At 67.2% G+C, this 54,173-nt stretch carries 53 protein-coding genes (2 of these 53 cut by a window edge); 28 read left to right on the forward strand and 25 right to left on the reverse strand.

All coding sequences use genetic code 11. The features are described 5' to 3' along the window. The 3 genes in view from ACTIEY_RS06040 to ACTIEY_RS06050 are tightly spaced (at most 4 nt apart) and all read left to right on the forward strand, a layout consistent with a single transcriptional unit that may run on beyond the window. On the forward strand, window positions 1-94 hold the end of the coding sequence (locus ACTIEY_RS06040) for a UDP-glucose 4-epimerase family protein (RefSeq protein ID WP_439518172.1). 860 nt of this gene lie to the left of the window's left edge; only the last 94 of its 954 coding nucleotides appear in the window; the start codon falls outside the window, past its left edge; its stop codon occupies window positions 92-94. Then, window positions 91-651, forward strand: a complete 561-nt coding sequence (locus ACTIEY_RS06045; RefSeq protein ID WP_439518173.1) for a sugar transferase — start codon at window positions 91-93, stop codon at window positions 649-651. The genes ACTIEY_RS06040 and ACTIEY_RS06045 overlap by 4 nt, the downstream gene beginning before the upstream one ends. A gap of 4 nt (window positions 652-655) precedes the next feature. Beyond that, window positions 656-2,599: a polysaccharide biosynthesis protein gene (locus ACTIEY_RS06050; protein WP_439518174.1), complete on the forward strand. Its 1,944-nt coding sequence runs from the start codon at window positions 656-658 to the stop codon at window positions 2,597-2,599. Between the two features lie 305 nt (window positions 2,600-2,904). Here ACTIEY_RS06050 and ACTIEY_RS06055 read toward each other — a convergent pair whose 3' ends face one another. Beyond that, window positions 2,905-4,152 (reverse strand): ATP-binding protein, encoded by a 1,248-nt coding sequence (locus ACTIEY_RS06055; RefSeq protein WP_439518175.1) that lies wholly within the window; start codon window positions 4,150-4,152, stop codon window positions 2,905-2,907. Next, on the reverse strand, window positions 4,152-4,868 hold the full coding sequence (locus ACTIEY_RS06060; RefSeq protein ID WP_439518176.1) for a response regulator transcription factor: 717 nt from the start codon (window positions 4,866-4,868) through the stop codon (window positions 4,152-4,154). Before ACTIEY_RS06060 ends, ACTIEY_RS06055 begins: the two co-directional genes overlap by 1 nt. Window positions 4,869-4,954: 86 nt before the next feature. Here ACTIEY_RS06060 and ACTIEY_RS06065 point away from each other — a divergent pair, with 86 nt between their 5' ends. Further along, window positions 4,955-6,472, forward strand: coding sequence for a class I adenylate-forming enzyme family protein (locus ACTIEY_RS06065; protein ID WP_439518177.1), 1,518 nt, complete (start codon window positions 4,955-4,957; stop codon window positions 6,470-6,472). On the opposite strand, the gene ACTIEY_RS06070 is transcribed toward ACTIEY_RS06065, so the two are convergent. Beyond that, on the reverse strand, window positions 6,473-7,861 hold the full coding sequence (locus tag ACTIEY_RS06070; protein WP_439518178.1) for an AmpG family muropeptide MFS transporter: 1,389 nt from the start codon (window positions 7,859-7,861) through the stop codon (window positions 6,473-6,475). It lies immediately after the preceding gene. Window positions 7,862-7,931: 70 nt separating this feature from the next. On the opposite strand from ACTIEY_RS06070, the gene ACTIEY_RS06075 reads away from it, so the two are divergent. Then, complete coding sequence (locus ACTIEY_RS06075; protein ID WP_439518179.1) at window positions 7,932-8,798, forward strand: M48 family metallopeptidase; 867 nt, start codon at window positions 7,932-7,934, stop codon at window positions 8,796-8,798. A 20-nt stretch (window positions 8,799-8,818) separates the two neighbouring features. Here ACTIEY_RS06075 and ACTIEY_RS06080 read toward each other — a convergent pair whose 3' ends face one another. After that, window positions 8,819-9,454, reverse strand: a complete 636-nt coding sequence (locus ACTIEY_RS06080) for an MBL fold metallo-hydrolase (protein ID WP_439518180.1) — start codon at window positions 9,452-9,454, stop codon at window positions 8,819-8,821. 74 nt (window positions 9,455-9,528) lie between these two features. On the opposite strand from ACTIEY_RS06080, the gene ACTIEY_RS06085 reads away from it, so the two are divergent. Then, a complete protein-coding gene (locus ACTIEY_RS06085; protein ID WP_439518181.1) occupies window positions 9,529-9,999 on the forward strand; it encodes a DM13 domain-containing protein in 471 nt (156 codons plus the stop codon). 3 nt (window positions 10,000-10,002) lie between these two features. Here the strand turns inward: ACTIEY_RS06085 and ACTIEY_RS06090 are convergent, their stop codons facing one another. Genes ACTIEY_RS06090 through ACTIEY_RS06105 form a run of 4 tightly spaced genes read right to left on the reverse strand, consistent with a single transcriptional unit; the run spans window position 10,003 to window position 13,302 of the window. After that, the gene (locus ACTIEY_RS06090; protein WP_439518182.1) at window positions 10,003-11,304 is read right to left on the reverse strand and encodes a TRAP transporter large permease; all 1,302 of its coding nucleotides are present in this window, start codon (window positions 11,302-11,304) and stop codon (window positions 10,003-10,005) included. Next, window positions 11,301-11,810 (reverse strand): TRAP transporter small permease, encoded by a 510-nt coding sequence (locus ACTIEY_RS06095; RefSeq protein ID WP_439518183.1) that lies wholly within the window; start codon window positions 11,808-11,810, stop codon window positions 11,301-11,303. Before ACTIEY_RS06095 ends, ACTIEY_RS06090 begins: the two co-directional genes overlap by 4 nt. 8 nt (window positions 11,811-11,818) lie before the next feature. Further along, on the reverse strand, window positions 11,819-12,808 hold the full coding sequence (gene dctP / locus ACTIEY_RS06100) for a TRAP transporter substrate-binding protein DctP (RefSeq protein WP_439518184.1): 990 nt from the start codon (window positions 12,806-12,808) through the stop codon (window positions 11,819-11,821). A 47-nt stretch (window positions 12,809-12,855) separates the two neighbouring features. Next, window positions 12,856-13,302, reverse strand: a complete 447-nt coding sequence (locus ACTIEY_RS06105) for a type II 3-dehydroquinate dehydratase (protein ID WP_439518185.1) — start codon at window positions 13,300-13,302, stop codon at window positions 12,856-12,858. Window positions 13,303-13,508: 206 nt separating this feature from the next. On the opposite strand from ACTIEY_RS06105, the gene ACTIEY_RS06110 reads away from it, so the two are divergent. Beyond that, window positions 13,509-14,303 (forward strand): IclR family transcriptional regulator, encoded by a 795-nt coding sequence (locus ACTIEY_RS06110; protein ID WP_439518186.1) that lies wholly within the window; start codon window positions 13,509-13,511, stop codon window positions 14,301-14,303. A 6-nt stretch (window positions 14,304-14,309) separates the two neighbouring features. Here ACTIEY_RS06110 and ACTIEY_RS06115 read toward each other — a convergent pair whose 3' ends face one another. Continuing rightward, the gene (locus tag ACTIEY_RS06115; RefSeq protein ID WP_439518187.1) at window positions 14,310-14,882 is read right to left on the reverse strand and encodes a pyridoxamine 5'-phosphate oxidase family protein; all 573 of its coding nucleotides are present in this window, start codon (window positions 14,880-14,882) and stop codon (window positions 14,310-14,312) included. Between ACTIEY_RS06115 and ACTIEY_RS06120 the strand changes: the two genes are divergently transcribed. Continuing rightward, complete coding sequence (locus tag ACTIEY_RS06120; protein ID WP_439518188.1) at window positions 14,874-15,830, forward strand: LysR family transcriptional regulator; 957 nt, start codon at window positions 14,874-14,876, stop codon at window positions 15,828-15,830. The two genes, ACTIEY_RS06115 and ACTIEY_RS06120, sit on opposite strands and share 9 nt — an antisense overlap. On the opposite strand, the gene ACTIEY_RS06125 is transcribed toward ACTIEY_RS06120, so the two are convergent. Continuing rightward, window positions 15,820-16,611 (reverse strand): exodeoxyribonuclease III, encoded by a 792-nt coding sequence (locus tag ACTIEY_RS06125; protein ID WP_439518189.1) that lies wholly within the window; start codon window positions 16,609-16,611, stop codon window positions 15,820-15,822. The genes ACTIEY_RS06120 and ACTIEY_RS06125 overlap by 11 nt on opposite strands. Window positions 16,612-16,621: 10 nt before the next feature. Here ACTIEY_RS06125 and pyrE point away from each other — a divergent pair, with 10 nt between their 5' ends. Together pyrE and ACTIEY_RS06135 are read left to right on the forward strand one after the other, a co-directional pair. After that, window positions 16,622-17,335 carry an orotate phosphoribosyltransferase gene (gene pyrE, locus ACTIEY_RS06130; RefSeq protein ID WP_439518190.1) on the forward strand — a complete coding sequence of 238 codons (714 nt, stop codon included), beginning with the start codon at window positions 16,622-16,624 and terminating at the stop codon, window positions 17,333-17,335. A 10-nt stretch (window positions 17,336-17,345) separates the two neighbouring features. After that, a complete protein-coding gene (locus ACTIEY_RS06135) occupies window positions 17,346-18,014 on the forward strand; it encodes a DUF4124 domain-containing protein (RefSeq protein ID WP_439518191.1) in 669 nt (222 codons plus the stop codon). Between the two features lie 3 nt (window positions 18,015-18,017). On the opposite strand, the gene gatB is transcribed toward ACTIEY_RS06135, so the two are convergent. Genes gatB through gatC form a run of 3 tightly spaced genes read right to left on the reverse strand, consistent with a single transcriptional unit; the run spans window position 18,018 to window position 21,260 of the window. Further along, window positions 18,018-19,472: an Asp-tRNA(Asn)/Glu-tRNA(Gln) amidotransferase subunit GatB gene (gatB, locus tag ACTIEY_RS06140; RefSeq protein ID WP_439518192.1), complete on the reverse strand. Its 1,455-nt coding sequence runs from the start codon at window positions 19,470-19,472 to the stop codon at window positions 18,018-18,020. A gap of 1 nt (window position 19,473) precedes the next feature. Further along, window positions 19,474-20,964 (reverse strand): Asp-tRNA(Asn)/Glu-tRNA(Gln) amidotransferase subunit GatA, encoded by a 1,491-nt coding sequence (gene gatA, locus ACTIEY_RS06145; protein ID WP_439518193.1) that lies wholly within the window; start codon window positions 20,962-20,964, stop codon window positions 19,474-19,476. Next, window positions 20,961-21,260: an Asp-tRNA(Asn)/Glu-tRNA(Gln) amidotransferase subunit GatC gene (gene gatC, locus ACTIEY_RS06150; protein WP_439518194.1), complete on the reverse strand. Its 300-nt coding sequence runs from the start codon at window positions 21,258-21,260 to the stop codon at window positions 20,961-20,963. The genes gatA and gatC overlap by 4 nt, the downstream gene beginning before the upstream one ends. Window positions 21,261-21,531: 271 nt before the next feature. Between gatC and ACTIEY_RS06155 the strand changes: the two genes are divergently transcribed. The 4 genes from ACTIEY_RS06155 to mrdA are packed head-to-tail and all read left to right on the forward strand — an operon-like array spanning window position 21,532 to window position 26,065. Then, the gene (locus tag ACTIEY_RS06155) at window positions 21,532-22,575 is read left to right on the forward strand and encodes a rod shape-determining protein (protein WP_439518195.1); all 1,044 of its coding nucleotides are present in this window, start codon (window positions 21,532-21,534) and stop codon (window positions 22,573-22,575) included. A 42-nt stretch (window positions 22,576-22,617) separates the two neighbouring features. Next, the gene (gene mreC / locus ACTIEY_RS06160) at window positions 22,618-23,562 is read left to right on the forward strand and encodes a rod shape-determining protein MreC (protein WP_439518196.1); all 945 of its coding nucleotides are present in this window, start codon (window positions 22,618-22,620) and stop codon (window positions 23,560-23,562) included. Beyond that, a complete protein-coding gene (gene mreD / locus ACTIEY_RS06165; RefSeq protein WP_439518197.1) occupies window positions 23,559-24,089 on the forward strand; it encodes a rod shape-determining protein MreD in 531 nt (176 codons plus the stop codon). The genes mreC and mreD overlap by 4 nt, the downstream gene beginning before the upstream one ends. 2 nt (window positions 24,090-24,091) lie before the next feature. Beyond that, window positions 24,092-26,065, forward strand: coding sequence for a penicillin-binding protein 2 (gene mrdA, locus ACTIEY_RS06170; protein WP_439518198.1), 1,974 nt, complete (start codon window positions 24,092-24,094; stop codon window positions 26,063-26,065). 306 nt (window positions 26,066-26,371) lie between these two features. Here mrdA and ACTIEY_RS06175 read toward each other — a convergent pair whose 3' ends face one another. The 3 genes from ACTIEY_RS06175 to ACTIEY_RS06185 are packed head-to-tail and all read right to left on the reverse strand — an operon-like array spanning window position 26,372 to window position 31,310. Continuing rightward, window positions 26,372-27,706: a hypothetical protein gene (locus ACTIEY_RS06175; RefSeq protein ID WP_439518199.1), complete on the reverse strand. Its 1,335-nt coding sequence runs from the start codon at window positions 27,704-27,706 to the stop codon at window positions 26,372-26,374. Window positions 27,707-27,711: 5 nt separating this feature from the next. Continuing rightward, a complete protein-coding gene (locus ACTIEY_RS06180; protein ID WP_439518200.1) occupies window positions 27,712-28,425 on the reverse strand; it encodes a hypothetical protein in 714 nt (237 codons plus the stop codon). Beyond that, window positions 28,422-31,310: a VIT domain-containing protein gene (locus tag ACTIEY_RS06185; protein ID WP_439518286.1), complete on the reverse strand. Its 2,889-nt coding sequence runs from the start codon at window positions 31,308-31,310 to the stop codon at window positions 28,422-28,424. The genes ACTIEY_RS06180 and ACTIEY_RS06185 overlap by 4 nt, the downstream gene beginning before the upstream one ends. Before the next feature lie 137 nt (window positions 31,311-31,447). Here ACTIEY_RS06185 and ACTIEY_RS06190 point away from each other — a divergent pair, with 137 nt between their 5' ends. After that, entirely contained in the window at window positions 31,448-32,449 is a 1,002-nt protein-coding gene (locus ACTIEY_RS06190) for a response regulator transcription factor (protein ID WP_439518201.1), read from the forward strand. On the opposite strand, the gene ACTIEY_RS06195 is transcribed toward ACTIEY_RS06190, so the two are convergent. Next, window positions 32,439-33,200, reverse strand: a complete 762-nt coding sequence (locus ACTIEY_RS06195) for a TSUP family transporter (protein ID WP_439518202.1) — start codon at window positions 33,198-33,200, stop codon at window positions 32,439-32,441. The two genes, ACTIEY_RS06190 and ACTIEY_RS06195, sit on opposite strands and share 11 nt — an antisense overlap. A gap of 264 nt (window positions 33,201-33,464) precedes the next feature. Between ACTIEY_RS06195 and ACTIEY_RS06200 the strand changes: the two genes are divergently transcribed. Both ACTIEY_RS06200 and ACTIEY_RS06205 read left to right on the forward strand, forming a co-directional pair. Beyond that, window positions 33,465-34,868 (forward strand): ammonium transporter, encoded by a 1,404-nt coding sequence (locus tag ACTIEY_RS06200; protein ID WP_439518203.1) that lies wholly within the window; start codon window positions 33,465-33,467, stop codon window positions 34,866-34,868. Between the two features lies 1 nt (window position 34,869). Next, a complete protein-coding gene (locus ACTIEY_RS06205) occupies window positions 34,870-35,181 on the forward strand; it encodes a hypothetical protein (protein ID WP_439518204.1) in 312 nt (103 codons plus the stop codon). 78 nt (window positions 35,182-35,259) lie between these two features. Here ACTIEY_RS06205 and ACTIEY_RS06210 read toward each other — a convergent pair whose 3' ends face one another. The 3 genes from ACTIEY_RS06210 to ACTIEY_RS06220 are packed head-to-tail and all read right to left on the reverse strand — an operon-like array spanning window position 35,260 to window position 38,711. Then, on the reverse strand, window positions 35,260-36,903 hold the full coding sequence (locus tag ACTIEY_RS06210; protein ID WP_439518205.1) for a GMC family oxidoreductase: 1,644 nt from the start codon (window positions 36,901-36,903) through the stop codon (window positions 35,260-35,262). Further along, window positions 36,900-37,187, reverse strand: a complete 288-nt coding sequence (locus tag ACTIEY_RS06215; RefSeq protein ID WP_439518206.1) for a putative signal transducing protein — start codon at window positions 37,185-37,187, stop codon at window positions 36,900-36,902. The genes ACTIEY_RS06210 and ACTIEY_RS06215 overlap by 4 nt, the downstream gene beginning before the upstream one ends. A gap of 6 nt (window positions 37,188-37,193) precedes the next feature. Then, on the reverse strand, window positions 37,194-38,711 hold the full coding sequence (locus tag ACTIEY_RS06220) for a CoA-acylating methylmalonate-semialdehyde dehydrogenase (RefSeq protein WP_439518207.1): 1,518 nt from the start codon (window positions 38,709-38,711) through the stop codon (window positions 37,194-37,196). Window positions 38,712-38,825: 114 nt separating this feature from the next. Between ACTIEY_RS06220 and ACTIEY_RS06225 the strand changes: the two genes are divergently transcribed. Then, complete coding sequence (locus tag ACTIEY_RS06225; RefSeq protein WP_439518208.1) at window positions 38,826-39,776, forward strand: LysR family transcriptional regulator; 951 nt, start codon at window positions 38,826-38,828, stop codon at window positions 39,774-39,776. A gap of 4 nt (window positions 39,777-39,780) precedes the next feature. Here the strand turns inward: ACTIEY_RS06225 and ACTIEY_RS06230 are convergent, their stop codons facing one another. Continuing rightward, window positions 39,781-40,200 (reverse strand): hypothetical protein, encoded by a 420-nt coding sequence (locus tag ACTIEY_RS06230; RefSeq protein WP_439518209.1) that lies wholly within the window; start codon window positions 40,198-40,200, stop codon window positions 39,781-39,783. A 152-nt stretch (window positions 40,201-40,352) separates the two neighbouring features. Between ACTIEY_RS06230 and ACTIEY_RS06235 the strand changes: the two genes are divergently transcribed. From ACTIEY_RS06235 to ACTIEY_RS06245, 3 genes are read left to right on the forward strand one after another with little or no spacing between them, the layout of a single operon-like run. Next, window positions 40,353-41,489: a helix-turn-helix transcriptional regulator gene (locus ACTIEY_RS06235; protein ID WP_439518210.1), complete on the forward strand. Its 1,137-nt coding sequence runs from the start codon at window positions 40,353-40,355 to the stop codon at window positions 41,487-41,489. A 36-nt stretch (window positions 41,490-41,525) separates the two neighbouring features. Further along, the gene (locus tag ACTIEY_RS06240) at window positions 41,526-42,590 is read left to right on the forward strand and encodes a hypothetical protein (RefSeq protein WP_439518211.1); all 1,065 of its coding nucleotides are present in this window, start codon (window positions 41,526-41,528) and stop codon (window positions 42,588-42,590) included. A gap of 57 nt (window positions 42,591-42,647) precedes the next feature. Then, window positions 42,648-43,853 (forward strand): AI-2E family transporter, encoded by a 1,206-nt coding sequence (locus ACTIEY_RS06245; RefSeq protein ID WP_439518212.1) that lies wholly within the window; start codon window positions 42,648-42,650, stop codon window positions 43,851-43,853. On the opposite strand, the gene ACTIEY_RS06250 is transcribed toward ACTIEY_RS06245, so the two are convergent. After that, on the reverse strand, window positions 43,854-44,684 hold the full coding sequence (locus tag ACTIEY_RS06250; RefSeq protein ID WP_439518213.1) for a heme-dependent oxidative N-demethylase subunit alpha family protein: 831 nt from the start codon (window positions 44,682-44,684) through the stop codon (window positions 43,854-43,856). A 62-nt stretch (window positions 44,685-44,746) separates the two neighbouring features. Here ACTIEY_RS06250 and ACTIEY_RS06255 point away from each other — a divergent pair, with 62 nt between their 5' ends. After that, window positions 44,747-45,358 carry a Pr6Pr family membrane protein gene (locus tag ACTIEY_RS06255; protein ID WP_439518214.1) on the forward strand — a complete coding sequence of 204 codons (612 nt, stop codon included), beginning with the start codon at window positions 44,747-44,749 and terminating at the stop codon, window positions 45,356-45,358. Here ACTIEY_RS06255 and ACTIEY_RS06260 read toward each other — a convergent pair. Then, a complete protein-coding gene (locus ACTIEY_RS06260) occupies window positions 45,339-46,226 on the reverse strand; it encodes a LysR family transcriptional regulator (protein ID WP_439518215.1) in 888 nt (295 codons plus the stop codon). The two genes, ACTIEY_RS06255 and ACTIEY_RS06260, sit on opposite strands and share 20 nt — an antisense overlap. Window positions 46,227-46,344: 118 nt before the next feature. On the opposite strand from ACTIEY_RS06260, the gene ACTIEY_RS06265 reads away from it, so the two are divergent. The 5 genes from ACTIEY_RS06265 to ACTIEY_RS06285 are packed head-to-tail and all read left to right on the forward strand — an operon-like array spanning window position 46,345 to window position 50,597. Next, complete coding sequence (locus ACTIEY_RS06265) at window positions 46,345-46,749, forward strand: TerB family tellurite resistance protein (RefSeq protein ID WP_439518216.1); 405 nt, start codon at window positions 46,345-46,347, stop codon at window positions 46,747-46,749. Next, on the forward strand, window positions 46,746-47,141 hold the full coding sequence (locus ACTIEY_RS06270; protein WP_439518217.1) for a hypothetical protein: 396 nt from the start codon (window positions 46,746-46,748) through the stop codon (window positions 47,139-47,141). Before ACTIEY_RS06265 ends, ACTIEY_RS06270 begins: the two co-directional genes overlap by 4 nt. A gap of 50 nt (window positions 47,142-47,191) precedes the next feature. Next, window positions 47,192-48,667, forward strand: coding sequence for a UbiA family prenyltransferase (locus ACTIEY_RS06275; RefSeq protein ID WP_439518218.1), 1,476 nt, complete (start codon window positions 47,192-47,194; stop codon window positions 48,665-48,667). A 25-nt stretch (window positions 48,668-48,692) separates the two neighbouring features. Then, a complete protein-coding gene (locus ACTIEY_RS06280; protein ID WP_439518219.1) occupies window positions 48,693-49,052 on the forward strand; it encodes an SMR family transporter in 360 nt (119 codons plus the stop codon). Between the two features lie 3 nt (window positions 49,053-49,055). Continuing rightward, on the forward strand, window positions 49,056-50,597 hold the full coding sequence (locus ACTIEY_RS06285; RefSeq protein WP_439518220.1) for an ArnT family glycosyltransferase: 1,542 nt from the start codon (window positions 49,056-49,058) through the stop codon (window positions 50,595-50,597). 13 nt (window positions 50,598-50,610) lie between these two features. On the opposite strand, the gene alr is transcribed toward ACTIEY_RS06285, so the two are convergent. Then, the gene (gene alr, locus ACTIEY_RS06290) at window positions 50,611-51,726 is read right to left on the reverse strand and encodes an alanine racemase (protein ID WP_439518221.1); all 1,116 of its coding nucleotides are present in this window, start codon (window positions 51,724-51,726) and stop codon (window positions 50,611-50,613) included. Window positions 51,727-51,915: 189 nt separating this feature from the next. On the opposite strand from alr, the gene lplT reads away from it, so the two are divergent. Next, window positions 51,916-53,199, forward strand: a complete 1,284-nt coding sequence (lplT, locus tag ACTIEY_RS06295; RefSeq protein WP_439518222.1) for a lysophospholipid transporter LplT — start codon at window positions 51,916-51,918, stop codon at window positions 53,197-53,199. 129 nt (window positions 53,200-53,328) lie between these two features. On the opposite strand, the gene ACTIEY_RS06300 is transcribed toward lplT, so the two are convergent. Beyond that, a protein-coding gene (locus ACTIEY_RS06300; RefSeq protein ID WP_439518223.1) for a hypothetical protein crosses the window boundary here: on the reverse strand, window positions 53,329-54,173 show its 3' portion. Its footprint extends 226 nt past the window's final position; the window shows 845 of its 1,071 coding nt (coding positions 227-1,071); the start codon falls outside the window, past its right edge; the stop codon is at window positions 53,329-53,331.

Below are 54,173 nucleotides of genomic sequence, written 5' to 3' on the forward strand. Positions count from 1 at the left end.
CGACATCGGCCACACCCGTGCCACGCTGGGCTGGACGCCGCCGATCTCTGTCGACGAAGGCCTGCGACGTGCGGTGGCGGGGATGGCGCCATGAAGCGAGCGTTCGACCTGCTGCTGGCGCTTGGCGCGGGCATCGTCCTGCTCCTGCCCATCGCGCTGGTGGCACTCGCCGTTCGCCTCACTTCCCGCGGCCCGGCCCTCTACTGGAGCGACCGCGTGGGCCGCCACAACCGCATCTTCCGCATGCCCAAGTTCCGCAGCATGCGCGTGGACACGCCGGCCGTGGCCACGCACCTGCTCAAGGACCCTGGCAAATACCTCACGCCGATCGGGCCTTTCCTGCGCAAGAGCAGCCTGGACGAACTGCCGCAGCTCTGGAGCATCCTTCGCGGCGACATGAGTTTTGTCGGCCCTCGCCCGGCGCTCTTCAATCAGGACGATCTGATTGCGCTGCGCACCGAGCTGGGGGTGCACGAACTGGTGCCGGGGCTCACGGGCTGGGCCCAGGTGAACGGCCGCGACGAGCTGCCGATCCCGCAAAAAGTGGCGCTGGACGCGGAATACATTAAGAAACAAAGTCTGGCATTTGATTTGCGGATACTCTTCATGACATTGGCAAAAGTGCTGCGCCGCGACGGCGTGGCCCATTAAAAAAATGGACCAAAGGGATTCCCGGGGGATTGCGGCGGTCACGCTGCTGGACATGCCGCGCGAGGCCAAGCGCCTGCTGGCGCTGGTGGTCGACATCGCCCTTTGTGCCTTCACCGTCTGGCTCGCGCTGTGCCTGCGGCTCGAGCACTGGGTCCGCCTGCAACCGGAACACTGGTGGGCGGTGCTGGGGTCCATTGCCATCGCCCTGCCGCTCTTCGTGCGCTTCGGCCTGTACCGCGCCATCTTCCGCTTCTCTGGCTGGAACGCCATGATCAGCCTGGCCCAGGCGATGGCGCTCTACACCATCTTCTACGCCACCATCTTCACGGTGGTCAGCGTCTCCGGCGTGCCCCGCACGGTGGGCGTGATCCAGCCGCTGCTGCTGCTGGTGAGCGTGGGCCTGACCCGCGTGGCCGTGCGTTACTGGCTGGGTGGCCTGTACCGCACCATCCTGCAGAAGTCGCGCATGCCCGGTGTGCTGATCTACGGCGGCGGCCAGGCTGGCCGTCAGCTGGCGGCCGCACTGTCCCGCAGCAACGAGCACCGCCTGCTGGGCTTTCTGGACGACGACGCGCAACTTCAGGGCAACAGCCTGGACGGCCGCACGGTGTACGCGCCGGGGGAGCTGGAGTACCTGATCAAGGAACTCGGCGTGACCGACGTGCTGCTGGCGCTGCCTTCGATCACCCGCGAGCAGCGCAAGGAGATCCTGTCCGGTCTCAGCCACCTCCCGGTGCACGTGCGCACGCTGCCCGGCATGTCCGACCTGGCCGCGGGCCGCGTGACGATGAGCGATGTGCGCGAACTCGACATCGAAGACCTGCTGGGTCGCGACCCGGTGTCGCCCGATGAAGCGCTGCTGCACCGATTGATCCGCGGCAAGGTGGTGATGGTGACCGGCGCAGGCGGCAGCATCGGCAGCGAGCTGTGCCGCCAGATCGCGGCATCCGCGCCGCGCACCATGCTGCTGGTGGAGAACTCCGAATTCGCGCTTTACCAGATTCACCGGGAGCTGGAGACGGCTTACCCGGACCTCCGTCTGATCCCCTTGCTCGCCTCCGTTCAGGACGAAGCGCGCATGACGCAGATCATGCAGACCTGGCGACCCGACACCGTGTACCACGCCGCGGCCTACAAGCACGTGCCCCTGGTCGAGCACAACCCGGTGCAAGGCCTGCGCAACAACGTGTGGGGCACCTGGGTGTGCGCCCGCGCCGCGCAGGCCGCGGGCACCAGCCACTTCGTGCTGATCAGCACCGACAAGGCGGTGCGGCCCACCAACGTGATGGGCGCCAGCAAGCGTCTGGCGGAAATGGTGCTGCAGGCCTTGTCGGCCGAGCCCGGCCAGGCCACCACGTTCGCCATGGTGCGGTTCGGCAATGTGCTGGGCTCCAGCGGATCGGTGGTGCCGCTGTTCCGCGAGCAGATCAGCCGCGGAGGGCCCATCACGCTCACGCATCCCGACATCAACCGCTATTTCATGACCATTCCTGAAGCGGCGCAGCTGGTGATCCAGGCCGGCGCCATGGCCCAGGGCGGTGACGTTTTCGTGCTCGACATGGGTGAGCCGGTGCGCATCATCGACCTCGCCCGGCGCATGGTGGAGCTCTCGGGACTGCGGGTCAAGGACGAGCAGAACCCCGGCGGCGATATCGAGATCCAGATCACAGGCTTGCGGCCGGGCGAAAAGCTCTACGAGGAACTGCTGATCGGCGACAACGCGCAACCCACCGAGCACGCGCGCATCCTTCGCGCACTGGAAGACTGCCTGCCCTGGGTCGAGCTGCTGGACGTGCTCAACACCCTGGACCAGGCCATGATGGCCAACGACGTGGTCACGCTGCGGGCCATGCTGCAAGTCTGCGTGCACGGGTACGAGCCCACCGGCGACGTGGTGGACTGGGTGCGGTCTTCACCCGCTGCGTTGCGCGAACATGCCACCAGCTAGGCAAAAAAAAGCCACCTTGCGGTGGCTTTTGAAAGTCCTTGAAGGGACGTCGTTGGGAGACCTTTGATCAACACGGGGCAAGGACTGATGCCTGTCGGCCGCGCTGTTGAGATGAAAGTTGTGACAGCAACGGCTGGATTGTGCGTCGCCGCATGCTTTTCGAACATCCCCCATTTGTGGGAATTGACGAAATTCGGCTGGGTAATAAAACCCAAAAAGCCCAATGAATTCAGGGCACTGCGCACACTCAGCCCCATCTGGCCAGTCGGCCAGCGGCACATTTCCCGGGACCGGCGGCACACCCTTCAGGCGGGGAGCTCCACCACAAAGCGGGCACCGCCTCCCGGCCGGTCCTCGCAATGCACCCGTCCGCCATGGCGCTCCACGATGGTCTTGACCAGTGAGAGCCCCAGGCCCACACCCCCTTCACGCTCGCTGGCGCCCGGCAGGCGGTAGAACGGCTCGAAGATGCGCTGGCGCTGGGCAACGGGAACGCCCGGTCCGCGGTCCTCCACCCAGAGCACCACCCGCCCCGACGCGCCCGGCTCCGGCGCCGCGATGCACAGGCGCACCTCGGGCTCGCTGGCGTTGTCCACCGCCACGGGTCTTCCGTAGCGCCGGGCGTTTTCCAGCAGGTTGCGCAGCACGCGGCGCAACAGCCGGGCGTGGCCTTGCACGAGCGCGGGCGACGCGCCCGGCGCAATGTCCAGGTCGGCGCCGGTGCGCGCGCATTCCTCGGCCGCCAGCCCCACCAGGTCCACCTCTTCCTTGGGGCCGAGGGCCGACGCCTCGCTGGCGTCGCGCAGGTCCAGGCGGCTGGCCAGCAGGATCTCGTCGATCAACTGGTCCAGCTCATCGATGCTGCGCGCGATCTCGGCGCGCTGGGCCGGGTTGTCGGTGCCCCGCCCGAGCAATTCCAGGCCCATGCGGATGCGCGCCAGCGGCGAGCGCAGTTCGTGCGAGGCATTGGCCAGCAAGCTCTTGTGCGACTGCAGCAGGGTCTGCACCCGCTCAGCCGCGGCGTTGAAGCGCGAAGCCAGGAAAGCCACCTCGTCCTGGCCCTGCACGGGCAAACGGGTGGACAGGTCGCCCGCGCCCCAGCGCTCCACGCCCTTTTGCAGGATCTCCAGGCGCTTGGTCAGGCGCCGCACGATGGGATACGCGCCCAAGGCCACCGCCAGTGCCACCAGGCCCAGCAACCAGGCGAAGCCGGTGGGCGTCTGCAGCCATTCGGGGGCGCGCCGACCCGGGTTGTTCTGCGCCTGGTTCGAGCGCGGGATCAGCACATAGAGGGTGCGACCGTCTTTCATGAGGACCTCGAACTCCCAGCCCTCACCCGGGATGCGCACCGCGCGCGCCGGCGCCTCGCCCACCACTTCGCGCGCGCCATCCCTCACCACCACGGTGCGCATCACACGGGCATCGCGCTCGGCCCGGTCCTGTTCCAGCGCCTGCTGCCACAGCCAGCCCACCACCAGCGTGAGCACCGTGACCGCGGACACCACCGCCAGCCAGATCCGGACGTACAGCCTGGAGCCGAAAAGACTGCCCATCAGTCCTGCTGCTTGGCGAACACGTAGCCCACACCACGCACCGTCAGGATGCGTTTGGGGTCCTTGCTGTCCACCTCGATGGCGTTGCGGATGCGGCCGATGTGCACGTCGATCGAGCGGTCGAAGGCCTCGAGCTCGCGCCCGCGCACGGCTTCCATGATCTGGTCTCGCGTCAGCACGCGCCCGGCGCGCTCGGCCATGGCGACCAGGAGGTCGAACTGGTAGGAGGTAAGCTCACACGACTTGCCGGCCACCTGCACGGTGCGGGCATCGCGGTCGATGTCGAGAGAGCCAAAGCGCAGCACCGGCGTCGTGCGCGAGGCACTCGTCTGCCCCGGGTCGCTGCGGCGGCGCAGCACGGCGCGCACACGTGCCAGCAGCTCACGCGGCTCGAAGGGTTTGGGGAGGTAATCGTCGGCGCCTATCTCCAGGCCGATCACGCGGTCCATCGGATCGCCCTTGGCGGTCAGCATGAGCACCGGTACGCGCGCTGCCTGACCAGGTAGCGCACGAATGCGCCGGCACACCTCCAGCCCGTCCATGCCCGGCATCATCAGGTCGAGGATGACCAACTCGGGCTGGACGAGCTGCAGCTGCTCCAGGCCCTGTTCGCCGTCGTTGGCATGCGTGACGTCGAATCCCGACTGGCTCAGGTACTCGATCACCATCTGCGCCAGGCGCGCATCGTCTTCAATCATCAGCAAGGGAGAGGTCATGGTTTCAGTGTAGCGGTGTCCATGGGAACGAAACATGCTCGCAGCGGCGTGTGAACGCCTCACCCGAGTCACGTAAAGTAATGTGAATGACCCCAACGCCCGCCGTTTCGTTCGACGCCTTGATCGGCCAACTGTCCCGGCTGCCACCCGACCGGGCGCTGTTGCGCTGGTTTGATCCGGCCGGGCCTTCGAGCGACGCGCGCTGGGCAAGCCTGAGCGGGCCGGCGCTGGCCGCCCGCGTGGATGCGGTGGCAGCGGGGCTGTTGCGGGCCGGCCTGCAAGCTGGCGACCGCGTCGCCTGGCTGGGCCTGAACCACCCGGCCCAGATCGCGCTGCTGATGGCGCTGGCCCGGCTGGGCGGCGTGCTGGTGCCCATGAACCACCGCTTGTCGCCGGCGGAGTGGGCAGACCTGATCGATGACTGCCGCCCCGTGCTGCTGTTGCACGACGCGCAGCTGGCCGAGGCCGCGCAGAGGCTCGCGCCGCCCCGCTGGTCGGTCGATGAACTGGACGCGAGCGAAGGCGCTTCACCCTCCCCTGTGAAGCCGTCCACCGCCGACCAGCCCCTGCTGCTCGTGTACACCTCGGGCACCACCGGTCGGCCGAAAGGGGCCGTGCACACGCAAGGCAACCTGCTGGCCAACATGGCCATCGCCGCGCAGGTGCAGGCCATGACCCCGGCTGACACGGTGCTCACCGTGCTGCCGCTGTTCCACGTTGGTGGTTTTTGCATCCAGACCCTGCCTGCGCTGGCGGTGGGCGCGCAAGTGCTGCTGCACACCCGTTTCGACGCCAACGCGACGATGGCCGGCATTCAAGAGGAACGGCCCACCCTGACACTGCAGGTTCCGGCCACGCTGCAGGCACTGGTGGGTCACCCGGAATGGGCACTGTCCGATCTTTCCAGCCTGCGCGCCATCTGGGCAGGCTCCAGCCTGCTGCCCGCGCCGCTCATCGAGGCCTGCCATGCGCGCGGCGTACCGGTGTGCAACGTGTACGGCAGCACCGAGACCGGCCCGTTCTCCATCGCCCTGGCGGCCGATCGGGCGCTGGATCACATTGGCTCCTGCGGGTGGCCCGCACCGGGTGTGGACGTTCGACTTGAAGACAGCGCGGGTCAAGCAGTGGTGCCGGGCGACGTGGGCGAGATCCTGGTGCGCGGGCCCAACGTGGTGTCGCGCTACTGGCCCGACCTGCCCGCCTGCGACGCAGACGGCTTTTTCCATTCCGGCGATCTCGCGCGGCAGCTGCCAGACGGCAGCTTCACCGTGGTCGGGCGCGCCAAGGACATGGTGATTTCGGGTGGCGAGAACATCTACCCGGCCGAGATCGAGAACCTGCTGATGCAGCACCCGATGGTGGCGGAGTGCGCGGTGGTCGGGCAGGACGACGCACGCTGGGGCGAGGTGGTGGTCGCGGTGGTGGTGCTCCAGGGGCCCGAGACCGGGGAATGGACGGCTGCGCTGCAGACGTTCCTCGACGGGAGGCTGGCGCGCTACAAGTGGCCGCGCCGCTGGCAAAGGGTTGACGCGCTGCCCAGGACGGCGCTGGGCAAGGTGCAGAAGCCCGAGCTCAAGGCCCTGCTGAAGGCCGCTGTGGCCTGATCAGCGCTCTCGCGTTGTCTCCACCGGGGCCAGGCGCGTGGCCAGCCAGATCAGCAGCAGCACCGGCACACCCAGGCAGGCCGTGGCGAAGAAGAAGGTGGGGTAGTCGTAGGCGTCGACGAACGCCCCTGAGTACCCCGCCAGCCACTTGGGTGCGAGCAGCATCATGGAACTGAATAGCGCGTACTGCGTGGCGGAGTACTGCACGTTGGTGAGGCCGGACAGGTAGGCGATGAATGCCGCGGAAGCCACGCCGGCGCTCAGGTTGTCGGCGGAGATCACGAAGATGAGCGCCACCACGTCGTGGCCGTGCCCTGCCAGCCAGGCAAACAGCAGGTTGCTCGCGGCCGAGAGGATGGCACCCAGCATCAGCACGCGCATGACGCCCAGCTTGAGTGAGAGCGCACCGCCGATGAAAGCGCCCACCAGCGTCATGATGACGCCGTAGATCTTGGTGACGGCGGCCACCTCGTCCTTGGTGTAGCCCATGTCCACGTAGAACGGATTGGCCATGATGCCCATCACCACATCGCTGATGCGGTACACGCCGATCAGCGCCAGGATCAGCAGCGCCTGTTTGCCGTAGCGCTTGAGGAAGTCGGCAAACGGCTCGACCAGTGCGCTCTGAAGCCACTCGGCGGCGTTGCGCGCCGGCGGCAGCGCCACGCGCGCGGGCTCGCGCGAGAACAGCACCGTGAGCACGCCCACCAGCATGCTCGCCGCCATCACCAGGTACGCGGTGCTCCAGGCCGCCTGCTGGTAGAGCACGCCGGGCGCAGCGCCTGCAGCAGCCACCGGCGCCACCTCGGCGCGCGCCGCGATCCAGAGCACGCCAGCGCCGGCCCAGATCATCGCCAGGCGGTAGCCAGTCTGGTAAGTGGCCGCCAGCGCGCCCTGGTGGCGGATGTCGGCGGATTCGATGCGGTAGGCATCCAGCGCAATGTCCTGCGTGGCCGAAGCAAACGCCACCGCCAGCGCGCACCACACCACCAGCGTGAGCTCGGTGCGCGGGTCGGCCATGGCCATGCCCACCAAGGAAGCCATGATCAGCACCTGGGACAGCAGCAGCCAGCTGCGCCGCCGCCCCATCCAGCGCGTGAGCAGCGGAATGGGCAAGCGATCCACGAGCGGCGCCCAGCACCACTTGAAACCGTAGGCCAGCCCCACCCAACTCAGGTAGCCGATGGTGGTGCGGTCCAGGCCGGCCTCTCGCAGGCGAAAGCTCAGCGTGCCCAGCACCAGCAGCAGGGGCAGCCCGGCAGAAAAGCCCAGCGCAAACATGCGCAGGCTGGCCGGCTCGAGGTACACCCGCAGGGTCTCGCCCCAGGTCGGCCGCGCCGGCGGTGCTTCGATATCGGCAGGGGCCGGGCCAGAGGCAGGTGTGGACATGAACGGGGATGGGGGAGGGGAGGGTTTGCTCGGGCGGGCGCAAACGCCCGGCTTTGACTATTATTCACGCATGTGCTTCATCTGCGATTTCAAAAACTCCCACGCGCCCACCGAACGCCCTGACCACCTCTGGTCGGCGCGGCGCGCCTTTCTGCTGGCCGGGGGCGCGGCCGCCGCAGGCGCCGCACTGCCCGCCGCCGCGCAGGTGGACGTGGGGCAGGCATCGGCGCTGCGCAACCTGGTCCCCGCCGAGGAGCTGGAAAGCGCCGCGGGCAAGCAGTATTCACAAATGATGGGCGAGGCCAGCGCCAAGAAATTGCTCATGCCCGATGGCCACCCGCAGGTGCAGAAGCTGCGCACCATCGCGCGCCGCCTCATCCCGCATTCGCCGCAGTGGAACAAGCGCGCCACCGCATGGCGCTGGGAAGTCAACCTGATCCAGAGCGAGCAGGTCAATGCCTTCTGCATGCCGGGCGGCAAGATCGCCTTCTACACCGGCATTCTCGACAAGCTCAAGCTCACCGACGATGAGAGCGCCATGATCATGGGCCACGAGATGGCCCACGCCCTGCGCGAACATGCGCGCGCCCGCGTGGCCAAGAGCAGCGCCACCGGCATGGGGCTGTCGATCGCCGCGCAATTGTTCGGGCTGGGCCAGCTGGGTGACATCGCCGCCAACCTGGGCACGCAGCTGCTCACCTTGAAATTCAGCCGCGAGGACGAGACCGAGGCCGACCTGGTCGGGCTCGAACTCGCCGCGCGCGCGGCTTATCAGCCCCGCGCCAGCGTGAGCCTGTGGCAGAAGATGGCGGCCAACAGCGGCGCGTCCGGCACCAGCTTTCTGTCCACCCATCCCAGCGGCCCCGACCGCATTCGCCAGCTCGAAGCCAACGTGCCGCGCGTGCAGGGCCTGTACGAGCAGGCCCGCAAGGGCTGATTTCCTGGAAGCTGTAGAGCTCAATCCCTGACATAGGGATTGGTCTTGCGCTCCTGGCCGAACGTGCTTTCCGGGCCATGGCCGGGAATGAACACGGTGTCGTCCCCCATCGGCCAGAGCCGGCCCTTGATGCTGTCGAGCAGTTGCTGGTGATTGCCCTGGGGGAAGTCGGTGCGGCCGATGCTGCCCGCAAAGAGCACGTCGCCCACGAAGGCGCGCCGGGCCTCCCGCGAATGGAACACGACATGGCCCGGCGTGTGGCCCGGGCAGTGGCGCACGTCCAGCGAGCAGCGGCCGATCTGCACCGTGTCGCCATCGGCCAGCCAGCGGGTGGGGGTGAAGGCTTCGGCGGGCGGAAAACCGAACATCGCGCCCTGCTGCGGCAGACCCGAGATCCAGAACTGGTCGCCCGGGTGCGGTCCGATGATGGGCAGGTCAAGCTGGCGCGACAGCTCCGCTGTGCCGCCGGCATGATCGATGTGGGCATGCGTCTGCCAGATGGCTTTCAGGTTCAGGCCCAGGCGCCTGACTTCAGCCAGCAGGCGATCGAGATCGCCGCCGGGGTCGATCACCGCCGCGTCCATGGTTTCGTCGCACCAGACGAGCGAGCAGTTCTGCGCAAAGGCAGTGACGGGGATGGTGAGGTAGCGCAGCATGAGGTCTCTTTGAAAGGGGCCATTCTAGGAGCGGGCTGCGCGCAAGCTTTGCCGGGCTGGTGTAAAAACCGTTCATGAAAAAAGCCCTGCTCCTGCTCGCATCTCACGCCCTGGTGGCCGTTGCCGGCTTTGCAGCGGGCGTGTATTTCCTGCCCATCCTCATTGCACCGCCGGCACCCGAGGTGAGTGAGGTCAAGGCGCTGGCGACGCAGGCCCGCTTCACCGGGCAGTTCCGTCGCGACCTCCCCGGCAGCGATGCGCTGCACTGGGGCGAGGGCACGGTGTCGGTGGGACCACAGTCGGTCTCCCTGATGGGGCGCCTCGCGCCGGGTCCGGACTACAAGCTCTACCTTTCGCCCTCTTTCGTGCAGACCGAGGCCGAGTTCCTGCCGATCAAGGACCGCATGCTGCGCGTGGGCGACGTCAAGACCTTCGAGAACTTCGTTGTGACCCTTCCGCCCGGCGTGGATCTGGCGGCCTACAACACCGTCGTGGTGTGGTGCGAGACCTTCAAGGAATTCATCTCGGCCGCACAGTACCGCTGACCGCTACCCCGAGTAGCCCGCCAGCCTGGGCAGGAAGAGCACCATGTCCGGCCACAGCGTGACCAGTGCCAGCGCACCCACCATCACCGCAAGGAATGGCACCATCTCGCGCACGAGTTCGGTGAGGGAGATGTCGGCGATCTTGGTCATCATGAACAGCAGCAGGCCGTAAGGCGGTGTGACCAGGCCGATCATGATGTTGAGCACGGCCACCACGCCGAAATGCACCGGGTCCACGCCCAGCGCCACCGCCGTGGGCAGCAGCACCGGCAAGATCACCAGAATGATGGTGGAGCCCTCCAGGAAGCAGCCCAGGAGCAGCAGCAGCAGGTTCACCAGCAACAGGAAGCCCAGCGGCGAGAGGTCGAATCCCTTGAGAAGGGTGCTGAGCGTGGCGGGGATGTTCTCCACCGTGATCACGTAGTTGAACACCAGCGCGCCGGCGATCAGCATGCCGATGGAGATGCTGATGCGCGCGCTGGAGATCAGCGACTCGTAGATGTCGCCCCAGCCAATGCTGCGGTAGACCACCACGGAGATGAGCAGTGCGTACGCCGCGGCCAGGCCTGCCGCTTCGGTGGGCGTGGTGATGCCCGTGTAGAGACACCCCAGCAGCACCACCGGCAGCATCAGTGCGGGCAAGGCTTCACGCGTGATGCGCGGCATCTCGCGCAGTGGCACTTTGGCCTCTACCGGAAACTTGCGCCGCTTGGCCAAGAAATAGATGAGGCCCATGAGCACGCCGCCGAGCAACAGCCCCGGCAACACGCCCGCAATGAACAGGTAGCCGATCGAGGTGCCCGACACCAGGGCGTACAGCACCATGGGGATCGACGGCGGCAGGATGGGGCCGATCACCGACGACGCGGCGGTCAGCGCAGCGGCGAACCCCCTGGTGTACCTGCCGTCCTTGGTCATCATCACTTGCATCAGCTTGCCCGAGCCCGCCGCATCGGCCAGCGCCGACCCGGACATGCTGGCGAACACGATGCTCTGCAACACGTTCACCTGCGCAAGCCCGCCGGGGAACCGGCCCACGATGGCATTGCAGAAACGCATCAGGCGGTCGAGCACGCTGCCCGAACTCATGATGGTGGCCGCGAGAATGAACAAGGGAATGGCCAGCAGGAGGAAGCTCTGGTAGGTGCCATTGAGCAATTGCTCGGCCACCGTGCCCATGTCCATGCCCTTGAGGTAGAGGTACAGAACCGAGCCGCCAATCATGGCGTGGCCCACGGGCACACCGAGCAGGCTGAGCACAAGGATGGTTCCCAGTGCCAGGGAAAACGGGCTGGTGAAGTTCACAGTGCAGAACCGGAGGTGAGGGGCGCATCTGCGGCCGGGTCCTTGCCCCGGAGCAGCTGCACGATGTTCCAGAGGTTGCGGGCAATGACCGCCACCGAGAAGACGATGTAGATGGAAAAGAGCACGTCAAACCGCGTGTTGAGATAGGAACTCTTCTCGACCTTCATGAAGCTCACGTACTCGTAGGCGGCAGGCAACTGCATGGCAAAGAGAACCACCACGCAGACGGAGCCCACCATGCCCATTGCCATGCGTGCGCGTGGCCTGACGTTGGCGGTGATGAAGTCGATGCGGATCTCTTCATGGTCCCGCAGCACGAAGGACGCTCCCCACAGCACCAGCCAAAGCCAGGCCAGCAGGGAGATCTCGGTGGTCCAGCCCACGGGCCAGTTGAAAACGTAGCGCAGGACGATCTGCAGGATGAACGCAACGAAGATGACCGCCAGCAAGCCGGCGGCCACCACGTTGGCAAAGCCGCGCAGCCTGGAGGCGAGGGTGCCGAGCATCAACCGCTTCACTTCATCATGTTGATCTTGTCGAGCATGCCGGCTGGCCAGCTTTTCGCTTCGTCGGACGCCAGGTAGATCTTCTGGGCGTGTTCACGGAACGCATTCACGTTGGGGGTGTACACGTCCAGGCCCTGGCGCTTGAAGCCCTCGGCCAGCTCGGCTTCACGCTTGAGGTGTTCGGCGGTGCTCCACGCAATGGCCTTGTCGGCGGCCGCCTGGAAAGCCTGCTGCTTCGCGGGCGACATGCTCTGCCAGGTCTTCATGTTGACGGTCAGCAGGTCGTAGCCCACCAGGTGCGAAGTCATGACGATCTGCGACATCACTTCGAAGAACTTCATGTTCTGCACGTTGGGCAGCGGGTTGTCCTGGCCGTCGATGGAGCCGGTCTGCAGGCCGGTGTACGTTTCGGCGTAGGCCATCGGCGTGGGGTTGGCGCCGATCGAACGGCCCAGCAGCTGCCAGCTGTCGCCCGGCGGCATGCGCAGTTTCACGCCGGCCAGATCGGCTGGCACGTTGATCTTCTTCTTGGGCTTGAGGCCCACCTGGCGCGTGCCAAAGAACGTGGGTCCGAGGATCTTCACCTTGAGCTGGTCTTCCACCATCTTCTTCATCTGCGTGCCCATGTCACTGGCGAAGAACTGCGTGAGGTGGTTGGCGTCGCGGAACAGGTAGGCTGAGGTGAGCAGCGACCAGGCCGGGATCTGCTTGGAAATGTCCTGTGGACCGATGTTGCCCATCTCCAGGTTGTCGCGCTGCAGGGCGACGAGTTCGGTGCCCTGGCGGAACAGCGTGGAGTTCAGGAACACCTCGACCTTGAAGTCCGACTCGATGTCCTTGGCGAACATCTTCATCATGTCGGCGCGGATGTCCTTGTCCGAGAACACCGCTGCAAAGCGCAGCGTGGGTGGGCTTTGCGCCCAGGCCGGCAGGGTCATGGCGGCGGCCAGCGTGGCGCCTGCGCTGAGCACGGTGCGGCGGTTGATTGTGCGGTTCATGGTGGTGTCTCCTGAGTGGTGGGGGTGAACGGGTTTCCGGCTGGCCTTCAGGCGGCCGCGACCAGACGCTGGGCCACGGCGCGCAAGGCCATGTCGTAACCATAGGGCCCGAAGCCGCAGATGACGCCGGTGGCGCCCTGCGAGATCAGCGAGTGCTGGTACAGGGGGTCGCGGCGGTGGATGTTGGTAATGTGCACTTCGGCCACCGGCTGGTCCAGCGTCTTGATGGCGTCCAGCAGCGGAATGGAGCGAAACGAGAGGCCAGCGGGGTTGATGATCAGCGCGGCGCATTTTTCACGCGCCTCCTGCACCCAGTCCACCAGCACGCCTTCGTGGTTGGACTGGCGGAATTCGCAGCCCAGGCCCAGCTCGGCCGTGACGCGCCGGCAGAGCTGCTCGACCTGGGCCAGCGTGGTGCTGCCATACAGGTGCGGCTCGCGCACGCCCAACAGGTTCAGGTTGGGGCCATTGAGGATGTAGACGGTGTCGGTCATGGAAAGTGGGGTCCTTGGAGGGGACAGACCGGCGGCGGGACCACCGAACCGGCTTTCGTCGGCTCCCGGGGGCTTGCGCAATCCGCTGTCTCCGTGGTTTCATCTCGGCTCGCCGCATCAGGGCTCACCAACGGGGTGAATTCTTGATCCCTGCAAGGAAACTCTTTCCGAATTGGAAACTCATTCCTTATGATGAAATTACAGCCATGAGCCTTGCCCTGCATCGCGGACTGACCCTGCTCGAGCACCTGGCCGCTCACCCCGACGGCTTGCCTCTGGCGTCCATGGCGGCGGAGCTGGACATGCCGCTGAGCGCGTGTCACCGGCTGCTGGGTGACCTGCAGCGTCGCGGCTATGTGCGACAGGCGCGCAAGCAGGGCGACTACGTGCTCACCACCAAGGTGGTCTCGCTCGGCCTGGGCTATCTGAGCAATGCAGGCATCGTCGACATTGCCGAGCCCATCGTGGAACGGCTGGCGCAGAAATCCGGCGAGCTGGCGCGCCTGTCGATCGTGGACGACGACCGGCTGACCTGGGTGGCGAAATCGCAGGGCGCCCGCCAGGTGGGCCTGCGCTACGACCCCGACATGGGGGCCGAAGCGCGGCTTTCGTGCACCTCGTCAGGCCACGCATGGTTGCTCACTCTCAGCGACGAGCGCGCCCTTGAACTGGTGAGCCGACAGGGTTTCGGCCAGCCCAGGGACTACGGCCCCAAGGCGCCGACCACGGTGAAGGAGCTGCTGGACATCCTGCAGGTGGCGCGGGCCCGGGGCTACGCCATGATCGACGAGGTGTTCGCGCCCGGCATGGCCGCCATGGCCGCCCCGGTGTTGCGTCGCAAGGAAGCCATCGGCGTGCTGAGCATCGCGGGACCGCGCACCCGACTGACGCCGGCGCGCATGCAGGAACTGGCACCCGCGCTGCTGGACGCCGCCGCCGAGCTGGGCCCGATCAGCAACGCCTCCAGCCTCTTCGGGCGGCCGCCGCTGGGCAAAGGTTGACGCCAGTCAAGTCGCTGCATCCCGCTCTGCCAGCAAGGCCTCCAACTGCACGATGCGCTGGTCGCGTTCATGGAGCGCGCGCTGCACGTCCTCGGCTTCAAATCGAACCGGAATGTGTTGCGGGCAGTTCCAGTCAAAGGCCTCGACGCGGATGGTCATTTCGCGCCCCGCACCGGGCGTCTCCAGCACAGCCAGTCGTCCCAACAACTTCAGGCGCCGCCGGCGCGCATAGTCGACCAGGATCAATGCCACGCGATCCTCATGTTCAAGATTGCCGACACTGATGAACTGCCGGTTGCCCGGCAGATCGGCGAACGACAGCGTGTGCGCGTCGACGACGCGCAGAAAGCCCGGGGCTCCGCCGCGGTGCTGCACATAGGGCCAGCCCGTCTCGGAGACCGTGGCCATGTAGAAGCTGCGTTGCGCCTGGATGAACACGGCCTCGTCCGGCCCCAGTTGGGCGTGCTGAACGGCGCCACCCGACTCGAACGCCCGGGCGTACTGCGCACGGCTGCCGTCGCGGGACTGGGCCGCGCGCACGGCCGGTGTGAAGGTGATGTCTGCGAAGGCGTGGCTCATGTCGATCTCCAGGGTTGCCGGATCGATTGTTCTTCATCCCGATCGAATTGCGGCTTCTCGGCCGCCGGCCGGGCATTGGGCTCACCGGTCGCCACCATCAGCCGCAAGGTCGCGTTGCTCGAGGCATCGCTGGGGGTGCGGTTGTTGGTCCGCACCACGCGGCACGTGGCCTTGACGGAGGGTGGCCAGCGCTACTACGCGGCATGCAGCCGGGTCATCGACGCGCTGCGGGACGCTGACGAGGACGTGACCGGCGAATACCAGCAGCCCAAAGGCGACCTGGTGATGACCGCGCCGATCGGGTTCGGCCAGCAACACCTGCAGCCCGTCGTGCACGAATTTCTGCGCGCGTACGCGCAGGTCAACGTCCATCTGCAGCTGGCAGACCGCGTGCTTCCACTGGTGGAAGAGCATGTGGACTGTGCGTTGCGCATCGGCATCCTGGCCGACAGCAGCCTGGTGGCGCGCGAGGTGGGCGCCATCCGGGTCGTGGTGTGTGCAGCGCCCGCCTACCTGGAGGCCCGCGGGACGCCGAAGGATCTCGCGGCGCTGGCCGTGCACGACTGCATCAGCTGGACGGGACTGGGGCCGCCCGGAAGCTGGGCCATGACCTCGCGCGAGGGTGGCAGCCCCGTGGTGCGCCAGGTGCCGGTCCGCGTGCGCGCGTCCACCACCACGCCAGAGTCGGCTTTGCAGGCCGCGATCGCCGGCCTCGGGCTGGTGCAGGCCACCAGCTACCAGGTCGCTCCGCACCTGGCATCCGGACGACTGGTGCCGGTGCTGACGGCCTACGACGGCGAACCGCTGCCGGTGAGCCTGGTGCATCCCGGCAAACGGTTGATACCCCTGAAGTTGCGTGCGCTGCTGGACTTCGCGGCACCGCGGTTGCAACAGCGTCTGGCCGAGGTCGAAACCCTCATGCGGGCCGTCGCCGCACCTACAGACTGAAGTCGTAGGTCACGGTCAAGGGGGCGTGGTCGCTGAACTTCACGTCCTTGTAGATGTGCTCGCTGCGCGCGAGGGCGGCCATCGCCGGGGTGGCGAGGTGGTAGTCGAGCCGCCACCCCACGTTGTTCGCGTAGGCCTGGCCCCGGTTGCTCCACCACGTGTAGCAGGCGTCGGTGGTGTCGGGTTGCAGGCGGCGGTAGACGTCGATCAGGCCGCCCTGTTCGATGAGGGTGGTCATCCAGGCGCGCTCTTCGGGGAGAAAGCCGCTGTTCTTCTGGTTGCTGCGCCAGTTCTTCAAATCGGCCTGCTGGTGCGCGATGTTCACGTCGCCACAGAGGATGAATTCCCGCTGGCCCTTGAGCGCCTGCAAGTGCGGGAAAAACCGATCGAGAAAACGGTACTTGGCCGCCTGGCGTTCGGGACCGGAAGAACCGCTGGGGAAATAGGCGCTGATGACCGAAAACTTGCGCTGCGGCGTGTCGAAGCGCAGTTCGGTGTAGCGGCCCTCGGCGTCGAACTCGGAGCACCCGAAGCCGATCACCACATCGCTGGGCGCGTGGCGGCTGTAGATCGCCGTGCCCGAGTAGCCCTTCTTCTCGGCAAAGTGAAAATGGCCCTGCAGACCGGCGATCTGCTCGAAGCGGCCGCTCACATCAGCGGCCTGGGCCTTGACTTCCTGCACACAAATACAATCGGGCTGGTGCGCGGACAGCCATTTCTCCAGCCCCTTGGTGGTGGCGGAACGGATGCCGTTGAGGTTGAGGCTGGTGAGTTTGAACAAGGATGTCCCCATGGGTTTTCAAGCAGGCGCGGCGCTGGCCGATGCGCCGGATGCGCTGGCGCAGGAGTTCGTTCAGTTCTGCGTGGATGCCGGCGTGTTGAAGTTCGGTGAATTCAAGACCAAGGCCGGTCGCCTGAGCCCCTATTTTTTCAACGCCGGTCTGTTCGACGACGGCGCCAAGCTCGGACGGCTGGCGCAATTCTATGCAAAAGCCCTCGTGGCCAGCGGGCTCGAATTCGACATGATCTTCGGCCCGGCCTACAAGGGCATTCCGCTGGGTGCCGCACTGGCCGTGGAGCTCGCCCGGCTGGGCCGCAACGTGCCCTTTGCCTACAACCGCAAGGAAGCCAAGGACCATGGCGAAGGCGGCATCCTGGTGGGCGCGCCGCTCCAGGGACGCGTGCTGATCGTCGACGACGTCATGTCGGCGGGCACGGCCGCTCGGGAGTCGATCGCGCTGATCCGCGCCGCCGGTGCCGTCCCCCACGCCATGGCGATTGCGCTGGATCGCCAGGAAAAGGCCACCGAAGCAGGCGCGGACGGTGCGGTTCGAGACGTCGATCACAGTGCGGTGCAATACGTTCGGCAACAACTCGGCCTCCACGTTTGTGCGATTGCGACACTGGCCGATTTGCTGCAGTATCTGACGATGCACACTGGTGGTGCCCTGGATGCCCACCGCGACCGTGTTCTGGCTTACCGCCAGCGATACGGCGTGACCTGACCCCTACCCGATGCCCCACCTCCATTTTCAACTTCTCCTTCCGGCGAAGCTCACGCTGCTGGCCCTGTCCACCACGCTGTGGAGCGGAGCCCAGGCGCAAGGTGTCTACACCTGCGTCGACAACAAGGGGCGGCGCATCACGTCAGACCGGCCCATCGTGGAATGCCTGGACCGCGAACAGGAAAAGCGCGGCAGCACCGGCATCGTGCGCCAGGTCGTGCCGCCCAGCTACACCGCCGACGAACGCGCCAAGCTCGAAGCGCAGCGGCGCGTGGAGGAAGAGCAACGCGCGCGCGTACAGGAGGAAAAGCGCCGCGACCGCGCACTGCTGATCCGTTACCCGAACCAGGGTGTGCACGACAAGGAGCGTGCCGACGCGCTGGGGCAGATCGACGAAGTGATTGGCGCCGTCAACAAGCGCGAGCAGGCGCTGGTCGCCCAGCGCAAGGAGATCGACGTCGAGATGGAGTTCTACCAGGGCGACGCGAGCAAGGCGCCGAACTGGCTCAAGCGCAAGATCGAAGACAACGAAAAGCAGATGGTGGTGCAGAAGCGCTTCCTGGACGAGCAGGCCCAGGAGAAGCAGCGCATCAACGCCCGTTTTGACGAAGAACTGGCCAAGCTCAGGCAGCTGTGGGCCACGGCGGGCGGCACCCGCACCGGCGCCGCGTCGCGCTGACCCTCAGCCCAGTTTCTGACGCAGCAGGTCGTTGACCTGTTGCGGGTTGGCCTTGCCCTTGCTGGCCTTCATCACCTGGCCCACCAGCGCGTTGAAGGCCTTTTCCTTGCCAGCGCGGAACTGGGCCACGTTGTCGGCATTGGCGGCCATCACCTCGTCGATGATCTTCTCCAGCGCCCCGGTGTCGTTCATCTGCTTGAGGCCCTTGGCTTCGATGACGGCGTCGACCTCGGCCCCTTCCCCGTTCCACAGGACGTCGAACACCTGCCTGGCGGCGTTGTTGGACACCGTGCCATCGGCGATGCGGCCGATCAGCGCCGCGAGTTGCGCCGCGTTCACCGGCGCGGCGTCGATGTCTTTCTCGTCCGCGTTCAACCGGCGCGACACCTCGCCCATGATCCAGTTGCTCACCAGCTTCGCCTGGCCGCTGGCCTTGGCGGCGGTCTCGAAATAGGCGGCCATCGCGGGACTCTGCGTCAGCGTGGTGGCGTCGTACTCAGGCAGTGCGTAGTCGCGCACCAGGCGCTCGGCCATCGCACGCGGCAGCTCGGGCATGTCGCCGCGCACCTGTTCCACCCATTCGCGCGCAATCACCAGCGGCGGCAGGTCCGGGTCAGGGAAGTAGCGGTAATCGGCCGCGTCTTCCTTGGTGCGCATGGCACGCGTCTCGCCGGTGTCGGGGTCGAACAGCACCGTGGCCTGCTGGATCGCATGGCCGTCCTCGATCTGCTCGATCTGCCAGCGCACCTCGAAGTCGATGGCCTGCTGCATGAACTTGAAGCTGTTCAGGTTCTTGATCTCGCGGCGCGTGCCCAGCTCGGCGCCTGGCTTGCGCACCGAGACGTTGGCGTCGCACCGGAACGAGCCTTCCTGCATGTTGCCGTCGCAGATGCCGATCCACGTGACGATCTTGTGCAGCTCTTTCGCGTAGGCCACCGCCTCGGCGCTGGAGCGCATGTCGGGTTCGGTAACGATTTCCAGCAGCGGCGTGCCGGCGCGGTTGAGATCGATACCGCTCTGACCCACGAAGTCTTCGTGCAGGGACTTGCCGGCGTCTTCCTCCAGATGGGCGCGAACCAGCCGCACGGTCTTCTTCTCGGCACCGAGGAAGAAAGACACCTCCCCGCCCTGCACCACCGGAATCTCGAACTGGCTGATCTGGTAGCCCTTGGGCAGGTCGGGGTAGAAGTAGTTCTTGCGCGCGAAGACGCTGTGCTCAGCAATGTGCGAGCCCAGCGCCAGACCGAGGCGTATGGCTTTCTCCACGGCGGCCCTGTTCATCACCGGCAAGGTGCCGGGCAAGGCGAGGTCGACCGCGCAGGCCTGCGTGTTGGGCTCGGCACCAAACGCCACCGGTGCGCGACTGAATATCTTGGATTGCGTGGACAGCTGGGCGTGGGTCTCGAAGCCGATCACGACCTCGTAGCCTTGCACCAGAAGGGATGTGCTGGAACTCATTTCAGTAGCCCTCCGGCGTGCGGGCATGCCAGTCGGTGGCCTGCTGGAACGCGTGGGCAACTTGCAGCAGCGGCCCTTCCTGGAAATAGTTGCCCACCAGCTGCAGGCCCACCGGCATGCCGCCAGCGCCAAAGCCCGCCGGCACGCTCATGCCGGGCAGGCCGGCCAGGCTGGTGGAGAGGGTGTAGATGTCGGCGAGGTAGTTGGCCAGCGGGTCGTCGCTCTTCTCGCCGATCTTCCAGGCCACTGTGGGCGCCACGGGGCCGGCGATCACGTCGCACTGTTCGAAGGCAGACTGGAAGTCCTGCGCGATCAGGCGGCGGATCTGCTGGGCCTTGAGGTAGTAGGCGTCGTAGTAGCCGTGGCTCAGCACATAGGTGCCGATCATGATGCGGCGCTGCACTTCCGGCCCGAACGCCTCGCTGCGCGACTTCTTGTACATGTCGATCAGGTCGTCGTACTTCGCCGCGCGGTGACCGAATTTCACGCCGTCGAAACGGCTGAGGTTGGAGCTGGCTTCGGCGGGCGCGATGATGTAGTAGACCGGGATGGAGAGCTCGGTGCGCGGGAGGGAAATGTCGACCAGCGTGGCGCCCAGCTTCTCGTATTCGGCCAGCGCGGCCCGCACGGCCACCAGCACGTCGCCCGCGCAGCCGCCGCCAAAGAACTCCTTGGGTAGACCGATCCGCAAGCCTTTGAGCGGCTGCGCCGCGGTCGCACCTTCGCGCGGCTGGCCAAGCAACGCGGTGTAGTCCTCGGCCGGGCGATCGAGGCTGGTGGAATCGCGGTCGATGTCGGGGCCGGCCATGGCGCTGAGCAGCAGGGCGCAGTCGGCGGCACTGCGGGCCATGGGGCCGGCCTGGTCCAGGCTGGAGGCAAAGGCCACCATGCCGTAGCGCGAACAACGACCATAGGTGGGCTTGATGCCGGTGACGCCACAAAAGCTGGCGGGCTGGCGGATGGAGCCCCCGGTGTCCGTGCCGGTGGCGGCCGGCACCAGCCGGGCAGCCACGGCAGCGGCAGAGCCGCCCGAGGATCCACCGGGCACGCGCTCGATGTCCCAGGGGTTGTGCACCGGGTTGTAAGCCGAGTTGTCGTTGCCCGAACCCATGGCGAATTCGTCGCAGTTGAGCTTGCCCAGGGACACCGCGCCTGCCTCGGCCAGGCGCCGCACCACGGTCGCGTCGAAAGGACTCCGGTAGCCCTCCAGGATCTTCGAACCGGCGGTGGTGGGAAAGTCCTTGGTGACGAAGATGTCCTTGTGCGCCAGCGGCACGCCGAGCAACGGCGTGCGCTCGCCCCCCGCGATGCGCGCGTCGGCGGCGCGGGCCTGCGCCAGCGTGGCGTCTTCGTTGAAGGCCAGGTAGGCGCCCAGCGAGGCATGCGCCTTGGCGCGGTCCAGCAGGTGCTGCGCGGCTTCGACACTGCTGGTTTTCTTCTCGGCGATGGCGGTGGCAAGGCCTGCCACGCCCAGTTGGTGCAGGTCGGTCATTCGATCACCTTGGGCACGAGAAACAGACCACGCTCCACGGCCGGTGCGCTTTTCTGGTTGGCTTCGCGGTCGTTCGGCTCGCTGGCCACGTCCGGGCGCAGCCGCAGGGACACGTGGTCGATCACGGCCGTGGGGTGGGCCAGCGGCTCGACGCCGGCGGTGTCCACCGCGTTCATCTGTTCCACGACGTCGAAGAAGCCGTTGAGCTGGACGCGCAGCGTCTCGCTTCGGGCATCGGTGAGCTCCAGGCGCGCCAGGTTGGCGATGCGCCCGATGTCGGACAAGGTCAGGGACATGGCAGAAACGGGTTCCGGGTGGAAGTGGGCTTGCGTTGTCGAGGCGACGATCGCCCCTGAAACGGCGTGTAAGCGGTCAAATTGCGCCCCAATTGCGTGCAGTTGTGCACAGGGGATACGGTATTATCCAAGGTTTAACGGCGCTGCCCTCCGCCACACCGTTTCCGCCTTGGAATCAACCACTTAGCACCGATGTCCGGCCCCATTTCCGGCCCCACCCCCGGCGACGGGCGCGCGACGCCGCACCCGTGCCACACAGGATCCACGCACCATGTTTGAAGCTTTCCGTCGGCAATTCTCGACCGACCTGGCCATCGACCTCGGCACCGCCAACACCCTCATCTACGTGCGCAACAAGGGCATCGTGCTGGACGAACCTTCGGTGGTGTCGATCCGCCACGAAGGCGGCCCGCAGGGCAAGAAAACCATCCAGGCGGTGGGCCATGAAGCCAAGGCCATGCTCGGCAAGGTGCCCGGCAACATCGAAGCCATCCGCCCGATGAAGGACGGCGTGATCGCCGACTTCACCGTCACCGAGCAGATGCTCAAGCAGTTCATCAAGATGGTGCACCCCCGCTCGATGTTCCGCCCGAGCCCTCGCATCATCATCTGCGTCCCCTGCGGCTCCACCCAGGTCGAGCGCCGGGCCATTCGCGAATCGGCGCTGGGCGCGGGCGCCTCCGAGGTGTACCTCATCGAGGAACCCATGGCCGCGGCCATTGGCGCCGGCCTGCCCGTGTCGGACGCCTCGGGCTCCATGGTGGTCGACATCGGTGGCGGCACCACCGAGGTGGGCGTGATCAGCCTGGGCGGCATGGTCTACAAGGGCAGCGTGCGGGTGGGCGGTGACCGCTTCGACGACGCCATCATTGCCTACATCCGCCGCAACTACGGCATGCTGATCGGTGAGCCCACGGCCGAAGCCATCAAGAAGCAGATCGGCTCGGCGTTTCCCGGCAGCGAAGTCAAGGAAATGGAAGTCAAGGGCCGCAACCTCTCCGAAGGCGTGCCGCGCAGCTTCACCATCTCCAGCAACGAGATCCTCGAGGCCCTGACCGACCCGCTCAACAACATCGTCTCGGCCGTGAAGATGGCGCTGGAACACACGCCGCCAGAGCTGGGCGCCGACATCGCCGAGCGCGGCATGATGCTCACCGGCGGCGGCGCCCTGCTGCGCGACCTGGACCGCCTGCTGGCCGAAGAAACCGGCCTGCCCGTGCTGGTGGCCGAGGAACCGCTGACCTGCGTGGTGCGCGGCTGCGGCATGGCCCTGGAGCGCATGGAGCGCCTGGGCACCATCTTCACCAGCGAATAAGGCCGGGCCGTTCTTCGGCACGGCCTCGACACCCTACCCCATATGCCACTGGGCACCCTGGACCGGACCCCGCCTCCCTTTTTCAAGCAGGGCCCGTCGGCCCTGTCCAAACTGGTGGTGTTCAGTGCGGTAGCGCTCTTCCTGATGGTGGCCGACCTGCGTTTTCGCGTGGCCGTGCCGGTGCGCACCGCCGTGGCGGCCGTGCTCTACCCGGCCCAGTGGGCGGTGCTGCAGCCGGTGGAACTGGTCTCCATGGCGGGAAACTACTTCACGTCGCTGCACGCCGCCCAGCAGGGCGAAGCCGAAGCCCTGCAGCGGCTGGCCACTCAGGCGCAGCGCAGCCTGCAGCTCGAACAGATCACCCTGGAAAACGAGCGCCTGCGCCAGTTGCTGGCCATGCGCGAGCGCACCGGCGCCGAGGCCACTGGCGCCCAGGTGCTCTACGACGCGGCCGACCCATACTCGCGCAAGATCGTGATCGACCGCGGGCAGACGCACGGCATCCGTGCCGGCTCGCCCGTCATCGACGAAAGCGGCGTGCTCGGGCAGGTGACGCGCGTCTATCCCCTCGTGTCCGAGGTCACCTTGCTGATCGACCGCGACCAGGCCATCCCTGTGCTGAACGCGCGCACCGGCGTGCGCAGCGTGGCCTATGGCGAGCCGTCTGCCAGCGGCGACGGGCTCGACCTGCGCTACACCCTCGCCAGCGCCGACATCGCGCAGGGCGACCTTCTGACCACCAGCGGTGTGGACGGCATCTATCCGGCAGGCCTGCCGGTGGCGCGCGTGACGTCGGTCGAGCGCCAGGCCGAATCCTCCTTCACGCGGGTGCGCTGCGAGCCCATGGCGCGCGTGCAGGGAACGCTGCATGTGCTGGTACTGGCCCCCGCAGGCGACGCCATGCCGCCATCGCCTCTGGTGGGAGCGCCGGCCGAGCGCCCGGTTCGCGGCGCCGTCCGTCCCGGCAATGGGAGCGCCGCACCATGATCATGCGTCCCGGGCAGCAACTGCTGCTGCCCGCCAACCCCGTCTTCATCTGGTTCAGCCTCCTCAGTGCGCTGATGTTCAACATGCTGTTGAACATGGGCATGTTCGGTCGGGCGCCCTGGGTGCCTGACCTGCTCGCGGTGGTGCTGGTGTTCTGGAGCGTGCACCAGCCGCTGCGCATCGGCGTGGGCGTGGCGTTCGCCTTTGGCCTGGCCATGGACGTGCACCAGGGCGCTTTGCTCGGCCAGCACGCCCTGGCCTACACCGCGCTCGGTTTCCTGGGCATCTCCATGCACCGCCGCCTGCTCTGGTTCAGCGTGCCCAACCAGGCGGTGCAGGTGCTGCCGCTGTTCGTGGCCGCGCACCTGCTTGAGTTGCTGGTGCGCATGGCGGCCGGCGGCACGTTTCCGGGCCTGCTGTACCTGCTGGCACCCGCAATCGAGGCACTGCTCTGGCCCGTGGTCAGCGTGCTGTTGCTGGCGCCCCAGAGGCGTGCCCCGAACCCGGACGACAACCGTCCGCTGTAGCCATGACGGAATTACGGAACGTCGAAGCTGATCTCGCGCAGTTCCGCACCCGGGTGCTGCTGATCGGGCTGGCGGTGGTGTTCGCGTTTGGCCTGGTCGCCGCGCGCATGGTCTACCTGCAGGTGACGCGCCACGACGATCTGCTGGCGCAGGCTGAGAGCAACCGAACGGCCGTGCTGCCCGTGGTGCCCAACCGGGGGCAGATCCTGGATCGCAAGGGCCGCGTGCTCGCCACCAACTACTCGGCCTACACGCTGGAGATCATTCCTTCGCGCGTGGACGACCTCGACGCCACCATCAAGGCGCTGGGGGAGCTGGTGGAAGTGACGCCGCGCGACGAGCGGCGTTTCCGCAAGCTCGTGGAGGAGTCGCACAGCTTCGATTCGCTGCCGCTGCGCACCCGACTGACCGACGAGGAAGTGGCGCGCTTCACCGTGCAGCGTTACCGCTTCCCCGGCGTGGAAGTGCGCGCGCGGCTGCTGCGCCAGTATCCCAATGGCGAGGTGGCCAGCCACGTCATCGGCTACATCGGGCGCATCAACCAGCGGGAGAAGGAAGCCATTGGCGACTGGCCGGAGGAAGACCAGGCCAACTACCGCGGCACGGAGTACATCGGCAAACTCGGCGCCGAGCAGCAGTACGAACGCGAGCTGCACGGCATCACCGGCTTCGAGCGTGTGGAGACTTCTGCGGGTGGCCGTGCCGTCCGTTCCCTCGCCCACACGCCCGCCACGCCGGGCAACACCGTGGTGCTGTCGATCGACATCCAGCTGCAGAAGCTGATCGAGGACATGTACGGCGAGCGGCGCGGGGCGCTGGTGGCCATCGATCCGCGATCCGGTGAGGTGCTGGCCTTCGTGAGCAAGCCCACGTTCGACCCCAACCTCTTCGTCGAGGGCATCGACGTGGAGAACTGGCGCACGCTCAACGAGTCGCTCGACAAGCCGCTGCTCAACCGCGCCATGCGCGGCACCTACCCGCCCGGCTCCACCTACAAGCCCTTCATGGCCCTGGGCGCGCTGGAAACCGGCACCCGCAGCGCCAGCACGGTCATCAACGACCCGGGCTTCTGGATGTTTGGCGGCCACCGGTTCCGCAGCCACGGCGACGGGGGCCTGGGTGCGGTCGACATGAAGCGCAGCATCGTCAAATCCAGCAACACCTACTACTACTCGCTGGCCAACGAGATGGGGGTGGATGCCATGCACGATTTCATGAAGCCGCTGGGATTCGGCCAGATCACCGGCATCGACCTGCGTGGCGAAGTGCGGGGCGTGCTGCCCAGCCAGGCCTGGAAGCGCAACACCTACAAGCGTCCCGAACAGCAGCGCTGGTACGCCGGGGAGACCATTTCGCTGGGCATCGGCCAGGGCTACAACAGCTTCACCATGCTGCAACTCGCCCACGCCATGGCCACGCTGGCCAACGGCGGCATCAAGTACAAGCCGCACCTGACCATGGCCACCGAGAACGTGATCACGCGCGAGCGCACACCGCTTCCCGGGCCGCCGCCGGAGAACCTCGGCTTCAAGCCCGAGCATGTGCGCACCGTGATCGACGCGATGGCCGCCGTGACCACGGAAGGCACGTCCACCCGCGTGTTTGCGGGCGCGGGTTACGCCAGCGGCGGCAAGACCGGCACCGCCCAGGCCGTGACCATCGGCCAGCGCGACCGCTACGACGCCCGCAAGCTCGAAGAGCACCAGCGCGACCACTCGCTCTACATCGCCTTCGCGCCGGCCGACGAGCCGCGCGTGGCGCTGGCGCTGGTGGTGGAGAACGCCGGCTTCGGCGCAGCTCACGCCGCACCCATTGCGCGCCGCGTGTTCGACTACCTGCTGCTCGACCAGTTTCCCAACCCGCAGGACCTGGCCGCGGTGAGCGTGGGGCAGGCGGGCGCGCCCATCGGCAAACCCCTCAAGGCCAGCGAGATGCCTTGGCCGCCCGAGTCGTCAACGCCAGTCTCGGCACCGTAGCGAAACCCTCGTTTCAATTCCTCACGCTCGGCGCAGCCTGTCTCTTGCGCTCTGCGTTGCGCATCGCTTCGATGCGCAACGCATCGGGCCGCTGGTGTTCCTGCACCACCGCCTTGCGACAAAGTGCGTGGTAGGTCCGTACCCGGGTCCAGCAAGCATTGCCTTCGCCCCCACCCGCTTCGCTCAGACAGTGTTGAAGACGCGAAGCGGCTCCCTGGTGGCAGCGCTCAAACTCGTTGGCCGTGGGCGACGCCCACGCCGTCTGCACAAGCAGGAAGGTCACACCGAGGGCGGGCAGGCTTCGCATCAATCCAGAAATTTCGGTCGCTGGTCCGCGCGCATGCGATCGGCGGCTTCCCGGGTCTGCAGCGCCTCGGCCGCCGATTCGGTCGGCGCGTTGACCATGCGCCGGTCCAGGCAGGATTTCGCCGTCAAGCCGGTCGGGTTGCACTGCCGTTCGGACGCCTGGAAACACTGGTTCTGCGCCGCCCGGGCCTGCCTGTTCTCTTCGCATTGGCTCGACAGCCCGCTCCACTGCGCGTCCCACGCCGCCACCCGCTCCGCAAAGGCTTCGTTCTCGCGTTCGCGCTCACGGCGCGATTCCTCGCGCGCTTCTTCGCGCTCGCGCTGGCAACGCGCATTGCAGGGGCCGCTGTCGCTGCGTGTAAGCAGCGGGCCCAGCATGCGCGCGGGCCTGTTGGGCACGGACTTGCAGGCCGCTTCAGTAGGGCCGGCGGCATCGGGACAGCTCTTGCGCAGGCAGGCCTGCACGGGGGCGATCTCTTTCGCGCAGGCGACCTCGGCCTCGCGGCGAAACGCGTCCACCAGTTGCGCGTGCTTGCGCTGCACCGCCGGCTTGTCCGTCACCTTGTCCAGCGCGTCGGCGTAGCGCATGTCCGGCTTCCCGGTTATCTCCACTTTCTCGGGCTTCTTCTCGCACCAGGCCGCCTTCGGTGAGGTCTCGCAATGCGCCTGGAGCGCGCCCTCCAGAAAGCCGGGGTTGGCGGACGTGCGCGGGCAGACCACCAGGTGTGTCAGCTTCGTGCGCCTGCGCATCTCTTCCCTGGCCTGCGAGGCCGTCAGGTAGCTGCGATGTTTTTCAGCGCACCAGCCCGCCTGGCCGTGCGCCAGCATCCCCCGGTGGTCGAGCGCAGAGCCGCCGTTGATGATGAAGCGGCTCCAGTCCGGGCTGCCGGGCACATTGAAGGAGACCTTGCCGTCGGGCCGAGCGGGAGCGCCCGTGTCCACATCGACCGCCAGGGTGGCGCCGTTCTCACCGATGAAGAGACCCAACCCATAGAGCATGAGCTCGCTGGTTTGCGCGGCCTTGGCCACGGCGGGAGGCAGCGACTGCAGGTTGTAGAACTGGCTGCGTTTGTCCACACGAATTCGCACGCCCGTGAGCGACCACACCAGACCGAAGTTGGCGATCGGCTCGCCCATCAGCGCAGACAGTGTCCAGCGGACCTCGAAGTTGCCGCAGATGTCAGGCACGGCCTCCGTACCGGTGGGAAAACAATGCATCTGCGTGCGCCCTCCAGTCGGGAACAGCGTGCCTGCGCCGCCCACCTCTCTGGGCTGAGCCAGCGCCGCACCCGCCAGGAGGAAGGCGCACACCAGCGCCAGACCAGCGCGGACCATGCTTGTCATTCCTCGCTGGACTTGAAAGTCTCAAAGTCCTGGCGGCGGCTTGAGTACTCCCGATCGAGGTAAAACGACGACGCTTTGTCCAGCACGGTGTTGCCCTGCCAGCGGATCTTGCAGATGGTCAGCAGGCTGCCGCGGTAGGCGGGGTGGTCGTTGTCCTTGACGTCGCAATCGCAATCGATCTCGCGCGCGCTCGACGACTGGCTCTTCACGCGGCGGGTGGCCTTGTAGCAATCGGTGCCCTCGTCGCCTGCGTGCACCCAGGTGGATCTCACCCAGCGCCATCCGCGATCGACGACAGCCTGCTTGTCGGCGGCCACACGTGCTTCGGCCAGCGCGTTCTGCACGCTCGTGTATTGCGCCAGCGCCTCGCTGTAGTACTTGCCCTTGGTGCCGTGGGTGCGCAGGTAGCGCTCGAGGCGCTCATGGGCGACCGTGTGCTGACCTACGGCGTGCGACGCGCGACCGTAGTGGTAATCAAAGTTGTCGGGCATTCGCACACCCGTGGCTTCCGCGCCCTTGAGCGCTGCAGCGGCCTTGGCCCAGGCGGCCGCGTCGCCCTTCTCCCCCTTGGCCATTTCAGCAGCGCCGAGTTGCAGCAGCCGGTCGGCCTCGACGGTCGGCGGCAGGCCCTGCGCGGTGGTTCCGCCATGCAGGCAGAAGGCCGCTGCCAGGGCGACGAACATGGAACGCAAAGAGGTCTTCGATGTCATGGTTTGCTGGTTTCCTGAATGATGAATGTGCCCACCGTCAGCATGTCGCCTCGACCTGAAAGCCGCAGCACCACGTCCTCTTCCTTGTGGAGCGGCGTGCCGAAACCGGTGGTCAACCTAAGCATGAGGGTGGTGGCTGGTGCGACGATCTGCTGGCGGTGACCATAGAACCTGGCACGCACGGTGTAGGTCCCGGGCCGGGCCCGACGCAGCGAGAACTCTTCGGGACCGTAACCCCCCGTGAAATCGGCAGACAGGCGCCCACCTTGATAGGTGAGTCGATTGCCGTAGAAGGCGGCTTCACCGTTGGGGTCGATCACCCACAGGTCGATGTCGGTGTTGTCAGCATCCCAGGAGAGCACGGCGCGCAGGTCCAGCGGTAGATTGCGCAACAGGCGGGGGTCGAGCCGGCGGGTGTCCAGCGCAGTTCCGCTGGCGCGGGCCGCTTCGACGATGGCGTTGAGTTCGGCCAAGGCAATCAGCTCCACGCCGGGAAAGCGTCCGTTCCACGGACGCGAAACCACCTGCCAGAGTTGATCGACCGCGCGCTGCGGCTGGCCCGCACGGGCCAGCGCCAGGCCCAGGTCGCGCCAGGACTGGGGTTCGTCCGGACTCAGAACCAGTACCTTCTCCAGCAGCGGCAAGGCAGCCGCCACCTCGCCCGCCTGCATCAGGCGGTAGGCCAGGATGCGAAGCACATGGCGGTTCTCCAACTCCATCTCGGCGAGGTTGGAGAGCACGCGAAGGGCGGTGGCGCGCTGGCCGCGCTCGAACAGGATGTCGGCCGCGTCCAGGAAGAAGGCGGTGCTGCCGGCATGCGAAGGGCGTTCGTCGAAGTAGACCGCCTCAATCTCCTCGGGTGCGGCTTCCCGCAGGCGCCGCGCGTAAGGCGCATCGGGTTGCCAGGGGCGCAACTGGATGCTGGCCGCTGCGCCATCACCAGAGCTGTCGGTTGCCACCAGCGAAGCCATCGCCATGGCGCCCACGGGCGCTGGTGCCGGCGGCGAAGCGCCCACCATTGACTCGGCCTTCGGCCTGGGCGGGGGTGCGTCTTTCGGGAATTCCTTTGCCCACCACTGCACCTTCGTCGCGAACTGCGCAGCCACGCGGTCCAGATGCTGTGCTCTCGCCGCCACCTCGCGGCTTTCCGAGTCCGCACGCAACAGTGCCCATTGCGCTCGCAGGCTGTGCGGCGGCTCGATGTCATGCCGCGCATAGTCTTCCACGCGGTCCAGCACGATCAACGAAGTCTCACGGCTGGGCAGGCTGAACTTCATGCCCAGCCGGCGCAGGGCCGCGCGTTGGGATTCCCCCGCTGCCTCCAGTCGCGCCATGCGCAGCGTGGCCCAGCGCCCGGCCGCCACCGTACCGGGTTTGCCCGATGCCGATGTCACGCGCAGTGTTCTGGTCTGCTCCGCGCCGCCCGGCGAGCGCAGCCGCAGATCGATGCGCGCATCGGGCGCGATGAGGCGGCCAGCCAGCGCCACGCGCCCCAGTTCTGGCTGGACCGAATCGGTTTCCATGTCTTCGGCGCCGTGCGCAAGGACCGAAACCAGACTCAGAAATTCACGGCCGAGTACCACCAGCGCTTGGGCGGGGCTGGCGGCGAGCAGGTCGATAAAGGCACCGCCACTGGCCTGAGCCATGCGGCGCAACGCGTTCGCATCGCCACCTGCCACGGATGCAACGGCAAACGTGGGCACCGGCTGGGTCGGCAGGATCGCTCCTTCGTGCGCGCCCCAGTTGCCCAAGCCATCCGAGAACAACAGCGCCACGTCGGCACCTTCGGGTGCGCGCAAGGCGGCAGCGTGCGTGGCGCCGTCGTATCGCAGCGACGCCAGCCGTTCCCGCAAGCCGTCCCAACGCCCGGCTTTGACCTCGAACCGCTCCACAGGAGCAGCCACCTCGCGCACCGTCTGCAGCATCACCTCCACATCACCCAGCTCGCGCCACCAGGCGTCGAGCAACGCGAGTTCGCGCGCGTGGTCTCGCCGCTCGCCACTGCCGGAAGCGTCCCAGACCAGCCCCACCCGGCGGGGCCGAACGCGCTGGGCATGCATCGCCGCCACCGGGAGTTCGGCATAGAAATAGTCGTCGCCATCGAAACGCTGGGTGGCGATCAGAGCGCCCGCGACCGCCGGCAAAGCCACGCGCAGTTCGCCGCCGCTGTGGCTCCCGTTGGCCACCAGCGCAATGCGCGCACCACCCGCATCGCTGCGCACTGTAAGTCGCCTGGCGCCCAGCTGGGCCGACACTGCGCGCGGCGGGACCCCTTCCACAAGAACAGACACGTTCAGCCGACCCGAGCGCTTTTGCGGCGCGAGCGGCAAACGCCAGGTCATGGCGCCCTCGCCCGATACCACCTCGCTGATTTCCAGCAGCACGCGTCGGCTGGCCAACCCCGGCAAGGGATACACGCGCAACTTGTGGTGACGGCCTGCGGTGGCCTCCAGCAGTGCCGGGTCGACCGTTGCGCGGGTGACGTCCTCGAACACCTGCCGACCCTTGACCTTCTCCACTGGCACAGCCGCCCGCAGCTCACCATCGATGTCGAGCGCGAAGCCAGTCACCGACTGGCCCTCGAGCAGCGGAAACTGCAATTCCGCCTCCAGCACACGCGCGTTGGGGTTGTAGAGCTCCAGCTCAATGCGTGTGGTGACTGCGCGGCCCACGACCTCGGCGCGCACGTCGACGCGGCGCAGCTCGACAGGAAGGCGCGCTTCGGGCGCCAGCCAGCGGATCGGGACGGAGGGCTCTTCGTTTGCGCGCTGTGCCCACGCCGGGGGGCTCAGGCTGCCCAGGACCACCAGCAACGCAGCTACAGGGCACAGACTTCGACGCACACACAGCGCCAGACGGCGCGAGAACTCCAACGCAAAGGCCATGGACACGAACGGGCAGGACGATGATCTGCTCGATACTACGAGGGCCGCCTCGAACGCGACATAGTGCAGATGCATCATTGACCAATCGGCTCCGCGCAATGCAGGGCCCGCTCCAATCCGCTTACCCAACGCGTCCCATGCAGTCACCATCACTCGGGCAGGCAGAACTGAGCGCCATTCTGCTGCGGCTCTACCGCCTTTCGCACGAGCTCCCCATCGCCGAGTTCCAGAACGCGGCACTGCACCTGGTGCGTGAAGCGCTGCCTTTCGATTCGTCCATGTGGGGAACCGCCACGAACACCCCCCAGGGCATCGACATCCACACCATCCATCTGCACAACCAGCCCGAAGAGATGCTGACGGCCTATGAGGAGGTGAAGCACCTGGACACCGCCGCTCAAACGGCTGGACGGCAATCGCGCAGCACACTCGCCTTCAATGCGGGGGAATGGTTCAGCGGCCGAGCACAGGCGCCGCTGCGCGAATACGGCCGACGTTTCAACCAGGCCAACTTCTTCATTTCCAGCGATTTCGATCCGAACACACAGTTCGTGCATTGGTTGACGCTGTTTCGAGCCGACGAAACGGCGCGTGGTACGCATCAGGACAGCGAACTTCTGGCGCTGCTGGCGCCCCACGTGATGCAGGCGCTGACGCTCAACAGAGTGGCACACCTCGACCGCATGGAAACGCCTGGCGCAGGCGGTAGAGGCAGCGCCATTTGTGATCTTCGCGGCGCGCTCTACCATTCGGACGAGCCTTTCGAGCGCTTGCTGAAGACCGCCTGGACGGGCTGGAAAGGACCGCGACTCCCCAGTGACTTGCTGCAGAGTTTTCTGCGCGGCCAGACGCATCACAGGGGCCCGGTCGCGGTGGTCACGGGTCTGGTGGAGCAAGGCCTTCTCTTCCTTCGCGCCAGGCCACGATGCCTGGTCGACGACCTCACGGCACGGGAGCTTGCGGTCGCCGAGCTGGTGGCGCGCGGCAGCACCTACAAGGAGATTGCACAGAGTCTGGGCCGCTCGCCTGCGACGGTGCGTAACCAGATCCGCTCCATCTACGAAAAGCTGGGCATCACCCGCATCGCAGGACTGATCGACGCGCTTCGAGCGGTGGCGCCAGACCCGTTCAGGTCCTGATCCACGCGTCGTACGTGGTCTTGAGAATCAGCGCGGAAACCACGACGATGAACACCCCCCGCACAAAGCCACTGCCATGCTTGAGCGCCAGCCGCGTGCCCAGCAGGCTGCCCACCACATTGGCCACCGCCATGGCCAGCACGAAGTGCCACCACACATGGCCCTTCCAGGCGAACAGCAGCAGCGCGGCCAGGTTGGACGCCGTGTTGAGCAGTTTGGCGCTGGCGCTGGCGTGCAGGAAGTCGTAGCCCAGCCAGCGCACGAACAGGAACACGAAGAAGCTGCCGGTGCCCGGACCGAAGAACCCATCGTAGAAACCGATCGTCACCCCCAGCAGACAGGCCGCCAGGGTCTCGCGCTGGCCGGAGAAGACCGGTGCGTGGTGACGTCCCAGCTCCTTGCGTGCGAGGGTGTACGCCAGCACGGCGATCAGGATGAGCGGCAGCGCGCGGCGCAGGAAGTCGGGCGAGATCACGGTGACCGTCCAGGCGCCCAGCATGGATCCGGCAAAGGCCACCCCGGCAGCCGGCAGCAGCGCGTGCCACGGCATCTGCACCCGCCGGGCGTATTGCAGCGTGGCCGCCGCCGTGCCCCAGACCGACGCGCCCTTGTTCACCCCGAACAGGGTGGCGGGGTGGGTGGTGGGGAACATGGCAAAGAGGGCCGGCACCAGGATGAGGCCACCGCCGCCCACGATGGAGTCCACAAAGCCGGCGAAAAACGAAGCGAGGGTGACAAGCGCCAATTCCATGCAGGGATTGTCGCTGGCAAAAAAAAACCGACCCACAGGGGTCGGTTGAGTAAACGGGCATCTCTGGGGACGCTGAAAGGAATAGTTCTTAAAGGACTGGGTTGTCTCCTCGGTCCCCCGCGGTCACCAGCGCGGTGCGCTGCTTGCGAGTGCCTGCACTTTAAAGGTCCGCACCAGCCCTGTGCATCGGGGCTTTCCCTTGCTTTTTCACGCACTTGGCACAGGAAATGCACGTTGTTGCTTGTCGTTGGAAAAGGCTGTTTCATGCACCACTACCGTGTTTTCGTGCGGGAGGCACTGTTTTGCCCCCTTCAGAGCGCTTCGCGCGCCTGGCGCCCCATTTCGGCCCTGCTGCTCTGGCCAGGGCTGGCCGCCGCGCAGACAGAAACGGCTCCAGCCGTGCAGGACATCACGCTGAGTGCGCCCGCGCTGGTGGACGCGGCCACCATCCAGGGCGCCGACACCGCCTGGCTGATGATCAGCACCGCCCTGGTCCTGCTCATGACGCTGCCGGGCATCGCCCTGTTCTATGGCGGCATGGTGCGCCGCTTCAACGTGATCAACACGATGGCCAGCGTGGTGGGCATCGCGGCGGTGGTCAGCATCCTCTGGTTTGGCCTGGCGTATTCGCTCGCGTTCACCCCGGGCGGTGCGGTGGGCGCCGTGATCGGCGGTGTCGAGCGCATGGGTTTCGCCGGCATGGATTTCCTGGGGGCCAAGGGCCAGGTGGCCGTGAGTCACATCGCGCCGCACGTGCCGGAATCGGTGTTTGCCATGTTCCAGCTCACCTTTGCCATCATCACCTGCGCCCTGGTGGTGGGCGCGCTGGTGGAGCGCATGCATTTCGGCGCGCTGCTGCTGTTTGCCGGGTTGTGGCTGCTGCTGGTGTACGCGCCCATTGCCCATTGGGTGTGGGAGCCAGGCGGCTGGCTGGCCCGGCTGGGGGTGCTCGATTTCGCGGGCGGCGCGGTGGTGCACATCAACGCGGGCGCGGCGGCGCTGGTCTGCGCGTACGCGCTGGGGCCGCGCGCGGGCTACGGGCGCGAACCGTTCGTCCCGTTCAACCTGGGGCTGACCATGGCCGGCACCGGCCTGCTGTGGGTGGGCTGGTTCGGCTTCAACGCCGGTTCGGCGCTCACCGCCGACGGCCGCGCGGGACTCGCCCTGCTGGTCACGCATGTCGCAGCGGCGGCGGGTGCCTTGTCGTGGACGGCAGCCGAGTGGTTCGCCCGCCGGCGCGCTTCGCTGCTGGGCCTGTGTTCGGGGGTGGTCGCAGGGCTGGTGGCCATCACGCCCGCGGCGGGTTTTGTCTCGCCGCGCGGCGCGCTGCTGATCGGCATCGTGGCCGGTGTGGCGTGCTACTGGGGCGCCACCATCTTGAAGCGCAAGCTGCGCGCCGACGATTCGCTGGACGTGTTCGGCGTGCACGGCGTGGGCGGACTGGTGGGCGCGCTGCTCACTGGCGTGCTCGCCGACCCCGCCATCTCGGGCGTGGAAGCGAGCTTCGTGGCCCAGCTGGTGGGTTGCCTGGCGGTGCTGGCCTACAGCCTGTTGATGACGGCCGTGGTGCTCTGGATCACTTCGCGCTTTGCCACGCTGCGTGTGCGTGAGAGCGACGAGCGCATGGGGCTGGACACCGCCCTTCACAACGAACAGCTGGGCCACTGACATGGCCGCCAGCGGCGAAGCCTTCGCCATTGCGGCGCACCTGCACGTGCTGCTGCGACGCAAGACCGGGCGCGTGACCGACACGGAGTGGATGGCGACGAATGCCGACTACGCGCGCGAGATCGTGCGACACGCGCGAGAGAAAGCCGCGAGCGACGGACACACCGAGTTGCTGCTCTGGGCCGACAAGCTGGAAGCCGCCATCGTCGGCATGGGCGCGGCGCCGCGCAAGACCATGCTGGAAGTGGCGGCGCAGGTGCTGCGCGAAGCGCCGCCGCTCGAGGAGCACCGCTACATCGGGCGCCTGCGATAACTTCGATGGACCATTCGGGCTGAGCCTGTCGAAGCCCAGCGCGGATGAGCCTTTCGACAGGTTCAGGGCAAACGGGGATCAGGCACCATCGACCAGCCAACGTGATGCCTTCTCCGCGATCATCAAGGTCGGGCTGTTGGTGTTGCCGCTGGTGATGGTGGGCATCACGCCCGCGTCAACCACGCGCAGACCAGCCACGCCTCGCACCCGCAGGTGGCTGTCGAGCACGGCCATCGGGTCGTCGTCGCGGCCCATCTTGGTGGTGCCCACGGGATGGAAGATGGTGCTGGCAATGTCGCCGGCCAGGCGCGCCAGCTCTTCGTCGCTCTGGTACTGCGGGCCCGGCTTGAACTCTTCGGGCTGGTACTTGGAGAGCGCCGGCTGCGCCACGATGCGCCGCGTCACGCGCAGGCTGTCGGCGGCCACACGGCGGTCATCAGGTGTGCTGAGGTAGCACGGCGCGATGGCGGGTGCGTCTTCGGCACGGGCCGAGGTGATGCGCACATGCCCGCGGCTGCCGGGGTTGAGGTTGCACACGCTGGCGGTGAACGCCGGGAACGCGTGCAGCGGCTCGCCGAAGGCGTCAAGGCTGAGCGGCTGCACGTGGTATTCGAGGTTGGCGTAGGGTTGCTGCGGATCGCTGCGCGTGAAGGCGCCGAGCTGACTGGGCGCCATGCTCATGGGACCGCTGCGACGGATGCCGTATTCGAGCCCGATGCGCGCCTTGCCCCAGAGCGAGCTGGCCAGGACGTTGAGCGTGGTCGCGCCTTTCACCTTGAACACCGCGCGGATCTGCAGGTGGTCCTGCAGGTTCTCCCCCACGCCGGGCAGTTCGTGCTGCACCGCGATGCCGTGCTGTTGCAGCAGCTTCGCCGGGCCGATGCCCGAGCGCTGCAGGATGGCGGGCGAGCCGATGCTGCCGGCGCTGAGCACCACCTCCTGAGCGGCGCGCACCGACACACGCTGCCCGCCGCGCCGCAACTCGGCACCCACGCAGCGCAGCGCACCGCTGCCATCGCGCTCGAGCAGGAGGCGCTCGGTCAGCGTCTCGGTCCACACCGTGAGATTGGGGCGGTGCTGCACCGGGCGCAGGAAAGCCTTGGACGCGTTCCAGCGCCAGCCGGCCTTCTGGTTGACCTCGAAGTAACCCACGCCTTCGTTGTCGCCGCCGTTGAAGTCGGCCGTGGCGGGCACACCGGCCTGCTGCGCGGCCTGCGCAAACGCGTCGAGGATGTCCCAGCGCAGGCGCTGCTTTTCAATGCGCCACTCACCACCATGGCCGTGCAGTTTCGCGAACGCCGGATCCTGCGCGGCGTCGAGACGGTGGTGGTTCTCGTGCGCCTTGAAGTCTTTCAGGCAGGCGTCCCAGCGCCAGTCGGCATCTCCGGTGAGTTCGGCCCACTGGTCGTAATCGCGCGCCTGGCCGCGCATGTAGATCATGCCGTTGATGCTGGAGCAGCCGCCCAGCGTCTTGCCGCGCGGGTAACGCAGGCGCCGGCCATTGAGTCCGGGGTCGGGCTCGGTCTGGTAGAGCCAGTCGGTGCGAGGGTTGCCGATGCAGTAGAGGTAGCCCACCGGAATGTGGATCCAGTGGTAGTCGTCCTTGCGGCCCGCTTCCACGAGCAGCACGCGTTTGGTGGCGTCGGCAGAGAGACGGTTGGCCAGCAGGCAGCCGGCGGTGCCGGCGCCGATGACGATGAAGTCAAAAGGGGTGGCGCTCATGGTGCTTCCGGGTCTGAATCGTCAAGTGCGAAATCGCCGCGCTGAAAAGCCTCCACCACCTTCTCGGCCTCGGCAAACCGGTGCTCCGGCACCATCACCCGCACGGAAATGGCGCCGGCCAGCAAAGTGTGGGTCTGCACAAGATGCGCGTCGGCCACGGCAGCGGGCACACCGCCCGCCTGCAACACGCCGCGCAACAGGAACGCTTCGGTGGGACTGAAGAACGTCACCAGCGTTTTCCAGTCGCCGTCGGCTGGGTCGTAGGGGCTGTTGCCATCGGCCATCAATGGCTACTTTGCCGTGGGCATCACGAACTCGGCGCCCTTGCCGATCGATTCGGGCCAGCGCTGCATGATGCTCTTCTGCTTCGTGTAGAAGCGCACGCCTTCCTCGCCATAGGCGTGCATGTCGCCGAACAGGCTCTTCTTCCAGCCGCCGAAGCCGTGCCACGCCATGGGCACGGGAATCGGCACGTTGATGCCGACCATGCCGACCTGGATCCGCCGCGCAAACTCACGCGCCACGTTGCCATCGCGCGTGAAGCAGGAAACACCGTTGCCGAACTCGTGGTCATTGATGATCTGCACGGCCTGCGCAAAGTCGGGCACGCGCACGCAACTGAGCACGGGGCCGAATATCTCTTCCTTGTAGATCTTCATGTCGGTGGTGACGTGGTCGAACAGCGTGCCGCCCATCCAGAAGCCTTGCCCGCAACCGGGCCCGGTCTTCGAAGCGTCAAAGCCACGGCCATCCACCAGCAGCTTCGCGCCTTCCCTGGCGCCGGCTTCGATGTAACCGGTGATGCGCTGGTGTGCAGCTGCGGTGACGATCGGGCCCATTTCGGCGGCGAGGTTGGTGCCGTTGAGCACCTGCAGCGTCTTCGTGCGCTCGATCAGCTTGGGCATGATGCGTTCGGCCACGTCGCCCACCAGCACCGCCACGCTTATCGCCATGCACCGCTCGCCAGCCGAGCCGTAGGCCGAGCCAATGAGCGCGTCCACGGCTTGGTCCAGGTCGGCGTCGGGCATCACCACCATGTGGTTCTTGGCGCCGCCCAGCGCCTGCACACGCTTGCCGTGGTGCGCACCGGTCTCGTAGATGTAATTGGCGATGGGCGTGGAACCGACGAAGCTGATGGCCTTCACGTCCGGGTGCACCAGCAGCGCGTCCACCGCCTCCTTGTCACCCTGCACCACGTTGAACACGCCATCGGGCAGGCCGGCTTTCTTCAGCAGCTCGCCCATGAACAGCGCGGGAGACGGGTCGATCGGGCTGGGCTTGAGGATGAAGGTGTTGCCCGCAGCGATGGCCACCGGGAACATCCACATGGGCACCATGACGGGGAAGTTGAACGGCGTGATGCCGGCCACAACGCCCAGCGGCTGGCGCAGCGTCCAGTTGTCCATGCCGGTGGAGACCTGGTCGGTGAAGTCGCCCTTGAGCAGTTGCGGGATGCCGCAGGCGAATTCGATGATGTCGATGCCGCGCGAAACCTCGCCCTGCGCGTCGGTGAACACCTTGCCGTGCTCGGCGGTGATCAGTCGGGCGAGATCGTCCTTGTGCTGGTTCACGAGTTCGAGGAACTTGAACAGAACGCGCGCGCGGCGGATGGGCGGTGTGTCGGCCCAGGCCGGGAACGCGGCTTGCGCAGCGGCCACGGCAGCGCCCACATCGGCACCATTCGCCAGCGCGACCTTGCCAGTGACAGCGCCGGTGGCGGGGTTGAAGACATCCTGTCTGCGCGAAGACCGGCCGGCCGTGACGACGCCCTGGATGAAGTGGTCGATGGAGGTGGGTGCAGTGGCCATGGCGGTCTCGCGGATGGGGTGTTCGAGGAAAAGATGGCCAGTTTAGGCAGCGCAACCGCGCTCGCCTAGTGTCTGTGCTTGAACTGATTGTTCAATCTGGTGAACAATGCCCACATGAACGACAAAAAAATCGAAGATCTCTGGGCGCACCTGCACTGGCTCACCGTGCTGGCGCAGCAAGGCAGCTACACCGCCGCCGCACAGCGGCTGGGCGTGAGCAAGGCGGCCATGAGCCAGCGCGTCACCGAGCTGGAACGCGCCGCGGGCGTGCCCTTGGTGCAGCGCACCACGCGCAGCGTGCGCCTGACCGAAGCGGGCCAGCAACTGGTGGAGGGCCTGCGCGAACCGTTCGAGCGCATTGCGCAAAGCTTCTCCAGCGTGCGCGACCTCGCTGACGAACCGGCCGGCCTCGTGCGCGTCACGGCGCCCGTGGCCTTTGCGCGCCAGCAGCTGGTTCCCCGAGTGGCCGAGTTCCTGCGCGCGCATCCCCAGGTGCGGCTCGAACTCGACCTGTCGGATCGCCTGAACGCGCTGGCCACCGAAGGCTTCGACCTCGCCATCCGGCACACGGCATCCCCGCCAGACACACACGTGGCCTGGCCCCTGTGCAGCACGCGCTCGGTGCTGGTGGCCAGCCGCGACTACCTTCGGCGCAATGGCACGCCCGCGGCACCACCCGATCTGGCCCAGCACGACTGCCTGCACTACCCGCGCGCGCAGGACACGCCCGCCTGGCATTTCATGCCGCCCGAGGGACGCCGCAAGGCACCACGCCAGCGCGTCACCATTCCGGTCTCAGGTCCGTTCTGCGCCAATAACAGCGAGGCGTTGCGCGACGCCGCCATCACCGGCCTGGGCATCGCGCTGCTGCCCGATTTCAGCGCGCAGGCGGCACTGCAGTCGGGCAAGCTGGTGGAGGTGCTGCCCGGCTGGGCTTCGGTGGGAACCTTCAGCACGCAGATCTACGCCATCCGGCCGTACGCCAGCCACGTGCCGCGCTCGGTCTCGGCGTTCGTGGCCTGGTTGCGGGTGGTGTGGGCGGAGGGCTTCGGGGTGCGAAGCTGAACCCTCATCCCTGGAGCATCTTCTCCGCTCGCGCGTAGCTGTAGGCCTGGTACAGCGTGTACAGCCCGACCACCAGGAAGGGCAGGCCGATGATCATGAGGCTCAGCGGGATGCCCAGCGCGACCAGGATGCCTCCGATGACGTAACCCGGCCAGGCGGCGGTGGCGTAGACGGCACGCGTCTGGTCATTGCGCAAGGCCAGCGCGCGGAAGGTGCCGTTCTTGGCGCGACCTGCCAGGGTGACGCGCTCGCCGTCGCGCAGGTCGGGCATGTCCTTGAGCTTGATCTGCGCGGAACGCTCGTCGACCCGGAAGGCCATCACCTGACCGGTCTGGACCGAGCCTCCGTTCTTGCCGATCTGGCCGACGGTTTCGGTCGAGTGGCGGATGCCGGTGACGACGCCGGAAAGTGTGGTCAGGGACATGGGCAACTCCTGAAGAATGCAGAAAGACTGGTCGTCATGGCCGGGACGCTCCAGAATGCGGGGAACGGACCCAGCGTAGACAAGTCACGCACCGTGCGCATCTCCCAATTGGGAGCGCGCGGCAAACCCAGCCACCTTCATTCATCCCTTCCGTGTCCATGCGTGCCGATCTGGAAGAGTCGCTGACCGACACCGTCTACCGCACGGTGTTCGAGCCCGGCGCCTGGGCCGAGGCGATGCGGCTGGCTGCCCAGGCGTTTCCCTCGAATGCGCAAACCTTCTACTTTCTGGACAAGCCCACCGGGCGTGTTCGACCGGTCGCGCTCGAGGGCATCGCGCCGCGCTGGCTCGCTGCGTTCGACGCCCTGTACTTCGCCCCCGACAACCCCTGGATAGAACTCAGCGAGCGACTGCACCGCCCTGGCGTGGTGCGCACCAACGAACGCCTGCACGCCTTCCTGCGCGATGACCAGGCCCTCTACCGCTCGGCCTATTACAACGAGTGGATGCGTCCGCAGGATTTCCGCTACACGCTGGGCAACACGCTGTTCGCCGAGGAGGGCGTGGTGGCCAACGTCACCCTGTTGCGCGCGCCCGGCATGCCCACGTTCGACGCGGGCGAGGTGGCTGCCTTCGAACGCATGAGCCGGCACATGACCCGCGCGCTGCGCATGGCGGTGCGGCTCGAACGCACTGAAGCCTCTGGCCCGGGGTGGTCTGCACTCGATGGCCTGCACCATGGCGTGGCACTGGTCGATGCGGACCTTCGTGTGGTGCATGCGAACCGTGCCATGGAAGCACTGCTGCGCGCCTGCGCGGGTCTGCGCCAGCGCAATGGGCGAATCTGTGCCACCTCAGCCCAGGCACAAACCCGATTGCGTGCGCTGGTGGCTGCAGCGGCTTCGCCCACGCAGCATGCGGCGAGCGCCATGCAGACCGTCTGGCTGCGGGAAGGCCCCACCACACTGTGCCTGCAGGCCACTCCGGCCCCGAGTGGTGGGGGCTACCTGCCCCGCCGGCCGCTGGCCCTGCTCACCGCCACACGCACGGAAGTGAACGACCCGGCCGCCCCCGGCCTGTTGCGGCAGCTCTACGGCTGCACGCCCTCGGAAACGCGGCTGGTGACCGGACTGCTCCATGGCCTGAACCTGCGCGCGGCGGCACAGGCGGCCGGGACCACCTATGAAACGGCCCGCACCACGCTCAAGAGGGTGTTCCTCAAGGTGGGCGTGCAAAGCCAGGCCCAGTTGCTCTCGCGCCTCCTGCGCGATCTGTCCATGCCGCACTGAGCGTACGATGCCGTCGTCGCCACTTGCCGCTTGCCCATGGACCCGTTGCAACTGATTGGTGCCCTGACTGCCCTGCCAGCGCAGACGCAGCGGGACTGGACGATCGCCGCCGCCGTGGTCGTCACTGTGATGCTGCTGGTGCTCTGGCTGGAATACCGATTCATGCGCGCACAGGGCAAGGGAGGCAGCTGGGCGGTGGTGCGTTTCGCCTCGCTGGTGGCGGGGCCTGTCGCCGCCCTGGCCGTGGTCTTGCCTGCGAATTCGGTGTCGGGCATGGAGGGCCTGGCGGTTTTCTACGGGCTGCTTCTCACCGTAGCGCCGCTGATCTGGCTCGGCACCCACCTGGGGCTGGGGCGCTTGCAGAACCCCGCGTTGACCGTGGGGGAGTGCGTGGCGCTGTCGCTAAGTGGTCTGCTGGTGCTGGCCCTGCCGGCGATGGCCGTGTTTTCCGCGGTGGAGCCGCTGGAGAAGGCCGCGCGCCACCTGCAGGACAACCCGCGAAACCCAGGTCCGCCGGCGAAGCTGGCCCATACGGTGCAGCCAGTGCAACGCTTTGAGCTGCCGAAGGCGGGCAACGTGTTTGCTCAATCGCTGCGGGCGCCTGTTGGTCTGCGGCTGACGCGCGTGGACGAGCGTGTGGGCGAACTCTGGGAAGACATGACCGCTCGCACACACCCTGGCTACTGCCAGAATGGCGCCGACCTGCACCTGTTGTGGTCTGCGCGGGAAGGCACGCCGCACCTGCGCCTGCACTGGACCGACGCCGATGGCCGCAAGGGCATGGCCGAGCACAGACCCGACGTGGGCAGTGCGTCCAGCACGGATTTCGCCGTCACGTTTCGCCCCGACGGCTTCAACCTCCCTGTGCCCGTGCCCCGCACCCGGGTGCACTTCGCGCTCTACCGCAACGATGTCGGCAAACCCAGCTACATCGCCATGGGGAACTCCGTTCAGGAGGGCGAGCGCGGCGACGGCTGCGTGATGCCGGACTACCGGCGCGTGAAGGCGGCCCAGGAAGGCCCGGTGATGGCGGTGATGGTCGTGTTCCAGCGCCCCGGCGACATGCCGTCGCAGGAAACATTCGTGCACAGCAGCCCCTGAACTGGTGACTGCCCACGTATCGCATACTTGGCGCGACTTCCACTTCCGACCGACCCCATGACCGATCCTGTCCAGGACCCCCCAAAACCAACGCCCAGCGCGACGTCCGTTGCGCCGCCCCCGGTGGCGGCGATCTCGGGCTCCCTGATGCTGCGGGTGTTGCTGGTGGGCGTGTCGGTGGCTTTCGTCTGGATCCTGCTGCCGTTCTACGGCACGGTGCTCTGGGGCGTGATCATTGCGCTGCTCTTTGCCCCGTTGAACCGCTGGCTGCTGCCGCGCATGAAGCAGCGCCGCAATCTGGCGGCACTCACCACGATGTTCGCCGCCCTGGTGGTGGTGGTGCTGCCGGCGGTGCTGGTGGGTGCCTCGCTGGCGCGTGAAGCGGCCCAGCTCTATGCGCGCATCGAATCGGGTGAGCTCCGGCCGGCCGTCACCTTGCGGGGCATCTTCAACGCGCTGCCCGAGTGGATCAATGACCTGCTGGACCGATTCGGGCTGGGCAATTTCGACCTGCTGGTGCGCAAGCTCACCGAGGCGCTCACGCAGGGCAGTCAGATCATCGCCTCGCAGACCGTGAACTTCGGCCAGGACGTGCTGGGCATCGTCGTCAGCCTGTTCGTCGCGCTGTACCTGGCCTTCTTCCTGGTGCGCGACGGCACCTCGATCGTGCGCGCCATCCGAACCGCGATTCCCCTGCCGCCCGAAGACAAGCAGGAACTGCTGCAGCAATTCGGCACGGTGTTGCGTGCCACCGTCAAGGGCAACCTGGTGGTGGCGCTGGTGCAGGGTGCGCTCGGCGGCCTGGCCTTCTGGGTGATCGGTATCAACGCCGCGTTGCTGTGGGCCGTGCTCATGGCGATCCTTTCCTTGCTGCCCGCTGTAGGCGCCGGACTGGTGTGGGGCCCGGTCGCCATCTGGCTGTTCGCCTCAGGAGAAACCGTCTGGGCCATCGCGCTGGTGGCCTATGGCGTGATGGTGATCGGCCTGGTCGACAACCTGCTGCGCCCGTTGCTGGTAGGCAAGGACACCGGCATGCCCGACTACCTGGTGTTGATCAGCACCATTGGCGGCATCGCGGTCATGGGCATCAACGGCTTCGTCGTCGGGCCTGTGATTGCGGCGATGTTCGTGGCGGTCTGGGGCATCCAGACCACCACACGTTCCCGGGCAGCGGCCGCCGCCGCCGCGGTGGCCCACGCTGAAGCCACGGCCGATCCGGCGGCCGCCCGCACGGTCGACACCAGCGGCGACATCAAGCCCTGATCAAGTGGCTTCCCTCAAGGCTTTCAACAGCCCTGCGCGCGCGGTGTGCATGCCGCGATAGGTCACCACGGCATCGCTCATCGAGGCCAGCGCGTCGTGCAGTTCGGCGGCGCGTCCGGGTGCCACGCGCAGCACCTCTCCCAGCGGGCACACCATCACGCAAATGAAGAACACGGCCCGCCCGAGCTTGGGCAAGGGCAGCGTGGTCTGACGCTCCACGCGGAAGAAAACCCGATCGAGCAACGCCATGCCATCGTCTGACGCCAGCGCATCGGCCCACGGCCTGCGGGGCCCTTTCGGGTGTTGCGACAGACTCCCGTCGGGCGTCAGCAGCCACACGTGGCGCAACATCGGTGTCTGTCGAAACGCCAGGTTCACGATGCCCGCAGCGCCAGCCTGCAGCAGCGCGTTGTCGGCCACGGGCGCGTGGATGGCCTTGAAGTCCAGGCCCTGCTTGGCGGCTGGATCCCAACTGGAGGGAAAGCACACTACCAACAGGCGTGCGCGCATGCCATCAGGCTCGTCGTGCAGCACCACGAAGTCTTCCTGCATGCCCAGCGCCAGCGCTTCAGCCGCGGCCGGGAGGCGCACGCCGGTCTGTGCTTCGTACGCTCGCGCCATCGCCTCCAGCACCGCCGGTTCCGTGTCGCCCAGCAGCGCGGGCAGGCCTCCCTTGTCCAGCACGGTTCGTTTGGCCGCCGCGTACGCGTCAGCCCGCGCATCGCGCAGGAAGAGATCCGGGGTGGAGGCCAGACGCTGCAGTCCGGGCTGCATGCGGAATGGCGCTGACACGGTCCAGGGGATGAGATGGGCGGGTGTGAACACGGACATGCCGCGATCTTCGCTCGGCAACGCGGGGTGATTGGCGCCACTTTGCGCCCACAATCCAGTCCATGAATACACCCGCGCTCACCCGGCTGGTGGCCCTGGTGGCCTGGTTCGGCCTGTTGCTCCAGCTGGCGCTCACCATCCGCCTGGTGCTGTCGCAAGGCGGCACGGTGGCGGGCGCACTGCTCATCTACTTTGGCTACTTCACCGTGCTCACCAACCTGCTCGTGGCCGTGAGCCTGTCGGTGCCCGCGCGCGCGCTCCGATCACCCGGCGTGGCCACGGGCGTGGCGGTGAGCATCGCCCTGGTGGGCCTGGCCTACCACCTGCTGCTTCGCCATGTGTGGAATCCGCAAGGTCTTCAATGGATCGCCGATGTCACGCTGCACTACGCCACACCCCTGCTCTGCGTGCTGCACTGGTGGTGGGTGGTGCCGCCCGTGCGCCATGCGTGGCACGCGCCCGCGGTGTGGGCGGCATGGCCTCTGGCCTACCTGGTCTATGCGCTGCTGCGGGGCCACTGGCTCCAGAGCTACCCCTATCCTTTCATCGACGTGATGGCCCTCGGCTACGCACAGAGCCTCGTGAACGCGCTCGGCCTGCTGGCGGCGTTCCTGCTCATGGGCATGGGTTTCGTGGCGGTGGCGCGCTGGCGGCTCAGGCGGGTTCCGAACTGAGCAGGCGCTGCACCAGCGGGTGCTGCACCTTGCGTGCTGTGCCGATGGCGTAGAAGTGCTCCTGGACGCCGTCGCAAGGGGCGAACCACTTCAGGCCGTAGCCCCGGGCCAGCGCATCCCGCATGCGCTCGGCGGCGGGAAACACGCCCATGCCGGAGGCGCCGAAGGTGGCGAGCAGGGCGCTGTCCTCGAACTCACCCACCACCCGTGGCGCCACACCGTGCCGCTCGAACCACTGGTCGATGCGCAGCCGCACGGAGGCGTGCGCGGTGGGCAGGAGCACGGGCACCTGGGCCAGGCTGTGCGGAAACCCGCGCCGGGCCTGGGCCAGCCACTCACGAGGCGCGTACCAGCCCAGCGGTGAAGAGCCCAGCGCATGGCTGTAGAGCCGCAGGTTCGGGTTGGCGGGCGCCGGTCGGTCCGAGAGCACCACGTCCAGGCGGTGCAACGCAAGAGCGGCCAGCAGGTCTTCGAAATCGTCCTCATGGCAGAGCAGGCGCAGGTTGGGCTCGGCCAGGGCGGGTGAGAGCAGATCGCGCACGGCCAGCTTGGGCAAACCGTCGGAGATGCCCACCACCAGGCGCACGCGCGTTTCACTCGCCGCCTCGCCCAACGCCGTGTGCAGTTGTTCGCCCAGCTGAAAGATCTGCTCGGCGCGATCCAGCGCGATGCGCCCCGATTCGGTGAGCACCAGACCGCGCCCGGAGGGCTTGAACAGCGCATGGCCTAACGACTGCTCCAGCAGACGCACCTGCGCGCTCACGGTCTGCACCGCCATGCCCAGCCGCGCCGCCGCATGCGACATGCCGCCCTCTTTGGCCGCGACCCAGAAGTAGTACAGGTGCTTGTAGTTCAGTTCCTGGCTCATGGTTCGTCTTTGACTGATGGTTGTTCCATGATTTTCTGCTTTTTCCGAAGACCATCTTTCCATAGACTCGCGGCTTTGCCCTTCGGGGCACGCTCAACCACCCAGAAAGGACACGACCATGCGTTCGTACCCGACCGACAGCCCTTCGGCGGCTGCTCGCCTGCTTGCCATGGCCCTGGTCGCTGATGGCAACTACTCGTTCACGGAGCTGCGCGCACTCGACCGCCTCAACGCATCGAGTCAGCTCGGCCTCTCTCCCGAAGCGTTCAAGGAAGTGATCGAGACTTTTTGCACCGATCTTCTTGCAGCCGCCCACGGCGAATGGACCGGTTCGGCCCGCATGGATGAAGCCAGCCGTCAGCAACTGCTGGACGAGGTGCGAGACCCTGCCCTGCGCGCGCGCATCGTGGCGCTGTGCCACGCCGTGGTGCAGGCGGATGGACACGAGGCCGATGGCGAGGCGGCCCTGCTCGACGCCCTCACCCGCGCGTGGCGCGAGCAACCCGCCGGAGCGCTGTCATGAAGGCGCTGATCTGGGGTGTTTTCGGCCTGCTCGCGCTGTGCTGGACGGGGCTGGCCGCAGCATCGGTGGAGATCACCGAATGGCTGCTGGGCATGGCCGGATCGGGGCAGGTGACCGATGTGGCCACCGCAGCGGGGCAATGGCCGGTGCCGGCCTGGCTGGCGCTCTGGGTCGACCCCGCCTGGGTGACGACCATGCAGGGCGCCTGGCTCGGGCTGGTGCAGTGGCTCGGCCAGGTCCTGCCCTCCAGCAGCGGTTTGATGGACTGGGTCACGCCCCTGGTGTGGACCGCCTGGGCCCTCGGCATGGTGTGCCTGCTGGTGCCCGCGGTCGCCTTGCACTGGTTCGCGGGCAAGCTGCGCACGCCGGGGAGCGTCCAGCGAACTGGGTGAAGCAGGGGGCCGACCCCTAAAATCGGCCCAACCCTTCACGGACCCACCGCTTGACGCCTTTCGCCACCCACGTTCCCTCCTCCGAGACCTGTCCACTCTATGTGGACCTGGACGGCACGCTCACGCCCAGCGACACGCTGTACGAATCGGTGATGCTGTTCATCCGGCGCAACCCGCTCAACCTGCTGCGCATGCTGGCTTGGCTGCTGCTGGGCAAGGCCGGGTTCAAGCAGCGCCTGGCCGGCGCGGTGCGGCCCGACCCGGCCCGCCTTCCTTACAACGAGCGCTTCGTGCAGTTCCTGCGCGAGGAGCGCGCGCGCGGCCGCAAGCTGGTGCTGGCCAGCGCGGCCGATGTGCGCATCGTGCGCGAGGTGGCGTCGCACCTCAAGCTGTTCCACGACACCCTGGGTACCAACGCCCGGGGCGATGGCCTCAACCTGAGCCGGCGCCACAAACGCGCCGCGATCGAGGCGCATGCCGTGGCCGGCCAGCACACCCGCTGGGCCTACGCCGGCAACAGTCGGGACGACCTGGCGGTGTGGGAGGGCAGCGCGCAGGCCGTGGCGGTGAACGCGCCGCCCGCGGTGCTGGCCCGGCTCCAGCAACTGCACCCGCAGGCGCGCGTGTTCGAGCGTCAGCGCCTGAGCCTGCTCACCGTGCTGCGCGCCATTCGCTTGAAGCAGTGGTCCAAGAACGCCCTGCTGTTCGTGCCCTTGCTCGCCGCCCACTCCCTCGATCCCCACCGCTGGGCCATGGTGGCGCTGGCCTTTCTCGCGTTCGGCCTCTGCGCGTCGGCCACGTACCTGTTCAACGACTTGCTGGACCTGCCCAACGACCGCGTGCACCGCATCAAGCGCCACCGTCCACTGGCCTCGGCCGCCATCGCCATTCCCACCGCAGTGCTGCTCGGCGTGGTGATGATGGCGCTGGCCCTCGTCCTCGCGTTCTCCGTGTCGAGCGCTTTCGCCGCGCTGTTGCTGGCCTACACCGCCACCACCCTGGCCTACTCCATGGTGCTCAAGCGGCTGGCGTTGATCGACGTGCTGGTGCTCTCCGGGCTGTACACGCTTCGCATCGGCGCGGGCGCGGTGGCCGCCGGCGTGGATCTGTCCAACTGGCTGCTCGCGATCTCGATCTTCCTGTTCCTCAGCCTGGCGCTGGTCAAGCGCTGTGCGGAACTCGAGGAACTGGACGACGACAACGTCCAGCTGGCGCCGGGCCGCGGCTACCAGCAGCGCGACCTGTCGTCGCTGCGGGCCATGGGCATGGCCAGCGGTTTCCTGGCGGTGATGGTGCTCACGCTGTACATCGACAGCCAGAACAGCCTGGCGCTGTACCGCCAGCCTGAGTGGCTGTGGGGGGCGGCCCCGGTGCTGCTGCTGTGGGTGATGCGCATCTGGCTCAAGACCGGCCGGCGCGAGTTGCGCGGCGAAGACCCGCTGCAGTTTGCGCTGCGCGATCCGTTCAGCTGGGTGACGTTGATGGCCATGGCGGGCATCGGGCTCACGGCCACGGTCGGCTTCTGAACACGCCTCAAGAGAACGCATCGCCATGAAATCCATTGCCCTCGCCCTCGCGGTGTTCTGCGTGCTGCTGTCTTCCGCCGCCCAGATCGCCATGAAGCGCGGCATGGGCACGCCGGCCGGCGCGGACGTGGGCGCCACCTACCTGCACGCACTCACCAGCCCCATGGTCTGGCTCGGGCTGGTGCTGTACGGCGTGAGCGCCGTGTTGTGGCTCTGGGTGCTCTCGCGCCTGCACGTGAGCGTGGCCTACCCGCTGGTGAGCCTGGGCTTCGTGATCACGCTGGCCCTGGGGGTGCTCTGGCTGGGCGAGCCGTTCTCGTGGCTGCGCGTGGCCGGCTGCACGCTGATCGTGGTCGGCGTGTCTTTGCTTTCGCTCGACGCCTGAGTCATGCACGCCTCCGAGTTCTCCGCCCACACCTCTCGCCAGATCTTCTGGGGCGCCTTCGCTGTCACGCTGCTGCTCAAGATCGTGCTGGCGGCGGGGTTCCCCATGACCGGCGACGAGACCTTCTTCTACCAATGGGGCGTGTTCCCCGCCTGGGGCTATTCCGACCACCCACCCATGGTGGGCTGGCTGCTGGCGGTGCTGCGCCAGGTCAGCGAGCATCCGCTGGTGCTGCGCAGCTTCACGCTGCTGGTCACCAGCGTGATCGCCCTGGGCATCGTGGACCTGCTGCGCCGCTTCCTGCCCGAAGAGCGCGAGGCCAGCGCCTGGCTGGCTGGCGCGGTGTATCTGGTGATGCCGTGGTCGTGGATGTTTGTCCTGGTGACCACCGACACGCCGCTGGTGTTCTTCATGGCGCTCTCGGCCTGGGCCTACCTGCGCGCCGACAGCAATGCGCACGGCGGCGGCTGGTACGCCCTGGCGGGCTTGTTCCTGGGGCTGGCCTTTCTTTCCAAGTACTTCGCAGCGTTGCTGGGCTTTGCCTACGCCGTGCACTGCTTCGGCTGGCGGCGAGACCGCTGGTGGGCGCCGTTTCTCGTGTTCGTCTGCGCCTTGCCGGCCATTGCACTGAACGTGGCCTTCAACGCCACGCACGGCTGGAGCAACGTGATGTTCAACGTGTTCAACCGCAACGAAGGTTCGCACTGGTCGCTGGAAGATTTGGGCGTCTACATCGCCATGGCGGTCTACCTGCTCACGCCCTGGCTGCTCTGGCGAGGTGCGGCAACCCGCGTGGCCCGTGGTGTATCGCCCACCACCGCGCGCACGCTGGCGGTGCTGTGGCTCTTTCCCCTGCTGGTGTTCTTGTTGCTGAGCACGCGACGCACCATCGGCCTGCACTGGGTGCTGGGGTTTGTGCCGCTCTTCATGGTGTGGGTGGGCCTGCGCCTGGACGCCCGGCCCCTGCGCAGCGCCATGGCCTGGACCGCCGCCTTGTCGGTGCCCCACCTGCTGGTGGTGGCGGCCATCGCCTGGGCGCCACTGGCCTGGTGGCAGCCGTTCAAGATCCACGACCGCGCGGTGTTCCTGCGCGAGACCGCCGCCGTGGTGGCCGGGCTGCAGCGCGACCTGCCCACCGACGCCACGCTCATGGCGCGCACCTACAACCCTGCCGGCATGCTCGCCTACCACCACGGCCAGTACGTGCCTGTGTTCGGCGTGGGTCGGCACCATGCGCGGCAGGACGACCAGATCATCGACTTCCGCAACTACAACGGCAAAACCCTGCGCATCTTTGCCTACGACGACCCCGATCTGGCCGACTTCGCGCCCTACTTCGAGCGCGTGAGCAAACGCCGCTTCGACATCGAGGGCGTGGCCTTCTTCGCGGTGGACGGCGTAGGTTTCCGTTTCCAGCCCTACCGCGACACGGTGCTGGCTGAAGTGGCGCGCGAGTTCCACGACATCCCGCGGTGGCTGCCGGTGCTGGGCAACCCTTTCTGCGAACGCTACCGCTTCGCGGCGTGTTCGCCGGGGCGGCCCTGACCGAGCGCCAGACTCAGTTCGAGAACGGCACCCGCGCCGCCACCGCGCACATCAGCTCGTAGCCGATGGTGCCGGCTGAAGCCGCCACTTCGTCGACCGGCAGCACGGCGCCCGAGGCCGAGCGGCCCCACAACACCACTTCGCTGCCCACGCCGCATGCCACGCCCGCAGCGTCCAGCGGCGAAAGGTCCACGGTGACCATGTCCATGCTCACGCGCCCGAGCAGGCGCGTGCCCATGCCGTTCACCAGCACCGGCGTGCCCAGCGCGGCATGGCGCGGGTAGCCGTCTGCATAGCCGCAAGCCACCACGCCGATGCGCAACGGTCCATCGGCGGTGAAGGCCGATCCATAACCCACGGTATCGCCCGCTTGCAGCGACTGCGTGCCGATGAGCCGGCTCGACAGCGTCATGGCCGGCTGGAGGTCCCAATCGGCCGCGCTGTGCTGCGGAAAGTCGGGTGCGCTGCCGTACAGCGCAATGCCCTCGCGCACCCAGTCGGCCGCGAGGGCAAGGGCGCCCAGCCGCACCCCGGCGTGGCGCAGGATGGCGGCGCTGTTGCTCAGCGTGCGTTCGCCGGGCAGGTCGGCGGTGACGCGCTCGAAGAGCGCCACCTGGTGGGCGATGCCGCGCGGACCGTCGGCGTCGCTGAAGTGCGTCATGAAGGAGATTTCTTCCACCTGCGGCAGCGCATTGAGCCGTGCCCAGGCGCTGCGGAAAACGTCGGGCGTGAAGCCCAGCCGGTTCATCCCGCTGTTGAGCTTGAGGAACACCCGGTGCGGCACCTGCGTCTTGTGGGCAGCGAGCCAGTCAATCTGCTCGGTGCAGTGCACGGTGTGCCACAGGTTCAGGCGCGAGCAGAGTTCGAGATCGCGGGGCTCGAAAACGCCTTCCAGCAGCAGGATGGGGCCGCGCCAGCCGAGTGCGCGCACACGTTCTGCCTCCAGCAGATCGAGCAGCGCAAAGCCGTCGGCGCTGCGCAGCGCGTCGAAACAGCGTTCGATGCCGTGGCCATACGCGTTGGCCTTGACCACCGCCCACACACGCGCGTCGGGCGCCAGCTGGCGGGCGCGTTGCAGGTTGTGGCGCAGGGCCTCGGGGTGGACGGTGGCAAGAATGGGACGGGGCATGGCGTGCGGAATGTCGCGGTGCAGGGCGGGAGGAAGTCGGCCGTGTCACTCGGGATGGCCGGTGTTTTCAGGGCAGCGTGCTATAACCCCGCATCCCCTGGAGACACCCGTCAACTGTCGCACAAAACCGCCGGCGCAGCCCGCTCAGCCAGCCTGTGCGAAGGCGCCCTGGCACACAAAATCATCGCCATGAAGCGCGGCTTCTACACCATCATGACGGCGCAGTTCTTCAGTTCGCTGGCGGACAACGCGCTGTTCGTGGCGGCCATTGAATTGCTGCGCACGCGTGGCGCACCGGAATGGCAGAGCGCCGCCCTGGTGCCGCTGTTTGCGCTGTTCTATGTGGTGCTCGCGCCCTTCGTGGGCGCGTTCGCGGACGCGAAGCCCAAGGGCCAGGTCATGTTCATCAGCAACGCCATCAAGCTGGTGGGCTGCCTGATGATGCTGGTCGGCATCCATCCGCTGCTGGCCTACACCATGGTCGGGCTGGGTGCGGCCGCCTACTCGCCGGCCAAGTACGGCATCCTCACCGAGTTGTTGCCGCCCTCGCAACTGGTCAAGGCCAACGGCTGGATCGAAGGCCTCACCATTGCCTCGATCATCCTGGGCGTTCTGCTGGGAGGCCAGCTGGTGGGCCCACTGCTCTCGGGCTGGCTGCTGTCCATCGACCTGCCCTTTGTGGCCACCGGCATCAACCGTCCGGCCGAGGCTGCGGTGGCCACGCTGATGCTGGTGTATGCGCTGGCCGCGTGGTTCAACACCCGCATTCCGCTCACCGGCGTGACACCGCGACCCATGCCCGCGAACCCGCTGGCCCTGCTGCCCGACTTCTGGCGCTGCAACAACCGCCTCTGGCGCGATCGTCTGGGCCAGATTTCGCTGGCCACCACCACCTTGTTCTGGGGCGTCTCGGGCAACCTGCGCTACATCGTGCTGGCCTGGGCCGGCGCCGCGCTGGGCTACACCACCACGCAGGCTTCATCGCTGGTGGGTGTGGTGGCTCTTGGCACGGCCGTGGGCGCCGTGGTGGCTTCCATGCGCATGCGGCTGGACCAGGCCACGCGCGTGATGCCGCTGGGCATCGGCATGGGCGCGCTGGTGATCCTGATGAACTTCATCGACAACGTGTGGGTGGCCGCGCCATTCCTCGTGCTGCTCGGTGGGCTGGGGGGCTTCCTCGTGGTGCCCATGAATGCCCTGCTGCAGCACAGGGGTCACAACCTGATGGGCGCGGGCCGTTCGATCGCCGTGCAGAACTTCAACGAACAGGCCTGCATCCTGGGCCTGGGCGCGCTCTACAGCTTTTCCACCGGCATGGGCTGGTCGGCGTTTGCAGCCATCACGGCTTTCGGCGTGCTGGTGGCCGGCTTCATGGCGCTGATCGCGCTGTGGCACCGCCACAACCAGAAGCACCATCCGCACGAACTCGAACGCCTGCTGGAGATCGCACGCCGCGACGACCTCCATGGATGAACACCGCAACGCTGCAGAGCAGTTGCAACGCATGAAATAGCCAGTTCAGAAACACCGCGGAACTGGCTTTGCCGGGCCGCAGGTGTTGCCCCCTTGAGGGGGTCGCGCGCAGCGCGGCGGGGGTGCTTCCTAGAACCCCACGTTGGTGGGCGCGAAGCCGTCCAGGCTGACGAGCCGGTGTTGCGCCAGCACCTTGTACAGCTCCGCTTCGCCGATCGAGCGCGACATGTACGCGTCGCTGCCGGCCAGGCCCGCTTTCATGCGATCCATGCTGCCGGCCGTGGGGGCGAACATGATCACCACCGGCGCGCCCTTTGGGCCCTTGGTCTGCTTGGCCGAGCGGCAGATCTGGTAGGCGTCGGGCTCGCCCTTCAGGCGATCGATCACCACCAGCCGGTAATGGTGCGCCTTGAGCATCACCAGCGCCTGCGGCGCTTCGCGCGACCAGTCGACCGACAGGCCGTATTTCTTGAACCGCTTGAGCAGGATGCGGCCTTCCACCAGGCTCTCGGCCACCAGCAGCATGTCGCCGCGCGGCAGCTCGGCCATGGGCAGCGCGGTCTTGTCCGCGCTGAGCCTTGAGCGTGGCGCCTTGGTGGACCTGGCGGCTGGCGAGGGGGGCGACGGCAGGTCGTCGATGCCGCCGAAATCGGTCATGCGCATGACGCCGGTGCGCCCGCCGTGGGCCGCCGGGCGGGCGGCGGTGGCGGGCGAAGGGCGCGGCGGGGTCTCGCGCAGCATGGGGCGGGTGGGCGGGAATTCGGTGTCGGCCCCACGCCGGCTGCCGGCGCGGCGCATGCTGGCGTCCAGCCCCTGGAGCTGGGACGCCTGGTAGGCCTCGGTGGCGTGAAAGCCGGAGTTGCCCGAGCGCTTCTTCGCCGGAGGCGGTGCCGCCGTGACACCCACGATGCCGTCGAGCGCGGCCAGCACGCTCACCAGCCGCACCGGCTTGCGCTGCAGGGGCCAGCCGGTAC

Source organism: Hydrogenophaga sp. (assembly GCF_051858985.1).
GTDB lineage: Bacteria > Pseudomonadota > Gammaproteobacteria > Burkholderiales > Burkholderiaceae_C > Hydrogenophaga.

Bases quoted from the DNA above. Each gene is read 5' to 3' on its own strand.
- ACTIEY_RS06110 (WP_439518186.1), top strand. From the start codon at position 13,509: ATGAGCCTTGCCCTGCATCGCGGACTGACCCTGCTCGAGCACCTGGCC.
- gatA (WP_439518193.1), bottom strand. From the start codon at position 20,964: ATGACCGACCTGCACCAACTGGGCGTGGCAGGCCTTGCCACCGCCATC.
- ACTIEY_RS06265 (WP_439518216.1), top strand. From the start codon at position 46,345: ATGCGTTCGTACCCGACCGACAGCCCTTCGGCGGCTGCTCGCCTGCTT.
- ACTIEY_RS06190 (WP_439518201.1), top strand. From the start codon at position 31,448: ATGCAGTCACCATCACTCGGGCAGGCAGAACTGAGCGCCATTCTGCTG.
- dctP (WP_439518184.1), bottom strand. From the start codon at position 12,808: ATGAACCGCACAATCAACCGCCGCACCGTGCTCAGCGCAGGCGCCACG.
- ACTIEY_RS06135 (WP_439518191.1), top strand. From the start codon at position 17,346: ATGCCCCACCTCCATTTTCAACTTCTCCTTCCGGCGAAGCTCACGCTG.
- ACTIEY_RS06260 (WP_439518215.1), bottom strand. From the start codon at position 46,226: ATGAGCCAGGAACTGAACTACAAGCACCTGTACTACTTCTGGGTCGCG.
- ACTIEY_RS06200 (WP_439518203.1), top strand. From the start codon at position 33,465: ATGCACCACTACCGTGTTTTCGTGCGGGAGGCACTGTTTTGCCCCCTT.
- ACTIEY_RS06095 (WP_439518183.1), bottom strand. From the start codon at position 11,810: ATGCTCGGCACCCTCGCCTCCAGGCTGCGCGGCTTTGCCAACGTGGTG.
- lplT (WP_439518222.1), top strand. From the start codon at position 51,916: ATGAAGCGCGGCTTCTACACCATCATGACGGCGCAGTTCTTCAGTTCG.
- ACTIEY_RS06205 (WP_439518204.1), top strand. From the start codon at position 34,870: ATGGCCGCCAGCGGCGAAGCCTTCGCCATTGCGGCGCACCTGCACGTG.
- ACTIEY_RS06085 (WP_439518181.1), top strand. From the start codon at position 9,529: ATGAAAAAAGCCCTGCTCCTGCTCGCATCTCACGCCCTGGTGGCCGTT.
- ACTIEY_RS06250 (WP_439518213.1), bottom strand. From the start codon at position 44,684: ATGTCCGTGTTCACACCCGCCCATCTCATCCCCTGGACCGTGTCAGCG.
- ACTIEY_RS06075 (WP_439518179.1), top strand. From the start codon at position 7,932: ATGTGCTTCATCTGCGATTTCAAAAACTCCCACGCGCCCACCGAACGC.
- gatC (WP_439518194.1), bottom strand. From the start codon at position 21,260: ATGTCCCTGACCTTGTCCGACATCGGGCGCATCGCCAACCTGGCGCGC.
- ACTIEY_RS06180 (WP_439518200.1), bottom strand. From the start codon at position 28,425: ATGACATCGAAGACCTCTTTGCGTTCCATGTTCGTCGCCCTGGCAGCG.
- alr (WP_439518221.1), bottom strand. From the start codon at position 51,726: ATGCCCCGTCCCATTCTTGCCACCGTCCACCCCGAGGCCCTGCGCCAC.
- ACTIEY_RS06210 (WP_439518205.1), bottom strand. From the start codon at position 36,903: ATGAGCGCCACCCCTTTTGACTTCATCGTCATCGGCGCCGGCACCGCC.
- ACTIEY_RS06050 (WP_439518174.1), top strand. From the start codon at position 656: ATGGACCAAAGGGATTCCCGGGGGATTGCGGCGGTCACGCTGCTGGAC.
- mrdA (WP_439518198.1), top strand. From the start codon at position 24,092: ATGACGGAATTACGGAACGTCGAAGCTGATCTCGCGCAGTTCCGCACC.
- ACTIEY_RS06080 (WP_439518180.1), bottom strand. From the start codon at position 9,454: ATGCTGCGCTACCTCACCATCCCCGTCACTGCCTTTGCGCAGAACTGC.
- ACTIEY_RS06220 (WP_439518207.1), bottom strand. From the start codon at position 38,711: ATGGCCACTGCACCCACCTCCATCGACCACTTCATCCAGGGCGTCGTC.
- ACTIEY_RS06115 (WP_439518187.1), bottom strand. From the start codon at position 14,882: ATGAGCCACGCCTTCGCAGACATCACCTTCACACCGGCCGTGCGCGCG.
- ACTIEY_RS06060 (WP_439518176.1), bottom strand. From the start codon at position 4,868: ATGACCTCTCCCTTGCTGATGATTGAAGACGATGCGCGCCTGGCGCAG.
- ACTIEY_RS06280 (WP_439518219.1), top strand. From the start codon at position 48,693: ATGAAATCCATTGCCCTCGCCCTCGCGGTGTTCTGCGTGCTGCTGTCT.
- ACTIEY_RS06270 (WP_439518217.1), top strand. From the start codon at position 46,746: ATGAAGGCGCTGATCTGGGGTGTTTTCGGCCTGCTCGCGCTGTGCTGG.
- mreD (WP_439518197.1), top strand. From the start codon at position 23,559: ATGATCATGCGTCCCGGGCAGCAACTGCTGCTGCCCGCCAACCCCGTC.
- pyrE (WP_439518190.1), top strand. From the start codon at position 16,622: ATGGGTTTTCAAGCAGGCGCGGCGCTGGCCGATGCGCCGGATGCGCTG.
- ACTIEY_RS06065 (WP_439518177.1), top strand. From the start codon at position 4,955: ATGACCCCAACGCCCGCCGTTTCGTTCGACGCCTTGATCGGCCAACTG.
- ACTIEY_RS06255 (WP_439518214.1), top strand. From the start codon at position 44,747: ATGAATACACCCGCGCTCACCCGGCTGGTGGCCCTGGTGGCCTGGTTC.
- ACTIEY_RS06070 (WP_439518178.1), bottom strand. From the start codon at position 7,861: ATGTCCACACCTGCCTCTGGCCCGGCCCCTGCCGATATCGAAGCACCG.
- ACTIEY_RS06230 (WP_439518209.1), bottom strand. From the start codon at position 40,200: ATGTCCCTGACCACACTTTCCGGCGTCGTCACCGGCATCCGCCACTCG.
- ACTIEY_RS06155 (WP_439518195.1), top strand. From the start codon at position 21,532: ATGTTTGAAGCTTTCCGTCGGCAATTCTCGACCGACCTGGCCATCGAC.
- ACTIEY_RS06195 (WP_439518202.1), bottom strand. From the start codon at position 33,200: ATGGAATTGGCGCTTGTCACCCTCGCTTCGTTTTTCGCCGGCTTTGTG.
- gatB (WP_439518192.1), bottom strand. From the start codon at position 19,472: ATGAGTTCCAGCACATCCCTTCTGGTGCAAGGCTACGAGGTCGTGATC.
- ACTIEY_RS06245 (WP_439518212.1), top strand. From the start codon at position 42,648: ATGACCGATCCTGTCCAGGACCCCCCAAAACCAACGCCCAGCGCGACG.
- ACTIEY_RS06045 (WP_439518173.1), top strand. From the start codon at position 91: ATGAAGCGAGCGTTCGACCTGCTGCTGGCGCTTGGCGCGGGCATCGTC.
- ACTIEY_RS06055 (WP_439518175.1), bottom strand. From the start codon at position 4,152: ATGGGCAGTCTTTTCGGCTCCAGGCTGTACGTCCGGATCTGGCTGGCG.
- mreC (WP_439518196.1), top strand. From the start codon at position 22,618: ATGCCACTGGGCACCCTGGACCGGACCCCGCCTCCCTTTTTCAAGCAG.
- ACTIEY_RS06175 (WP_439518199.1), bottom strand. From the start codon at position 27,706: ATGGTCCGCGCTGGTCTGGCGCTGGTGTGCGCCTTCCTCCTGGCGGGT.
- ACTIEY_RS06240 (WP_439518211.1), top strand. From the start codon at position 41,526: ATGGACCCGTTGCAACTGATTGGTGCCCTGACTGCCCTGCCAGCGCAG.
- ACTIEY_RS06185 (WP_439518286.1), bottom strand. From the start codon at position 31,310: ATGGCCTTTGCGTTGGAGTTCTCGCGCCGTCTGGCGCTGTGTGTGCGT.
- ACTIEY_RS06225 (WP_439518208.1), top strand. From the start codon at position 38,826: ATGAACGACAAAAAAATCGAAGATCTCTGGGCGCACCTGCACTGGCTC.
- ACTIEY_RS06105 (WP_439518185.1), bottom strand. From the start codon at position 13,302: ATGACCGACACCGTCTACATCCTCAATGGCCCCAACCTGAACCTGTTG.
- ACTIEY_RS06215 (WP_439518206.1), bottom strand. From the start codon at position 37,187: ATGGCCGATGGCAACAGCCCCTACGACCCAGCCGACGGCGACTGGAAA.
- ACTIEY_RS06285 (WP_439518220.1), top strand. From the start codon at position 49,056: ATGCACGCCTCCGAGTTCTCCGCCCACACCTCTCGCCAGATCTTCTGG.